The 41,958-nt window shown below is 52.6% G+C and carries 36 protein-coding genes, 1 tRNA gene and 4 pseudogenes; 22 read left to right on the top strand and 19 right to left on the bottom strand.

The window, feature by feature from the left end:
- Window positions 1-484: 484 nt before the first annotated feature.
- Window positions 485-2,635 (bottom strand): ornithine decarboxylase, encoded by a 2,151-nt coding sequence (locus tag F7Q90_RS14390; RefSeq protein WP_006118284.1) that lies wholly within the window; start codon window positions 2,633-2,635, stop codon window positions 485-487.
- A gap of 581 nt (window positions 2,636-3,216) precedes the next feature.
- On the opposite strand from F7Q90_RS14390, the gene acuI reads away from it, so the two are divergent.
- Window positions 3,217-4,200, top strand: a complete 984-nt coding sequence (acuI, locus tag F7Q90_RS14385) for an acrylyl-CoA reductase (NADPH) (protein WP_006118283.1) — start codon at window positions 3,217-3,219, stop codon at window positions 4,198-4,200.
- Between the two features lie 19 nt (window positions 4,201-4,219).
- On the opposite strand, the pseudogene F7Q90_RS14380 reads toward acuI, so the two are convergent.
- A pseudogene (locus F7Q90_RS14380) lies at window positions 4,220-4,711 on the bottom strand (CinA family protein); the annotation flags it as partial.
- A gap of 257 nt (window positions 4,712-4,968) precedes the next feature.
- Between F7Q90_RS14380 and F7Q90_RS14375 the strand changes: the two are divergent.
- Window positions 4,969-5,262 (top strand): SelT/SelW/SelH family protein, encoded by a 294-nt coding sequence (locus F7Q90_RS14375; protein ID WP_006118282.1) that lies wholly within the window; start codon window positions 4,969-4,971, stop codon window positions 5,260-5,262.
- Window positions 5,263-5,278: 16 nt separating this feature from the next.
- Here F7Q90_RS14375 and F7Q90_RS14370 read toward each other — a convergent pair whose 3' ends face one another.
- From F7Q90_RS14370 to F7Q90_RS14335, 8 genes and pseudogenes are all read right to left on the bottom strand, one after another.
- Window positions 5,279-5,812, bottom strand: coding sequence for a PadR family transcriptional regulator (locus F7Q90_RS14370; RefSeq protein ID WP_006118281.1), 534 nt, complete (start codon window positions 5,810-5,812; stop codon window positions 5,279-5,281).
- A 79-nt stretch (window positions 5,813-5,891) separates the two neighbouring features.
- The gene (locus F7Q90_RS14365; RefSeq protein ID WP_044241494.1) at window positions 5,892-6,674 is read right to left on the bottom strand and encodes a siderophore-interacting protein; all 783 of its coding nucleotides are present in this window, start codon (window positions 6,672-6,674) and stop codon (window positions 5,892-5,894) included.
- A gap of 212 nt (window positions 6,675-6,886) precedes the next feature.
- Window positions 6,887-7,081 (bottom strand): hypothetical protein, encoded by a 195-nt coding sequence (locus tag F7Q90_RS14360; protein ID WP_006118279.1) that lies wholly within the window; start codon window positions 7,079-7,081, stop codon window positions 6,887-6,889.
- Window positions 7,082-7,247: 166 nt separating this feature from the next.
- A complete protein-coding gene (locus F7Q90_RS14355; RefSeq protein ID WP_006118278.1) occupies window positions 7,248-8,114 on the bottom strand; it encodes a helix-turn-helix domain-containing protein in 867 nt (288 codons plus the stop codon).
- Window positions 8,115-8,337: 223 nt separating this feature from the next.
- Entirely contained in the window at window positions 8,338-8,505 is a 168-nt protein-coding gene (locus F7Q90_RS14350) for a DUF2474 domain-containing protein (RefSeq protein ID WP_006118277.1), read from the bottom strand.
- 1 nt (window position 8,506) lies between these two features.
- Window positions 8,507-9,511 carry a cytochrome d ubiquinol oxidase subunit II gene (cydB, locus tag F7Q90_RS14345; RefSeq protein ID WP_006118276.1) on the bottom strand — a complete coding sequence of 335 codons (1,005 nt, stop codon included), beginning with the start codon at window positions 9,509-9,511 and terminating at the stop codon, window positions 8,507-8,509.
- Between the two features lies 1 nt (window position 9,512).
- A pseudogene (locus F7Q90_RS14340) lies at window positions 9,513-10,925 on the bottom strand (cytochrome ubiquinol oxidase subunit I).
- 951 nt (window positions 10,926-11,876) lie between these two features.
- Window positions 11,877-12,260 carry a winged helix-turn-helix transcriptional regulator gene (locus tag F7Q90_RS14335; protein WP_006118274.1) on the bottom strand — a complete coding sequence of 128 codons (384 nt, stop codon included), beginning with the start codon at window positions 12,258-12,260 and terminating at the stop codon, window positions 11,877-11,879.
- 103 nt (window positions 12,261-12,363) lie between these two features.
- Here F7Q90_RS14335 and F7Q90_RS14330 point away from each other — a divergent pair, with 103 nt between their 5' ends.
- The 4 genes from F7Q90_RS14330 to F7Q90_RS14315 all read left to right on the top strand — a co-directional run bounded on the left by F7Q90_RS14330 (window position 12,364) and on the right by F7Q90_RS14315 (window position 14,808).
- On the top strand, window positions 12,364-13,221 hold the full coding sequence (locus F7Q90_RS14330; RefSeq protein ID WP_006118273.1) for an SDR family oxidoreductase: 858 nt from the start codon (window positions 12,364-12,366) through the stop codon (window positions 13,219-13,221).
- A gap of 171 nt (window positions 13,222-13,392) precedes the next feature.
- On the top strand, window positions 13,393-13,716 hold the full coding sequence (locus F7Q90_RS14325) for an antibiotic biosynthesis monooxygenase family protein (RefSeq protein WP_006118272.1): 324 nt from the start codon (window positions 13,393-13,395) through the stop codon (window positions 13,714-13,716).
- Entirely contained in the window at window positions 13,709-14,092 is a 384-nt protein-coding gene (locus F7Q90_RS14320) for an amino acid-binding protein (RefSeq protein ID WP_006118271.1), read from the top strand. Before F7Q90_RS14325 ends, F7Q90_RS14320 begins: the two co-directional genes overlap by 8 nt.
- A gap of 5 nt (window positions 14,093-14,097) precedes the next feature.
- Window positions 14,098-14,808, top strand: coding sequence for an ArsR/SmtB family transcription factor (locus tag F7Q90_RS14315; RefSeq protein WP_044241491.1), 711 nt, complete (start codon window positions 14,098-14,100; stop codon window positions 14,806-14,808).
- Window positions 14,809-14,857: 49 nt separating this feature from the next.
- On the opposite strand, the gene F7Q90_RS14310 is transcribed toward F7Q90_RS14315, so the two are convergent.
- Window positions 14,858-15,370, bottom strand: coding sequence for a GNAT family N-acetyltransferase (locus F7Q90_RS14310; protein ID WP_044241489.1), 513 nt, complete (start codon window positions 15,368-15,370; stop codon window positions 14,858-14,860).
- A gap of 311 nt (window positions 15,371-15,681) precedes the next feature.
- Between F7Q90_RS14310 and F7Q90_RS14305 the strand changes: the two genes are divergently transcribed.
- Window positions 15,682-17,340 (top strand): alpha,alpha-trehalase, encoded by a 1,659-nt coding sequence (locus F7Q90_RS14305; RefSeq protein ID WP_044241487.1) that lies wholly within the window; start codon window positions 15,682-15,684, stop codon window positions 17,338-17,340.
- A gap of 70 nt (window positions 17,341-17,410) precedes the next feature.
- Here the strand turns inward: F7Q90_RS14305 and F7Q90_RS14300 are convergent, their stop codons facing one another.
- From F7Q90_RS14300 to F7Q90_RS14280, 5 genes are all read right to left on the bottom strand, one after another.
- Complete coding sequence (locus tag F7Q90_RS14300) at window positions 17,411-17,917, bottom strand: ferritin-like domain-containing protein (RefSeq protein WP_006118266.1); 507 nt, start codon at window positions 17,915-17,917, stop codon at window positions 17,411-17,413.
- Window positions 17,914-18,411, bottom strand: coding sequence for a YciE/YciF ferroxidase family protein (locus F7Q90_RS14295; RefSeq protein WP_006118265.1), 498 nt, complete (start codon window positions 18,409-18,411; stop codon window positions 17,914-17,916). Before F7Q90_RS14295 ends, F7Q90_RS14300 begins: the two co-directional genes overlap by 4 nt.
- Window positions 18,412-19,097: 686 nt before the next feature.
- Entirely contained in the window at window positions 19,098-19,262 is a 165-nt protein-coding gene (locus F7Q90_RS14290; RefSeq protein ID WP_006118264.1) for a con-10 family general stress protein, read from the bottom strand.
- Window positions 19,263-19,858: 596 nt separating this feature from the next.
- A complete protein-coding gene (locus tag F7Q90_RS14285; protein ID WP_006118263.1) occupies window positions 19,859-20,689 on the bottom strand; it encodes an alpha/beta fold hydrolase in 831 nt (276 codons plus the stop codon).
- Window positions 20,690-20,829: 140 nt separating this feature from the next.
- Entirely contained in the window at window positions 20,830-21,768 is a 939-nt protein-coding gene (locus F7Q90_RS14280) for a sensor domain-containing diguanylate cyclase (RefSeq protein WP_006118262.1), read from the bottom strand.
- A 443-nt stretch (window positions 21,769-22,211) separates the two neighbouring features.
- Between F7Q90_RS14280 and F7Q90_RS14275 the strand changes: the two genes are divergently transcribed.
- The 7 genes from F7Q90_RS14275 to F7Q90_RS14245 all read left to right on the top strand — a co-directional run bounded on the left by F7Q90_RS14275 (window position 22,212) and on the right by F7Q90_RS14245 (window position 31,391).
- Window positions 22,212-22,454, top strand: a complete 243-nt coding sequence (locus tag F7Q90_RS14275; protein ID WP_006118260.1) for a hypothetical protein — start codon at window positions 22,212-22,214, stop codon at window positions 22,452-22,454.
- Window positions 22,455-22,889: 435 nt separating this feature from the next.
- Window positions 22,890-24,467 (top strand): methyl-accepting chemotaxis protein, encoded by a 1,578-nt coding sequence (locus F7Q90_RS14270; protein WP_006118259.1) that lies wholly within the window; start codon window positions 22,890-22,892, stop codon window positions 24,465-24,467.
- A gap of 187 nt (window positions 24,468-24,654) precedes the next feature.
- Window positions 24,655-25,050, top strand: a complete 396-nt coding sequence (locus F7Q90_RS14265; RefSeq protein WP_006118258.1) for an acyl-CoA thioesterase — start codon at window positions 24,655-24,657, stop codon at window positions 25,048-25,050.
- 287 nt (window positions 25,051-25,337) lie between these two features.
- Window positions 25,338-26,624, top strand: a complete 1,287-nt coding sequence (locus F7Q90_RS14260) for a methyl-accepting chemotaxis protein (RefSeq protein ID WP_006118257.1) — start codon at window positions 25,338-25,340, stop codon at window positions 26,622-26,624.
- Between the two features lie 757 nt (window positions 26,625-27,381).
- Complete coding sequence (locus F7Q90_RS14255; protein ID WP_006118256.1) at window positions 27,382-28,668, top strand: methyl-accepting chemotaxis protein; 1,287 nt, start codon at window positions 27,382-27,384, stop codon at window positions 28,666-28,668.
- A 467-nt stretch (window positions 28,669-29,135) separates the two neighbouring features.
- Window positions 29,136-29,888, top strand: coding sequence for a DUF1868 domain-containing protein (locus tag F7Q90_RS14250; RefSeq protein ID WP_241492772.1), 753 nt, complete (start codon window positions 29,136-29,138; stop codon window positions 29,886-29,888).
- 294 nt (window positions 29,889-30,182) lie between these two features.
- A complete protein-coding gene (locus tag F7Q90_RS14245) occupies window positions 30,183-31,391 on the top strand; it encodes an aldose 1-epimerase family protein (protein ID WP_006118253.1) in 1,209 nt (402 codons plus the stop codon).
- A gap of 131 nt (window positions 31,392-31,522) precedes the next feature.
- Here F7Q90_RS14245 and F7Q90_RS14240 read toward each other — a convergent pair whose 3' ends face one another.
- Together F7Q90_RS14240 and F7Q90_RS14235 are read right to left on the bottom strand one after the other, a co-directional pair.
- Complete coding sequence (locus F7Q90_RS14240) at window positions 31,523-31,885, bottom strand: hypothetical protein (protein WP_006118252.1); 363 nt, start codon at window positions 31,883-31,885, stop codon at window positions 31,523-31,525.
- A gap of 442 nt (window positions 31,886-32,327) precedes the next feature.
- Window positions 32,328-33,241 (bottom strand): annotated as a pseudogene (locus F7Q90_RS14235) (LysR family transcriptional regulator).
- A 145-nt stretch (window positions 33,242-33,386) separates the two neighbouring features.
- Here F7Q90_RS14235 and F7Q90_RS14230 point away from each other — a divergent pair.
- From F7Q90_RS14230 to F7Q90_RS14215, 4 genes are all read left to right on the top strand, one after another.
- Window positions 33,387-34,808: a M20 family metallopeptidase gene (locus F7Q90_RS14230; protein WP_006118251.1), complete on the top strand. Its 1,422-nt coding sequence runs from the start codon at window positions 33,387-33,389 to the stop codon at window positions 34,806-34,808.
- Window positions 34,805-36,079 (top strand): MFS transporter, encoded by a 1,275-nt coding sequence (locus tag F7Q90_RS14225; RefSeq protein WP_006118250.1) that lies wholly within the window; start codon window positions 34,805-34,807, stop codon window positions 36,077-36,079. The genes F7Q90_RS14230 and F7Q90_RS14225 overlap by 4 nt, the downstream gene beginning before the upstream one ends.
- Before the next feature lie 963 nt (window positions 36,080-37,042).
- On the top strand, window positions 37,043-37,687 hold the full coding sequence (locus tag F7Q90_RS14220; RefSeq protein WP_006118248.1) for a glycosyl hydrolase family 28-related protein: 645 nt from the start codon (window positions 37,043-37,045) through the stop codon (window positions 37,685-37,687).
- Between the two features lie 215 nt (window positions 37,688-37,902).
- Window positions 37,903-38,535 carry a hypothetical protein gene (locus tag F7Q90_RS14215; protein WP_141119359.1) on the top strand — a complete coding sequence of 211 codons (633 nt, stop codon included), beginning with the start codon at window positions 37,903-37,905 and terminating at the stop codon, window positions 38,533-38,535.
- A 426-nt stretch (window positions 38,536-38,961) separates the two neighbouring features.
- Here the strand turns inward: F7Q90_RS14215 and F7Q90_RS14210 are convergent.
- Window positions 38,962-39,037 (bottom strand) — tRNA-Phe (locus F7Q90_RS14210).
- Between the two features lie 295 nt (window positions 39,038-39,332).
- On the opposite strand from F7Q90_RS14210, the gene F7Q90_RS14205 reads away from it, so the two are divergent.
- The 4 genes and pseudogenes from F7Q90_RS14205 to F7Q90_RS14190 all read left to right on the top strand — a co-directional run.
- The gene (locus F7Q90_RS14205) at window positions 39,333-40,562 is read left to right on the top strand and encodes a SpoIIE family protein phosphatase (protein WP_006118246.1); all 1,230 of its coding nucleotides are present in this window, start codon (window positions 39,333-39,335) and stop codon (window positions 40,560-40,562) included.
- 16 nt (window positions 40,563-40,578) lie between these two features.
- Window positions 40,579-41,145 (top strand): SiaB family protein kinase, encoded by a 567-nt coding sequence (locus tag F7Q90_RS14200; protein ID WP_006118245.1) that lies wholly within the window; start codon window positions 40,579-40,581, stop codon window positions 41,143-41,145.
- Complete coding sequence (locus F7Q90_RS14195) at window positions 41,138-41,542, top strand: DUF1987 domain-containing protein (protein ID WP_044241483.1); 405 nt, start codon at window positions 41,138-41,140, stop codon at window positions 41,540-41,542. Before F7Q90_RS14200 ends, F7Q90_RS14195 begins: the two co-directional genes overlap by 8 nt.
- Window positions 41,539-41,836 (top strand): annotated as a pseudogene (locus F7Q90_RS14190) (GGDEF domain-containing protein); the annotation flags it as partial. The gene F7Q90_RS14195 and the pseudogene F7Q90_RS14190, both read left to right, overlap by 4 nt.
- Window positions 41,837-41,958 lie beyond the last annotated feature (122 nt).

Here is a 41,958-nt window from a genome sequence, read left to right as displayed (position 1 = left end):
GCAGAAATCCTGAAGGAGCGAAGGCACCGCGAAGCGGCGGGTGGGCAGGACGGGAGCCCGGGGTCAAGGGGCCGCGGCGGCTGGCGGCCCCTTGTCGGTCGCCCGCACCGGGCAGACTGAAACTCCAGGCCGCCTGGCGAGCGAAACCCTCTCAGTGTTTCATAAGCTGTCAGCGACTCAAACCTTCTCAACGCCTGCTCGCGCAAGCATCACTGCAACTCATTATCTGTATCCAAAGCAATAAAAACGCCTGAACAGGCGCAAATGTTAGAGCGGGGGAATTGGGCAGGACAGGAGCCGGGGTCAAGGGGCCGCGGCGGCTGGCGGCCCCTTGTCGGTCGTCCGCACAGGGCAGACTGAAACTCCAGGCCGCCTGGCGAGCAAAACCCTCTCAGCGTTTCATAAGCTGCCAGCGGCTCAAACCATCTCAGGGCCAGCCATGGCCCCTGATTCCAGCCAGGCTGTGCAAACAGCCACCCAGCACTTACCCCTGCATCATGTTCGCCACCAGGTACTTACGTCCCTCGGCATCTTCCTCGGTGTAAACGCCCTGTAGCTCGGGTGAAAAACCCGGGAGCTGGTTGATGCCTGCTTCCAGCGCAAGAAAATAACGCTGTACCGCCCCACCCCAGGCTTCACCGGGAACAACACAGAGTACGCCAGGCGGATAAGGCAGCGCGCCTTCCACGGCGATGCGCCCTTCTGCTGACGCAATCGGCACCAGCTCCACATCACCGCGAATATAAGCCTGATGTGCGTCCTGTGGATTCACTTTGACCTGAGGTAAGCCCTGCTCACGGAACATGAGACGTTGCAGATCTTTCACATTGAAGCTTACGTACAGGTCATGCATCTCCTGGCACAGGCGGCGCAACGTGTAACCGGCGTAGCGTTTGGCGTTCTTACGGTAAAGCGTGGGCAGGACTTCAGCCAGCAACGTGTCGTCTTTTACATGCTGCTCAAACTGCGCCAGCATGGCGACCAGGTTGGCCATTTTCTCCGGGCTTTCCGCTGGCGTAAGCAGAAACAGGATGGAGTTAAGGTCACATTTTTCCGGCACGATGCCGTTTTCACGCAGGTAGTTGGCCAGGATCGTCGCCGGAATCCCAAAGTCAGCATATTCGCCGCTTGCCGCGTCAATGCCCGGCGTGGTCAGCAGCAGTTTGCAGGGATCGACGCGGTACTGATCGCGATCGTATCCCGCAAAACCGTGCCATTTGGCGTTGGGTTCGAAGCTGAAATAGTGCAGATCCCGCGCGATCTCCTCTGTGGGCGCATCCTGCCAGCGTTTGCCGTTCACCGTTTCAGGAACAAAAGGCAGGATCATATCGCAGCGCTCAAAGATTGCCTTGCGCGCCTCAATGCCCAGCATGACGCACTCGTCCCACATGCGACGTCCCGCCTCGCCCTGGTGCATTTTGGCGTTAATATCCAGTGCGGCAAACAGCGGATAAAACGGGCTGGTAGAGGCGTGCAGCATAAAGGCGTTATTCAATCGCTTATGCGGGCAGAAACGCTTCTGACCGCGGATATGGTTGTCTTTTTTATGAATCTGCGAGGTCTGTGAAAAGCCCGCAAGCTGCTTGTGTACCGACTGCGTCACGAAAATGCCGGGATCCTTTTCGTTTAACGACAGCGTCAGCGGTGAGCAGCCTTCCATCAGCGGAATAAACTGTTCGTAGCCCAGCCAGGCGGAGTCAAACAGGATGTAGTCACACAGATGACCTATGCGATCCACCACCTGACGCGCGTTGTACACCGTGCCGTCATAGGTGCCTAACTGGATAATCGCCAGGCGGAAAGGACGTGCTTCCTGCGCTCGCTCAGGGGCCACGTTGGCGATCTGAGCACGCAGATAATCCTCATCAAAACAGTGCGCGTCAATGCCGCCAATGAAGCCAAACGGATTACGGGCCGCTTCGAGATAAACGGGCGTTGCGCCAGCCTGAATCAGCGCCCCATGGTGGTTGGACTTGTGGTTGTTGCGGTCAAACAGCACTAAATCGCCGCGCGTCAGCAAGGCATTCGTGACCACTTTGTTGGCGCTTGAGGTGCCGTTCAACACAAAGTAGGTTTTATCGGCATTAAAAACTTTGGCAGCAAACTTCTGTGCATGCTTGGCCGATCCCTCATGGATCAGCAGATCGCCCAGCTTGACGTCAGCGTTACACATGTCTGAGCGAAAAACGTTTTCGCCATAAAAATCATAAAATTGCTTACCTGCCGGATGCTTTTTAAAAAAGGCACCGCCCTGATGACCGGGGCAGGCAAATGTACTGTTTTGCATATCGACATAGCGGGTCAGCGTTTCAAAGAACGGGGGCAGCAACTCAGCTTCATACGCCTGCGCCGCCGTTTCCAGTGCCGCCCAGTCCTGCGGTTCACCGTTCAACTCACCCGTCACGCCGGGCAGATGCATGACCTCTTCTTCAAAGGCATTGGCAACAAACACCGGTAAGTTAAAACCGGTATGCCGCAATAAGGCCAGCACGCCACTGCGTGTATCCGCAAGCGAGACGACCACAGCCGCCACATCTGTAAAATCAGTATTATCCAGCGTGACCACGTCGCGCGCAGTATTCAGGGACAGACTTGGCGCAACGGCAGCGCTGGCAGCAATTTTAAGTGGTGTCATAACACAAATCCCTAACAGTCAGGGAGTGGGTGCCTGAGGCACGGCAATAGGGAAATTTCCCCGGCGAATGATATCTGACGGGCCAAACCGATAGACATCAGTAAAGAGTAGTCCTTACTCATGTCCAACAGCAACGACCAGGCTGGCGTCACCGCATAGTGACGGAAATTTGTGTAACCGGTATGACGGCGGAAAACAGGTCATGCGCCAGGTCTGGCGAGTGGGAACAAGTGCAAAAACGCATTGATCCGGACATGATAGCGTCCTCTGTCTGGGGTGGCGGCGGGGAAAAATGTGGCGGCAATAATGTCATTTATTACTGACAGGGACAACCCGACAACGTTAAATATCTGGTCAATAACTTTAAAATAAAAAACAATACATATCATTCAGTTGCAATATCTTTAAGCGACTAAGCTTCTGTAATCAATGCAAAATTATGCCATGTCAGGACATTGCCGCCCCGCCACCTGAATGTTTGATAATGCCTCAGAGCGGGGTACTTGTCGGGCCAGTACCTGGCCCTCTCAGGCTGTCGGGCGTAAACTTGCCTGATGATTCTTACGCCTGACGGAGGCTGTATGTTTAAGGCACTGGTCATTGAAAATGACGAACAAGGTTACCGTACCGAGTTAAAAGAACTCTCCGAAACACAGTTGCCCCACCAGGATGTCACGCTCGACGTGCACTATTCCACCCTGAACTACAAAGATGCGTTGGCCATCTGTAATAAAGGCCCGATTGTCCGTGAATTTCCCATGGTGCCGGGGATTGATTTCGTCGGTCGCGTAGTCGCCAGCCAGCATTCCGACTGGAAGCAGGACGACACCACTATTTTGACCGGCTGGGGCGTGGGAGAAAAACACTGGGGCGGCCTGGCGCAAAAAGCCTGTGTCGCAGGCGACTGGTTAGTGCCCGTGCCAGACGGCTTATCGCCACTGAATACGATGGCCATTGGCACCGCCGGTTTTACCGCCATGCTGTGCGTGCTGGCTTTAGAAAAACAGGGCGTTACGCCCGATCGCGGCCCCGTACTGGTCACCGGTGCCAGCGGCGGTGTGGGCAGCTTTAGCGTCAGCCTGCTGGCAAAACTCGGCTACGAGGTGATCGCCTCCAGCGGCCGCGCCAGCGATGAAAACTGGCTGATCAACACGCTGGGTGCGAAAAGGATTATGGATCGTGCTGAACTGTCTCAGCCGGGCAAACCTTTGGGCAAAGAGCGCTGGGCCGCGGCTATCGACAGCGTGGGCAGCCATACGCTGAGTAACGTTCTGGCGGGTACGCAGCGCGATGGCGTTGTCGCCGCCTGTGGCATGGCTCAGGGGCTGGATCTGCCCACCAGCGTCGCGCCTTTTATTTTACGCGGCGTGACGTTGGCGGGCGTGGACAGCGTGATGTGCCCTAAACCGCTTCGCCAGAAGGCCTGGCAACGGCTCGGACAGTTGATGAATGATGCGCAACTGTCTCAGATGATCACGGTCATCCCACTGAGCGAAGCCAGTCAGGGCGCGCGGGATCTGCTTGAAGGCAAGGTTCGCGGCCGCCTGGTGGTGGACTGCCGCTAACGGTCTTTATGGGCGGCGCATCCTGCTGCATCAGTAACGCGCTTAGCCCCTGCAGTGCCCAGCTCGCGCCCTGCTCCATGACGGCTTTGGGGTCGCCAGAAAAGTGCTGACAACGGGCAACGACTTTGCCATCAGGCAATGTCCATTCTACCCAGATAGTGCCTGCAGGCGTACCATCTTCGCCGCCGTCCGGTCCGGCATAGCCGCTTATCGCCAGACTCACCGGTTCGCCGGACCGTTCACGCGCCCCCAGCGCCATTTCACACACGGTTTCTCTGCTGACTGCAGTGTGATTTTCCAGCGTTTGCGGGTTAACGCCAAGCAGACGCACTTTGGCGCTTTCGCTGTAGGTGACGAAGCCGCTGGTAAAAAAATTACCGCTGTTTTCGACCGCCGCCAGCGTAATACTGATCAATCCCGCCGTGCAGGACTCTGCGGTTGCCAGACGCAAACCAGAGGATAAAAGCTGCTGACCCAGTTGTTCAGCAGCCTGACTGAGTTTCATGGTCATGAGTTTTCCTTTGTTTTCTGTCACAGGTAAAGTATGGCTGAAACTCAGTAATCTGATGCGGCTAATCTGATGTTTTATCAGCGTAAACGGGAAAATGGCCTGTGCCGTTTCGGCTAACACGTCGCCCATCGTTCTCTGCCGTTTCGGCTGGCAACGCGAACCGGTTTGTCCCGGTCAGCCTGTAGATGTTTCATGTAGCCTGTCTGCCATTGCGTAACATCGCTGACAGCCCTTATTCAGGAAAAGGAGAAAAGAATATGCAAAAACCTGTCGTTGTGATCCACTACTGTACCCAGTGTAACTGGCTGCTGCGCTCAGCCTGGATGGCACAGGAATTGCTGCACACTTTTGCTCAGGACCTGGCCAGCGTCACGCTTCGCCCCGGCAGCGGCGGCATATTTGAAGTAACGGTAGATGACCATCTGGTGTGGGAACGTAAACGTGACGGCGGCTTTCCCGATGCTCAGGTGCTCAAGCAGCGTGTCAGAGACATCTGCTTTCCGGAACGTTCACTGGGACACATCGACAAAAACAAAACTGACGGAAGCTGACGAGCGCAATCCGGCGTTAACTGCGGCTGATTTGCTCAGCGGCTGCGTTCAACGCAGCCACAATCTTATGCCGTGTTTCGTCCGTGATGTCCTGCTGTGCCAGACGGCCATTTAAGGCGTTTTTAAACTGAAAGATGGCCTGTTCTATGTCGGGAATACTGCGGTTGTTGACTAATACAGCCAGCGAGGAAAGGCGCGTAATCAAACGCGACAATGGCTGGGCTTCGGCCTCTAACATCGCCTGGCCCGTTGCGGTCACTACATAAGCCTTTCTCGCCGCCTGGGGATCGACAATCTCAATGGCCTCCATTTCCTCAAGCAAGGTCAGGTTGGGATAAATAATACCCGGGCTGGGGGAATATTCCCCTTTCGACAGTTCTTCAACGCATTTAATCAGCTCGTAACCGTGCGAGGCACGCTGAGCGATAAAATGCAGCATCAACAGGCGCATTTCACCCGCATCAAGCATCTTTTCCCGGCGCTTCCGCCTCGCTGCGCAAGGCCGCGCAGACTGGCTGCGGTTATCCTGTTCTGAATGGGCCGAATCCATCTGTCGCCTCTGCCTGTTTAAGGAGAAAGAGCCTGATGGTAGAGGGCCACTAGGTAAAATTCAATCAACGGCAGGTCACTCACTTGTGATGCCAGTAAGCAACCGCACGCACAAGATCAGCATCCACGCCGCGTTGCGTTGTGAAGTAGTCAGCGAGCTGTTTAACGACGCGCCCTTCTCCCGTTAGCCAGATAAAAGCGTCATGCGACGGTATCGCTATCTTATCCAGCGCCGCCGTCAGGGCTGGCAAAGCCGCCTGCGTCATCTGCTGGCTACCGAGCCAGGCCACATTTGCCTTGCCGGTGTCCGCTAAGTAGTCACGCCCCGTTTTTTCATCGGTGAAGGCAAACAGGTGCAGGGTTTCGGCTTCAATGCTGCGGCTGCGGCGCTGAAACGCAGGCAGACCAGTTTCATCACAGACATAAAGCTGGAAAGCATAATCCGTTGGGACCAGCAGAGAACCGCGAGGTCCACCGATAATCAGGCTGTCGCCGGTCTGTGCCTGCGCGGCCCAGTCGCTGGCGACACCGCTTTCATGCAGGTAAAAATCGATTGTCAGCGAAGATTCACCATCAAAGTCAAACGGCGTGTAGTCACGCGCAGCCGGCCGCAAGCCGTCTTTCCAGTGAATGCCGTCCTCGTCCATCGTCGGCAGTTGCAGCGTCGTGTCAGCGGTGGGCGGGAAAAAGACTTTGATGTGGTCATCAAAACCGGGCGAATTAAATCCTTTCAGGTCGTCGCCCGTAAACTCGATGCGCCAAAACCGGTCAGCCACTTTGGTTTTGGTGGCAACGTGAATACAGCGAAAGCGGAGCGCGTTACGGATACGTTCAGGTAAACGGCGGGAAGAAGATGCAGGCACAGTGGCTCTCCGAAAAACAGGGTTGTACGCAACCTTAGTAAACAAAAATCATTCTCATGTCAGTCGGAGAGAATAGCTATGATATATCTTAAGAACAATGACTAAAAATGCGGTCCGGCAGTACGTGCAGGCACATCTGTCGGCCTTTTATCGCTGAAAAGCAAAAAGGCGCTTACGCGCCTTTTAAAGGAGGACTGTCGGTCATCGGGCGGTTACTGCGCCTGATTTTGTCCGCTGTTTTGCGGCAGCGAGCTGTCACCGAGTATCTCGCTGTGGCCGGCCTGACTGCCGGGATGTAATCCTGTGCGAACATTGCCGGGATCGGTGAGTTGTGCAGTCGCCAGGCCGGGAGCGGCACACAGCGCGACAGTCAGAAAAAAGGCGGCTATTTGCGTTATTTTGGTCATGGTATTTTGCCTGTTCAGGCGTAAAAAGCAGGTGAATATCCAGCGCTGAGAAGGAAATACAGTATGCGTAGCTGCGCTCAGCGTTTCGGTAAGGATTTTACGCCTTGCCTGCCAGCCTGCTTATAAAATCGTGCGCTTTATCACACATTGACGCACATAATGTGCATTATCCCTGCGTGACAGGAATAGAGAACACGCCTTCAATGTTGTCGGCTGTGCATCGGGTTAAATCCAGACAGAGCAAATCCATTCCCGGCCGGCAGGCTACATTCAACTGCGGCAGATAAAGGTAGTAAATATCCGCGATGAAACGCGTCAGTTCTTCCGGTGAGCCACGCCATGCCAGGCGGGCGTAAAGCCCCGCAGGCACCGTGCGGCATTGAAGATCGCCTGGCCCGGCATCCGTGTTTGCCAGCGCGACGCCACGAAACAGGCTGATGTGCTGTTGATCGACGGACGCGTTGCCGGGGCCATACTGAAATCCCAGCCATCCTTGCGCGTCGCCCTGCTGCGTACGGACAAAATGGCGTACCAGGCCGGCCATACGCTGATGCCGGTCGCGAATATAGTCGCCATACGGGCATTCCCATTCCAGCGTATCGCCCTGCAGGAGCAACTCCTCTTCGCGCCGGTAAAGCGATACCGGCATGACTGGCTCGCGCTGGGCAATACGGCCGTGAAAATACCGGACAGGCAGCACGTTAAGACGGCGAAAACCGCCCGGCGTAACAGAGAAGTGATTTTTAAACACGCGGTTAAAGTTTTGCTGATTTTCAAACCCGAAACGGACGGCGATATCAATTAACGGCATGCGCGTCAGTCGTAACGCCATAGCGGCAAGGGTTAAGCGGCGCTTGCGCGTATAGGCCGCCAGCGTTTGTCCGGTCATCTCTTTGAACAAACGTTGCATATGCCATTTGGAATAGCCCGATTTGAGCGTAATCAGATCGATGGAAATGTCGTTGGTCAGGTTGGCTTCAATCCAGTCGACTAAATCATTTATATGCTGTTTTTTTATGGTTTGACTTAGCATTTTAAAAACGTGAAAAGAAAAAAGAGGGAAAGATTTGTAATAAAATAGTAACAAAAAGCGTTGCAGGATGTCATGGCTCATGGGCCAGCCAGGGCCGGATAGCGGCAAAAAGCGCATTAATTGCCTGGGTTACTACTTTAAAAAGCCAGCACACAGGCTGGCTTATGGAAGGACGAGGGGAACAACGGAGGCAGTCAGGAATGCACTGCTTCGTTCGGAGGACTCAGTGGCTACGCATGCCTGCGGCGGTCATCATCATTCTGAACAGCGTCGCGACCACACCGAGTGCCAGCACGCTGGCACTGTAGATGACCACCAGCCACAGCACGCGTTTCCACCACGGTGACCGGGTTTCATTCTGACGTTCTTTGCTGCTGACCTGGGTCTGCATATCAATGGTATCCTTCGTCTGCTTTGATTTTTCCACGGAACACGTAGTAGCTCCAGAAGGTATATCCCAGAATCATTGGAATAATCAGTAAGCTACCTACCAGCATAAAGGCCTGGCTCTGCGGCGGGGACGCGGCGTCCCAGATGGATACCGAGGGCGGAATAATATTCGGCCAGATACTGATACCCAGACCCGAGAAGCCCAGGAAAATCAGGGCCAGCGTCAGCAGGAAAGGCGAATAATGCGCCTCGCGCTTGATTGCGCGGCGCAGTCCCCATGCACACAGCAGCACCAGTACAGGCACCGGCAGGAATAAGAACAGATTTGGCGTGGTGAACCAGCGATGTGCAATGTTCTGATGCGTGAACGGTGTCCAGATACTGATGATGCCAATAATTAACAACAGCGCAATCAACAGCGGTGTCGCCAGGGCTGACATTTTACGGTGCAGTTCATGTTCGGTTTTCATGATAAGCCAGGTGCAGCCCAGCAGCGCATATGCCACAACCAGCCCGACGCCGCAGAACAGCGGGAACGGGGCCAGCCAGTCCATCGTCGAGCCAGCAAAGCTGCGGCCTTCGACAGGAATGCCATCCAGCATCGCGCCGACGGCAACGCCCTGGCTAAAGGTTGCGAGGAGTGAACCGGCAATAAACGACTTGTCCCAGAAGGCCCGATGGTGCTCGACAGCCTTGAAGCGGAACTCAAAGGCGACGCCACGGAAAATCAGCCCAATCAGCATGGCGGTTAACGGCACGGAAAGCGCATCGGCTATTACCGCATAGGCCAGCGGGAAAGCGCCATACAGTCCTGCGCCGCCCAGCACTAACCAGGTTTCGTTGCCGTCCCAGACAGGCGCAACGGTGTTGACCATCATGTCGCGCTCGCCTGCGTCTTTGTTAAAAGGAAACAGCAGGCCGATGCCCAGGTCGAAACCATTCATGACGATATACATCAGGACAGCAAAAACGATAATCGCGAACCAGATAACAGAAAAATCAATCATCTCAACGCTCCTCATGATGGTGAGTGGCCGCAGAGAGCGGGCGCGCTGGCGTTTTGATTTGTCCGGGGCCACCTGTTTCCACGGTATCGCCTTCGCCGGTGACCGGCCCTTTTTTAATCAAGCGCATCATATAGTGATAACCCACACCGAAGACGGAGGAGTAAACCAGAATAAAGGCGAGCAGGCTGATACTCATGTGCATTTCGCCATGGGGAGATACCGCATCAATCGTTCGCTGAACGCCATAAACTACCCAGGGCTGACGACCGATTTCGGTAGTAAACCAGCCTGCTAAAATCGCGATCAGGCCGGAGGGTCCCATGAGCAAAGCAAACCACAGGAACGGACGCGACTGGTACAGGCGTCCTTTGTAACGCAGCCACAGGCTGACTACGCCAAGGGTGATCATTAACAGTCCCATTGCCACCATGACGCGGAATGACCAGAAAATGATGGTGGAGTTAGGACGGTCCTCTTTCGGGAAAGATTTCAGCGCCGGGACCTGTTTATCCAGACTGTGCGTCAGGATAAGGCTGCCCAGATACGGGATTTCGAGCGCATATTTAGTACGTTCCTCTTCCATATCCGGTAAACCAAACAGTATTAATGGCGTGGCTTCACCGGGTGGGTTTTCCCAGTGGCCTTCAATGGCCGCAATTTTTGCAGGTTGATGCTCCAGCGTGTTCAGTCCATGCGCGTCACCAATCATGGCCTGCACAGGGGCGACAATCAGCGCCATCCACAACGCCATTGAGAACATTTTACGGATGGCAGGATTGTCATTTCCTTTAAGCAGATGCTAGGCCGCCGACGATCCGACAAAGAACGCACTGGCCAAAAATGCCGCCACGGACATATGTAACAGGCGATAAGGAAAGGACGGGTTAAAGACAATTTTAAACCAGTTTTCTGGCACCACGATGCCATTCTGAATGAGATAGCCCTGCGGTGTTTGCATCCAGCTGTTAGAAGACAGGATCCAGAAGGTGGAAATCAACGTTCCCAGTGCCACCATGCAGGTCGCAAAGTAGTGCAGCCCCGGGCCAACGCGGTTCCAGCCAAATAACATCACACCTAAAAAGCCCGCTTCAAGGAAGAAAGCCGTTAACACTTCATAGGTCAACAAGGGACCCGTGATACTGCCGGCAAACTGGGAGAAACCACTCCAGTTGGTCCCAAACTGATACGCCATGACCAGCCCGGAAACCACGCCCATGCCGAAATTCACCGCAAAAATTTTCGACCAGAAATGATAGAGATCGCGGTAGGTTTGATTACGTGTTTTGAGCCACATTCCCTCCAGCACAGCAAGAAAGCTGGCCAGACCGATGGTGATGGCGGGAAAGATAATATGGAAGGAAACAGTAAAACCGAACTGGATCCTGGCGAGATGAAAGGCATCTAATCCAAACATTGCTTACCTCTTTGCGGCTTTGTTGAATAAATGGATTTTATGCTGTGGTACTATGAAAACGGTTGTTTCAGATAACATAAAATCAATGCGTTACATGCTTGCGTATGACGGTGTTCTGTCTGGCATCAGCGTTTTCTACCAAAACAGTGCAGACAAAACAGAATGATTACCTATTATTCAACAAAGCCCCTCTTTGCCACATAGAGCACCACATATAGTTACTTATAATTAACGACTTATACACAAAGCATGTCACTCCATTGCATGGAAAAATGCCATGACGAATGTAAGATGCTTCGTCCTGGTAAAACAGAGACAATCAGATAAGTAAAAACTATAACAGTATTTTTTGATTAAGATCATTTTTTTGTTGAAAGTTTTCTTATTTAGGACGGATAAGCAAAACGTTAATTTCAAAGGGGCAATGTGACATTATTGTTATTAAAACAGACCCTGCACGGAGCCGTAACGGCCAAACGAGATTACCGCTAAAAAATAACGCAACTCGCTGTTTTTAAGCGTCATTCGCCATTTCCGCGCTTCGTTAAACAGAGAAAAGTACCGTTCTGACAGGGGAATCACGTGTTTTATTATATTGTTAGCAGGATATTTATCTTATCTGCGCTTTATGATGCTTTTTTTTAGAATACGTCCGGTTTTTCGCACTCTGGCTTCGCTATTTCCGGGCAGGAAAACGAAGCTCAACCGGTCAGGAATGTTAAAAATCATATGCAATATGTAAATAACTCATCACATCTTTATCACGCGCAATAATTAACGCAGCCAGAAACCTCAGGAAAAAGTCGCCTGGTAAAAAGGATGTTAAAGAAATGCTGTGAGTAATAAAAACCGCCCGACGCAGAATGAATCTGTTATGTCGGACAGGCATTTTTTTACGGTGGCCGAGGGGAGTGTTTCTCTGCGCGCTTCGGTCCCGTCTTATGAACGGTCTTACGCGTCGGCGGACTGTTTCTCCCGGTGGGCGAGGATGCGTTCTACATTCATCTCCAGCCAGTCGGCCAGTCCTACCACCTGCTCCCCTACTTCCAGACCCAGCGGTGTCAGTCGGTATTCAACATGCGGCGGCACAACATCGTAGGCGATGCGCTCAACAAAGCCGTCTTCCTCCATATAGCGCAGGCTCTGCGACAGCATACGTTCGCTGACGCCGCCGACTGCACGCCGGAGTTCGCTAAAACGCAGCGTGTCATTTTTCAGCGCCAGTAAAATTAATACGCTCCAGCGACTGGTAATGCGCTTTAACACATCGCGCGACGGGCAGTTAACATTCAGCAATTCGCCGCGCATAAATTTTTCGCCTAATTTATCAGTCATTTAAACAAAACCCTTCATCCTAACAATTCTGTAAGTACTTACTAAAAGTTAGCATATCGCATAGGCTGCTGTTGACCAACTGTCCTCTTAAAGGAGCTATGTGATGATCGCAGTGACTGGAGCAACAGGCCAACTGGGCCGTTTAGTTATCGACGCATTACTGAAAAAAGTAGCCGCAGATACGCTGGTTGCCGCCGTACGCACGCCGGCGAAAGCGAGTGACATCGCCGCCCGTGGTGTTCACGTTCGTGAGGCGGATTACAACCGCCCAGAAACCTTAACGGCCGCCCTGCAAGGGGTCGACAAACTCCTGCTGATTTCCGGCAGTGAAGTGGGCCAGCGTGAAGCGCAGCACCGTGCAGTTATTGATGCCGCTAAAGCCGCAGGCGTGAAATTTATCGCCTATACCAGCCTCCTCCATGCGGATAAGTCTCCGCTGTCGCTGGGCGCTGAGCATCGGGCTACCGAAGCCCTGCTGGCAGCGTCTGGCGTCCCTTATGCCCTGCTTCGCAACGGCTGGTACACCGAAAACTACACGGCGAGCATCGCCCCTGCCCTGGCGCATCATGCGTTTCTCGGTGCGGCAGAACAGGGCCGTATCGCTTCTGCGGCACGTCGGGATTATGCCGACGCGGCAGCGGAAGTTATGGTGCGTGACGGCCAGGCGGGCAAGGTGTACGAGCTGGCCGGCGATGACAGCTATACGCTGGCGGAGTTTGCGGCTGAAATCGCCGCGCAGAGCGGCGAAAAGGTGGATTACGTCAATCTGCCACAGGCAGATTTTGCCGCCGCACTGAAAAGCGCAGGCTTGCCGGCCCCGCTGGCAGAGCTTCTGGCAGATTCCGATGCGGGTGCCGCTCAGGGCGGTCTGTTCGATGCGTCCCGCACACTGAGCCAACTGCTTGGTCGCCCCACCACGCCTTATGCCGAGGTGATCCGCGCGGCGCTGACAAAGGGATAACGCACTCACGCTTACGCTGCGGTTAAGCCCTGCCGGTTAACCGCAGCGATTATCCTCTCTCACTCCCTTTCTCCCCTTTCTGTTGCTCCATCAGCCACGATTCGGTGCACACCGAAGTAACCGCTTTTGCATCGGGTACGCTGTCTGCAGGCTGACTTAAGGGAGAGAGAAATGATTGCCGTACTTTTTGAAGCAGAGGCCTTACCGGCAGCGCAACAGCGTTACATTGAACTGGCGGCCGAACTTCGGCCCGAACTGGACAGGATACCGGGATTTATCGCGATTGAGCGCTTTCAGAGTTTGAGCGAGCCTGGCAAGATATTGTCCCTGTCGTGGTGGGAAGATGAACGGGCGGTGCGTCACTGGCGGGAAAACAGCCTGCATCAGTCGGCACAGCGGGAAGGCCAGAACACAATTTTCAGCCATTACCGCCTGCGCGTTGCGAAGGTTATGCGTGATTATGCTGGTCCAGAGGAGAACACCCGGCATGTTTAATCTTTATGTGGTCTTCAGGAACGAACCGGGGTCGCTGGCCGCGTTTGGAACACTGCTTGGGCAGCATGGCATCGGCCTGGAAGGCGGCGGCGTCTTTTCAACGGGCAAGGAAAGTCACGCTCATTTTCTGGTGGAGGATGGCCCGCGCGCCCGGCAGGTGTTAGTGAATGCCGGTTTCGATGTCAGGGACGTCCGAAGGCCACTGCGCCGAAAACTCCCTCAGCAGCGGCCAGGTGAACTGGGTGAAATTGCGCAGTGCCTGGCGCAAAATGGCATTAATATTCGCGCGCAGTACAGCGATCACAGCAACTGGCTGGTGCTGATTACCGATGATGACAGGCGGGCCGAAGCACTGACCCGCCAGTGGAAAGGATGAGCAGAATGACACGCATGGCGGCCCGGTGTGATGACAGCACACACTCTTCTCTGACCTTCAGCATGGCGACGGTGGCCACTGCGCTGGCGGATACCTCGCGCATGCACATCCTCTGTGCCCTGATGGATGGCCGGGCCTGGACGGCGACCGAGCTGAGCGTGGTCGCTGACGTTGCGCCCTCCACTACCAGCGGCCATCTGAATAAGCTGACGGAGACAGGGTTGCTAACCTGCGTGGTACAGGGACGGCATCGTTATTACCGTCTGGCCAGCCATGAGGTGGCGGGCCTGCTGGAAAACCTGATGGGCATTTCGACCCGGCCCGGTTCAGTCCTGAAAACAACCACGCCAGACCGGCTCCGGCGAGCCCGCACCTGTTATGACCATCTGGCCGGTGAGATTGCCGTCGGTATCTATGATGCTATGCAGTCAGCGGGCTGGCTGATGCCGGATGGTACGGCGCTCACAATGGAGGGCAAGGCGCATTTTGCCGCAACAGGCATCGAGCTGACTTCGCCGTCGCGACGAAAGCCCTGTTGCCCCTGCCTGGACTGGAGTGAGAGGCGCTTTCATCTTGGTGGCGAGGCCGGTGCAGCCTTGCTGCGCTTCATGATACAAAAAGCCTGGCTACAGCAGACGCCCGGCTATCGGGAGCTTGGCGTCACCGCACGCGGCCAAACTGGGCTGTCGCGCATATTTAACCTCCGCCTCGTCTGACAGCCTCCTTTTCGCCTTATACCACGCGCGGGCATGCTGGCAGTGCGCCTCAGCCGATAGCCGTTAAGTCCAGCCGCATCAGCACGGTATCGTGGAACACACCGTCGACATACAGCGCCGCGACGTCTGTTCCGTAGGTCGTAAATCCAGCAGACCGGTACAGGGCCGTTGCTGCTGCATTGGTGGCGCTCACGGCAAACCGGATGCTGATGCATTCACGGGCTTGCGCGATTGCGGTCATGAGCAGCGTCTTCGCCAGGCCGCTTCCCCGCCACTCAGGCAGCACATACATTCCCCAAATCGTGGCGACGTGCCGCTGTTTCTGGCCGGGATGGAAGCGTAAACCCGTCACGCCCACGATCTCGCCCTGGGGATCGAATCCGGCCAGCACAGTATTGTTTTGCAGCAGAGCCGCAAAAAACGCGTCAGGTTCTGAGCGCTCACGCGCATAATCCGCGCCAAACGCCTCAGGATGGCGTTGTAATCCGTCCAGCCGAATGGCGCGATAGCCTACACTGTCGCTGCTGGTGAGTCGTCGCAGAGTAAAGGAACGCACGATCATTCTCCTTAACAGGGCACCCCAGAGGGTATTTTCTTACATCATGCCACTTTTGCTTCATTTTCCTGCCGCACAGGGAAAAAACAGCCCCTTTTGGCCCAGGCAAAATTTTATTAAGCCTGCCGTAAGAGATTCATCTGAAATGCATTTACGTCATAAGTCGAGATATTCGGTTGAATTGTCTGTGTTTTATTCAATCTATACGATTAATAGACAATTTTTATTACGTTCATAGACAATCTGCATTGTTGTTCCTGCCTGCGAGAGGTCTATAATTTCCTTTTTGTGCAACCCCGTTCGCTCAGGAGGCCGTTATTAATACTTATCGCCAGCAACTCAATGCATTCGAAGAGAATCGTGCCGGGGCGGAAGTTGAGTATCAATACGATCCCCATGAACTGAAGCTGGAGCGCATGCAGGATTCTGAACCCGAGCCAGAGCTGATCGAAGGTCTGCCTGCCCCGGATGCGTTGACGCCTGCCGATCGCTATCTTGAGCTTTTCGAGGCCGTTCAGATGTCGGGCATCTTCGAGGACAGCAAAACGTTCCCCGACTGCTCGCCCAAATACGATCCGCTTGATGTGCTGATGCGTTACCGCCGTCAGAAGCGCAGCAAGGACTTCGATCTGGCGCGTTTCGTTGCCGACCATTTCTACATGCCAGGTATCAACGAAAGCTTCTACGTTTCGAACCCTGACAAAACGCTTAACGAGCACATCGACGATCTGTGGCCGGTTCTTACCAAGATGCCGCAGCAGCATATGCCGCATTCGTCGTTGCTGCCGTTGCCTAAACCTTATGTCGTGCCCGGTGGTCGTTTTGGCGAAACTTATTACTGGGACTCGTACTTTACGATGCTCGGCCTGGCGGAATCAGGGCGTGACGATTTGTTACGTCATATGGCCGACAACTTTGCCTGGCTGATTGATAACTACGGGCACATTCCGAACGGGAACCGCACTTATTATCTGAGCCGCTCACAGACACCTGTGTTTGCGCTGATGGTGGAACTGTTCGAAGAGGACGGCGTGCAAGGCTCACAGCGCTATCTGGATCAGCTGATGAAAGAGTATCAGTTCTGGATGGATGGCGCCGGCTCACTGATGCCCAACCAGGCTTATCGCCATGTGGTCCGGATGCCGAACGGCTCGCTTCTGAATCGTTACTGGGACGACCGCGACACACCACGTGATGAATCCTGGATCGAGGACATCGAAACAGCGCGTCATTCTAAGCGTCCGGCAAGCGAAGTTTACCGCGATCTGCGCGCGGGTGCCGCGTCAGGCTGGGACTATTCATCACGCTGGCTGCGTAATCCAAAACGTCTGTCGAGCATCCGTACAACGCAGTTTATCCCGATCGATCTCAATGCGTTTTTGTACAAGCTTGAGCTGATGATTGCGACGTTGTCTCACGTTAAAGGCGAAGAGCTGACTGCGCTGGCCTGGCAGAATAAGGCGGACGCCCGCAAACGTGCCATTACCCGTTACCTGTGGGACAGTACCGCAGGCGTTTTCCGTGATTATGACTGGCGCCGCGCCCGCTTTGGCGCGTTCACCGCCGCTGCGGTAGTGCCGCTCTTCGTCGGACTGGCAACGCCTTATCAGGCGCATTTACAGGCTATCGCGCTGCGCCATCTGCTGCTCAGCAATGGCGGGCTGCTGACCTCTATGGTGGAAAGCGGCGAACAGTGGGATAAACCTAACGGCTGGGCGCCTATGCAGTGGATGGCGGTGGTGGGCCTGAATAACTACGGCGAAGAAACCCTGGCGAGCGAAATCGCCGTGAACTGGCTGACAACCGTGAATAACTTCTACCAGTTACACCATAAACTGGTCGAGAAGTACGATATCAGCGGTGACCGCGCGCGTCCCGGTGGTGGCGGTGAATATCCTCTGCAGGACGGCTTTGGCTGGACAAACGGCGTAACCCGTCGGCTGATGGCAATGTATGGCCATATGATGATGGATTAATCTGTGTCGCAGGCACAAAAAAGCCGGGAAACGTTCCCGGCTTTTTTCTGGCGATTTCTCTGTAGAGAACTTACTTTTTCGCTTCAACGCCTGGCGCCGCAGAGCGCTGCAGGAACTGCTGAGTGACTTCCGGCAGATGCGTGAACAGCCATTCGGCCATCGCAATTTCCTGATCGCGAATTTCGGTCAGGACTCTGACGGCATCACTGTCGCCGACCTGCTCGGCAGCCGCGATCAGGCTGGTGTAGCTGGCGATTTCCGCGTTTTCGAACACATAGCCGCTCATCGCGCCTTTGACGACTTCGTCAGAAGTAAACATGCCGCCAATCGCCTGTCCTGTGGCGGCCATTTTGCCCATCACGTCTTTCATAATGGAATGGTCAATGCCGTGGCGATCCAACAGTTGTTCAAGCAGAGTAAGCTGATGCTTAGTTTCATCCAGATGCTGGGCAAGGCGCTGCTCCAGAGCGGGATAATGCTCCAGACGACCCGCCATTTTGCTCAACATGCTCTCGGCCTGCTTCTCCATGGCATGCGCGTCACGCAACCAGTCATGATAGTTTTCAATGGCCGTCATTTCGCAACTCCTTCAGCCGAACTGATGGTCTGTGCAACGCTGGTCAGTTTTTCATCCGTCTGCTTTTCCTCCGCAAGGGTTTGGGCCAGCAGCTTCGCGGCTTTGGTATAACCCAGCTTTGAGGCCAGCGCGTGCAGCGTACCGTAGGTCGCAATTTCATAATGCTCGACCTTCTGCGCCGCCCCGATCAATCCCTGATCGCGTACTTCACCCTTTTCAACAGACTCAATAATTTCCTGGGCTTCTTCTACCAGGCCTTCCAGGGCATGGCATTTCATTCGCTTGATTTTCACTTCAGGCGTAACGTCGACTAATTCGTCCAGACGTTCGATTTGCCCGCGTGTCTCTTCGAGATGCTGATTAAACGCAGCGATAAGATTTTCATCACTTGCCGCACGCGCCATTTTGGGTAGTGCTCTCGCGATTTGTTTTTCCGCACTGTAAACATCGGACAAGTCATGGATAAAGAGATCGTTTAACGTTTTGACAGTCATAAAAGAGCCTCATTAATTGAACGGCTACGCCACTATTTTTTAATGCAGCGCCAGTGACAATGTACTCACTAACCTTAGACTATTTAACGAAGAATGCATTCGGCTCCGTTTAATTCAGATTTTAAAGTAGCATTGAAAATGCCTTTTTCACTTAATTACCAGTACTTTACTCAAAATGAGTTATTTTGATAAATGCTCCGCCTCACCTCAATTAAGACAAACCTGTACAGAATTAGCAAAAACCGTACAAGTTAACCGGCTTTGTTGAATAATAGGTAATCATTCTGTTTTGTCTGCACTGTTTTGGTAGAAAACGCTGATGCCAGACAGAACACCGTCATACGCAAGCATGTAACGCATTGATTTTATGTTATCTGAAACAACCGTTTTCATAGTACCACAGCATAAAATCCATTTATTCAACAAAGCCAAGTTAACCTTCAGTTAAAATAGAGGCGTTTCACCTGGTGAACCCGGATTTCATTTTTTCGTTCAGACAGCCGTGCGTTGACCGGAAAAGCAGCAATAAAAAAACCGGAAAGGAATATCCTTTCCGGCAAGATTGACCAAATCCTAAACCAGAGGTGGTTTATTTCATGGATTAAACAGCGAAGTTTATATATTGAGTAGAAGTCAGCTTCACTGAAGGTTTCAGTTTAAATAGCTAACCCATTGTTAATATTAAATTAACTCCTTCGACTAACCTTACCTCCCTTACGCCCCGCCTCAATAGCTCGCTGGGGATCGTTTTTGAAATTCCCACCGCTGTTTTGTCCGCCTTTACGGCCTGCTTCTGCTGCTCTCTCTTTGTCTGCAGCGAAATTACCGGCCCCACCACGATATTGAGTCATTCTGTGTTCTCTGCAAGTTTAATTATTGAAATAGCACAGTGGAAGTTGCATCAACTAAAGGATGCACAAACAAATGTAGCTGTAAAAATCACCTAATCAAGCATGACGGCCACGACACTCACAAAGGCAGATACATATACCTTATTTGTACATCCAGTTAATTCTTTAGTGATGAAACTATTTTTCGAGGAAACTCTAGTTTAACGCTCCTGGCGAAAACTTTAATGAAAACGCTCCTCTAAGGCTCTATTAATCGATCTATTTATTAAAAAGTCCACACTGATTTTATTTTCAATCGCAGCACAGGGACGGCCAGGTGACATTGCCTATCGTCAATATGATCAATAAATGATCTATTTAACTAAGCGCGATAAAATCGAATTCATTACGGCAGGGTTTGCAACATGCAAAAATAAGCGAAGCGGTAAACGTCTCGTTTATTAGAATGAAGAGAAAGAAAAGATCATAAAATGACCAGGCAGGCGACAATTAGTAAAATGGCACTTCTCACAAGCGGAAGAAATACCGCTCATCACATTTCAGGTAAGCGAAGCGGCAATAAAAATAAAAACGCCCTGACGGGCGTTTTTTTCGGACTATTCAGCCCTGCTGTTTTGCAGGAAGGCGAGTAAATCGTTGTTGAGCTGAGCCTGATGCGTGACAGCGAATCCATGAGGCCCCTGATCGTAGATCTTGAGCTCTGAACCCGTAATCAGTTCATGGGCCAGCTTTCCGGTCGCCTCGAACGGGACGATCTGATCATGGCTGCCATGAATGATTAAGGTGGGCACATCAACGCGAGCGAGATCCGCGCGGAAGTCGGTTTCAGAAAAAGCGGTAACACAGTCCAGCGTTCCCTTGAGCGATGCCAGCAGGGCCATGTTTAACGTCTGCGTCAATACGCCCTCGGATACTGACTGGCCAGCATTGGTGCCATAAAAGGGGGCGGCAAAATCCTTAATAAACTGCGCTCTGTCGTCAAGCAGTCCCTGTTTGATATCGTCGAAAACCGATTTCTCTACGCCTTCGGGATGATCGTCTTTCTTACCAAACACGGGCGTGACTGCGCCTAACAGAACCAGCCCTTTAACGTTGCCCGTGCCATATTTTCCAATATAACGCGATACGTCGCCGCCGCCCATTGAGAACCCGACCAGCGTGACATCCTTGAGCTGTAAATGTGTGATCAGGCTATGAATGTCGTCAGCAAACGTATCGTAGTCGTATCCTTCCCATGGCTGGTCGGAACGTCCAAAACCGCGCCGGTCAAAAGCAATAACCCGATAGCCGCGTTCGGCAAGGAAGTTGAGCTGGCTATCCCACATATCCGCGTCCAGCGGCCAGCCATGGCTAAACAGTACCGGCTGCCCTTTGCCCCAGTCTTTGTAGTAGAGGTTAAATCCATCTTTGCTTTTAAACAGACTCATAAACGCCTCGCTATGGATGAAGGTGATGACGCTTCCGGCCATCGTCTGAGAAGCTCAGCGACGTTCCGGCGCGCGGCACTACCTGTCAAGCATGGCAGAGGGAAACCGATGGTCAAACCAGAAGCAGAAAAAACGCGTTTTTACAACGCTACACCGCGTTTACCGTTTTTTTTGATGCGGTACATCGTCTCATCAGCACGGGCCAGCGCACTGTCAAAGTTTTCTGGCTCCTCAACCTGAACAACCCCAATGGATGCGCCAATGACGGCAGTACCGTTGGCCAGCTCAAAAGGTTGCAAGGCAGCATTAAGACAGGCGTGCGTGAGCCTCTTCGTGAGTGGATGGGTTAACGCGAGCGGAATCAGTAAAACAAACTCATCGCCGCCCAGTCGCCCAATAATGACACCTGGTGGGCAGGCTGCGATAAAGCGCAGACTAAGTTGAATCAGGACTTCGTCGCCACTGCGATGCCCTAACGTGTCGTTGACATGCTTAAAATTATCTAAATCAATAAAGGCAATACATAATGCCTTTTTCTTCATATCGCGAAAATGATTGATCAACGCATGCCGGTTGGTTAATTGCGTCAGAGGATCGTGCATTGCCAGTGAAGCCAGTTGCGCTTCGTACTGTTTCTCTTTGGTCATATCAATGTGTGTGCCCGTCACTTTGATCGGTCTGCCCTGCTCGTCCCATTCACTGACGCGGCCCCGGTCCAGCACCCACGTAATTTTTCCTGTTTTACCAATCATCCGATGTAAGGCTTCATAGAAGGGTGCTTTGCCCTCGATATGGTCATAGAACGCCTTCAGAACATCTGCGGCATCCTCAGGATGCAGGCAGGATTTCCAGACATCAAAATGGGCATCCGTTTCTTTAGGCTGAAAACCCAGCATGGATCCCCAGCGGCGGTTAAAAATAACCAACTTGCCCGTGGGAATATCCAGTTGCCACAAGCACAGGCCCGTGCCGTCCAGCGCAGCACCCAATTTATCGCGGGCATCATGCGCAATACGCCTTAATCGCGCATTGTGTTTTTTTAAATTCGCAATTTGCTGCCGCAGGGCATCTTCAGACATATCGATAGCGGGAAAGGGAAAAGGCTATTTTTCCATTGCCATGCGCACTGTAAAGCAACATGTTCAAAACACGATGAGACAGGGATAAAGTCAACCCGTTCAGAATTAACCACGCTTAGCCGCATCAGAACCAGCATACGGCAGACGCTCAGTGACAGCGCGCTGAATGATTATCTTGCACAGAGAGTGATCAACGACGGCGAGGCTGATGTGGCTCCTTTTATGACCCGACTGTCAGCCTGTACGCTTTCTTCTATAGAAAACTCAGGTTTTTTAAAGAAGCGGTAAGATGTAACAAACACTGATTCGCAAGCCATTGAATTAAAATGATAAAAAAACCATGCAATTGTAACAGTGACATTTTTCTGCAAACTCATAATTACAATTAAATATCCTCCGGGTGTTAAGTAAAGACGTCAAGACGACATCAAGGAGATAACATCATGGCTCTGCCCCTTCTGCTTTCTTACCACGGTAACCTGTGTAAAGGTGATTATTCACGCCAGGATTCACATCTGACAGACGCCCTGTTTGTTGGCGATATGTTTTTCTCAAAAAACAGCCCGGACATTTCGCAGGCGGATTATGTTTTCAACGCCGTTTCACCTCATTATTTTTGCGTAAAGAATGCCATTCTGGATAACTGTTTCCCAAACAGCAAAAACAGCGGCGTTGCATTTGTCTGACAACGCAGTGTTATTGCTTTTTCGAAAAAGACAGTCCTGGTAAATGAACACTACAGATGTAATCAGGCTTTGTTGAATAAATGGATTTTATGCTGTGGTACTATGAAAACGGTTGTTTCAGATAACATAAAATCAATGCGTTACATGCTTGCGTATGACGGTGTTCTGTCTGGCATCAGCGTTTTCTACCAAAACAGTGCAGACAAAACAGAATGATTACCTATTATTCAACAAAGCCCTTACGCTAATCTCGTCCTTTCTATCGAATACTATAGATAACTCAGGAAATTAACTTTTTACTAAACTTAAGGATAGTTTTTAAACTTTTTTTAAAAAACGGCTTCGCTTTCATAAACTGCCTTCCTTTGTTGCCGATACTCGAAAAGCAAGGGTTGTTATTACAAAAATAAAAAAATTACTAAACGGGGAATCAACATGAAAATCACAACAGGCCGCAAAATCGCGTTCGCGTTCGGCATCATCGTTCTTGTGTCATTAATAGGCAGTAGCTTGTCGATTATTAACTTTCTCAAGCTACGGCAGGCCAATAGCTGGAATATTCACAGTTATAAGGTGATGAGTCTGAGCGACAGCATGTTAACTGACATGGTTAATATGGAAACGGGCGTGCGGGGATTTGTCATCTCCGGTAATGAAGCCTTCCTGGCACCGTTCAACGCAGGCAAAACGGCGTTCGACCAGAAATATAATCAGCTCCGCACCATGACGGCAGATAATGCCAGTCAACAGCAAAGACTGACGTCATTACTTGACCTGCACAACAGCGTCCAGGCCATTGACGATCAGCTAATCGCATTGCGTCGTCAGGTTAATGGTGGACAACAACCGCTCGATGCCCTGACGCATTTTTTTCAGGAAGGGCGTGATAAAGCCTTTATGGATCGCTACCGCGCCGTCGCCACCGGGTTCAACAACGCAGAATCGTCGCTGCTGGCTACGCGTTCTGACGACGTAAACAGCCTGGCCTTTGCCACGAAAATGACGCTCAGTCTGGCCGGGTTAACCACCATCCTGCTCTCGTTGGTGCTGGGCACCATCATTACACGCAGTATCGTTCGCGCACTGGGCGGCGAACCCAAAGCGGCTGCCGATATTGCTGGCATGATTGCCCAGGGTAACCTGACGGTAGACATTGCTGTGCCGCTTAAAGGCCAGGGCAGCCTGATGGCCTCGCTGGAAGCCATGCGCCAACAGTTGGTCACCATTGTGAGTGGCATTCAGTCCTCTGCGGAACTGATCAATAACTCAGCGAGCGAAATCGCCCAGGGCAATATTGACCTGGCTCAGCGCACTGAAGAGCAGGCTGCCGCACTGGAACAAACGGCCGCCAGTATGGAGGAGCTGACCGCTACCGTCCGTCAAAATACCGATAACGCCCGTCAGGCAAATTCTCAGGCGGATACCACTTCGCACGTTGCCCTGCAGGGGGGAGATGTGGTGAAACAGGTTGTCGAAACCATGCGCTCTATTTCTGAAAGCTCAGGCAAAGTGGCAGAGATTATCTCTGTCATTGAAGGGATTGCATTCCAGACGAATATTCTGGCCCTGAACGCCGCCGTTGAAGCCGCACGGGCAGGTGAAGGCGGACGCGGATTTGCGGTGGTTGCCGGAGAAGTGCGTTCGCTCGCCTTACGCAGCTCTACCGCGGCTAAAGAAATCAAAGATTTGATCACCCAGTCGGTTGAACACGTGGCGAAAGGTTCGGGCCTGGCGAAACAGGCAGGTAACACGATGGAGGAGATCGTGAAATCCGTACAGGGCGTGACCACCATTATGGGCGAAATCACCATTGCGTCGGATGAGCAAAGCAACGGTATCGGGCAGGTCAGCATTGCCGTCAGCCAAATGGACCAGGTCACCCAGCAGAACGCCGCGCTGGTGCAGCAGGTCTCCTCTGCGGCCCAGGGCATGGTGGAACAAACGACCCTGTTACGTAATGCCGTGTCCATTTTCCGTATTGACCGACACCAGCCAGCCGCTGTGCTGCGCTAAACAGCCTCGGTGTTTAGCTGCGGCATGACGTAAAGCCCACCCGGCACGTGTCTGGATGATTTTGGCGCGTGCCGATTTTACTGTTAGCGTGAATCACTCACCTTCCTCTGTCGCCTGAAAAAAGCCGTTTAAAAAAACAGCCATGCCGACTAAAGTGGGCCTTCCCTCACTTACCAGTGGCCATACTATGTTTAGCAAAACGTATCAGGTTGACGAAAAGCATATCGATTTTCAGGGCGTTGTAGACGGACTTTACTATCCCTTCTATATGGAATGGACACGCCACGCGTTTATGAAAGAGCATCTTGGCGTGGATCTGGAAGCGGAGTTTGCCGAAGGCCGTATCCATATGCTGCTTGAGTACACGCTTCGCTTTAAAAAGAGCCTGAAAAAAGGCGATGAGATGCAGGTGACCTGCGCACTCGCGGCAAACGAAAAGCGTAACCGTGTTAATTTCGTTCAGCAAATTTTGGTTGATAACGTTGTTTATGCTGAGGCGGTTTTCACCGGCACCTGTCTGGAAAAAGGGCGTCCCGTTATTCCGGCTTTTTTACGTAGTGCGATACCTGACGCCGGAAACTAACGCGCCGGCTTTCCGCCTGATTACCGCGACGCTCGATCACGACATTCTCATCATGTTGAGATCGAGACATCCTCTCCTGTGTCGATGTACCTGCCTTGCCCACCACCTGTAACGTGACGCATCTCACTGTGCGCTCACCGTGGCTGAAATGTGACCTAAATATGACATGCGCAATGCCGATAACGAAGTAGACCCGAGCCGATCGACTTCCCCTTAACCGGGTCGCTGTCTCTCCACTACGCGGTCATCACCTTTCGAGCTTATTACAGCGATATCTGGAGAGATCTATGTTTTCCCTTATGCGTTTACTTCGCGGCAAAAACGCGCGGAGCGCCTCGGATGATCAGAATAATATCCAGGCCATCCAGGCCTGTAGCGGCTGGATTGAATTCACGCCCGAGGGCATTATTCTCACGGCTAACCCGGCCTTCCTTGCCGTAACGGGCTACCAGCTCAGTGAGATCACCGGTCAGCACCATCGGCTGTTCTGTAAGCCTGATTTTGTGCGCTCCCGTGAATATGCCCTGTTTTGGGAAACCCTGGCCTCAGGCCAGTCCTTCAGCGGCATTTTCGAACGCTACCGCAAAGACAACAGCCTGCTCTACTTAAGCGCTAACTATTTCCCCGTGAAAGATAAACACGGCACGGTCAAAAAAATTATCAAAATCGCTAACGACATTACCGATCGGCATGAAGAACTCACGCATAAAGAAGCGATTATTACGGCGCTGAACAACACCATGGCCATGATTGAATTTACGCCACAGGACGAGGTCATTAATGCCAATAAAAACTTCCTTACGCTGATGGAGTACGATCTGGCCGCTATTCAGGGCAAACATCACCGTCTGTTCTGTTTTGACGCGTTCTATAAAGAAAACCCGGACTTCTGGCACAGAATTCAACAGGGGCGCGCGTTCACCGGGCGCTTCGAACGGGTAACAGCATCAGGAAAACGCGTCTGGCTTGAGGCCAACTACAACCCGGTGAAAGATGCCTCGGGACACGTTTATAAAGTGATTAAGCTGGCGTCGGATATTACCGAACGTGTCGTCACGGCGCAGGACGTGGCGGATATCGCCATGACCACGTCTGAAAAAACGTCACACATCACCGTGAATGCCAATGATGTTCTCAGTCAGACGGTGCGTAACGTCGAATCGATGGCCTCGCAGGTCGCTGCGGCAGCGGGAATCAGCGACAAACTGAATTACTCAGCCAAAGACATCAAAGAGATTGTCTCAACCATCCATAACATTGCCGGACAAACCAATATCCTGGCGCTCAATGCCGCGATTGAAGCCGCACGGGCAGGCGAAGCAGGACGCGGTTTTGCCGTGGTGGCAGAAGAAGTCAGACGTCTTGCTGCTTCTACCTCACAGGCGACGCAGAAAATCAGCAAGGTGGTCGAAGAAAATGCCAGCCTGATTGGCGATATGCACCAGCAACTCGACGGCATTAACAGCTTTCTCACCACAGAAAACGACAAAATCACGCATCTGTCCGACAACATTCAGGAAATTTTCAGCGGCGTGAACGAATTCGTGACGGTGATTCATCGACTAAAGGTCTGAGGGCACAGGCAGCATTGATGCGATTCACGGCACTGCATACGGTTTTATTGTCAGGGTTACGCCCCACACACGGGCGCGTCATTGTTTGACGCGTCAGCCTTTTCTGCTGCCACCAGCCTGTCAACGCCGCCGTGTGGTGATGCAGCGCCTGGGTATCACAGCGGCGACATGCCTGCCCGACAGAAAATCCGGCTCATCGCCATCGCAGGCGCGTTCTCGGGTGTGCATGAAAACGCCTGGCGACGCCATTGCCATCGGCTTCGCTCTCGCTGATTCGCGCTTTCCTGTCATAAAAACGTCCCTACACTGCAACAAGCCCTAAACACTTTATGTTGACTGTATAACCCCTCCTGATGTCTTTTTTTACCTCGTTTGACAAACTCTGGTTAACAATCTTATCCGGGCTGTAGCGATTGCCGCTGACATCTGCCCGGAAAAGCCCCCGCTCATCCTGCTTTTTTATCTGCCGTCCTGTCTGGCTGCGGGAAACAATCCGCCACATGGCTGCTGTTGTTCTGCTTTCGGCATCTTTTCACTGTTACAGGCAGTCTGTCAGAAGACGTAGCTCGTTATCTGTGTGCACTGACAGTCACTGTGATAAGCATCAATTTTTTTAATACATTTCTAAATATGAACCGGCCTGTGCCGATAAGTTAAATGACCCGGGCCGGACGCTTTACTTTCCATCAGACAGCAAACTCTCCGCCACGAGGCCCGACGCTTTACGCCCCTTTCACTGGATCAGATGGAGAGAAGTATGTTAGCCCTGACACGTTTTATGCCTGGTAAAGCTTCACTGGGGTTAGCGGACGACCAGACCAATACACAGGCGATCAAAGCCAACATCGGCTGGATTGAATTTACGCCCGACGGTCGCATCATTACGGCAAACACGCCTTTCCTCGAACTGACAGGCTACACGCTAAATGAGATCGCCGGTCAGCACCATCGCCTGTTCTGCGATGATGAATTTGTGCACTCCAGCGACTATACGCACTTTTGGCAAACACTCGGCTCAGGTCACTCGTTCAGCGGTATCTTTGAGCGGTTTCGCAAAAATCACAGCCGGCTGTATTTGAGCGCCACCTATTTCCCTGTGAAAGATCGCCACGGTGCGGTGAAAAAAATCATAAAAATTGCCAACGACATTACGCATAAACATGAAGCGTTAAAGCATAAAGAAGCCATCATTACCGCGTTGAATAACTCCATGGCCATGATTGAGTTTACACCGCAGGGTGAGGTCATTGACGCCAATAACAATTTTCTGAAATTAATGGGCTATCAGCTTGAGGCCATTCAAGGTAAACATCATCGCATATTTTGCTTTGATGAATTTTATAAGGAGCAGCCTGATTTTTGGCAAAAGATTCAGCAGGGGCGTGCTTTCACAGGGCGTTTTGAACGTGTGACAGCGTCTGGAAAACGCGTCTGGCTGGAGGCCAGCTATAACCCTGTCAAAGATGCCTCCGGGCATGTTTATAAGGTTATTAAACTGGCGTCTGATATCACCGACCGCGTAGAGAATGCCAAACGGATCGCTGACATTGCCGTCACAACGTCGGAAGAGACGTCGCAAATCACCTTTAATGCCAATGATGTCCTGGGTGAGACCATCCGCAATGCGGAATCCATGTCGTTACAGGTGGGTGCGGCAGCAGACATTGGCGACAGACTCAATCATTCTTCCATGGACATAAAAGAAATTGTTTCGACGATCAACACCATCGCCGGACAAACCAATATTCTGGCGTTAAACGCGGCGATTGAGGCCGCGCGGGCAGGCGAAGCGGGACGTGGGTTTGCCGTGGTGGCCGAGGAGGTCCGGCGACTGGCGGCTTCGACGTCGCAGGCGACGCTTAAAATCACGAAAGTTGTGGAAGAAAATACCGCGCTCATTGAAAACATGTCCCGGCAGCTTGATGAAATCAGACGCTTTCTTACGACTGAAAACGATAAGATCAGCAATCTCTCGCGCAGTTTCCAGGAGATCAATCGCGGGGTAAATGAATTCGTGACGGTCATCCACCGGCTCAATGTATAAGCATGAAAACGTCATGCCAGCGGCGCATACGCTGGCTTTTTCTTTCTCAGACGAGCAGAAAAAAGCGCGCAGATGAACAAGCCACGACGACGCTGCATCGGGCGTTATGAAGCGTGCCGTAAGCTCTAATGCGGCCCGCTTAGTCATAACAGGTATTCCTATTTCGCTCGTTGTACGTCTTCAGTCATTTTTTAGTCACAGATCTTCACTAAGCTCCCCGGTTGAGAAGCGCCCTGAGCGGATCACCGTGCAGGATGACGTCGGGTTCTTTGTTTCTGCGCATGCGCGTTATTGTCCCCTTATCACAGCCCCCCTGCCTGTTAAGCCCGGTCAGGCATGAGAACAGCTTCTCAGGAATACAGCACGCGCAGATACGGGTGGCGTTGCGCGGGGAAACGGTCCCGTTACCGACCTTGTCGGAACCGGCTAAATGCAGAGGTTATTCGATGACAACACGGAGAAGGCTGTTGAAAGGTACGATTGCCACCCTGGGCGGTCTGGCCGCTTCCCTCGCCATCGGTGCGGAACACCGCCCCAACGACGTGGGTCGTAAGTTTGACGCAGATGGCCGGGTTCTTCCCTTTAAAGGAAACACGATTATCTGCCATCTGCCGCAGCAAGGTGACGGCTCAGAACCCTTTGATGCCCTGCTTGATGTCTATCGTGAATTACCCGGCGAAAGCTGGTCAATGAAGGTTACCGCACTGCCGCCCTCCAGTTATCACATGACTGTTTTCGGCGGAGCCAACGACAAGGCAAGACGCTATCCCTTATGGCCTGCCGGGCTGCCGCTGGACATGCCCATGGACGAGTGCGACCGGATTCTGGCTGAACGCCTGCGGACATATAAACTGGGTGAGGATGCCTCGCCTTACCACATGCGCGTCAATCCGGAGGCGCCGTCTGCGCGTGAAACCCCGTTAACGCTGCGCCTGCTAACGGCGGATGCGGAGACAGAGACGCGGTTGCGCCGTTTACGCGATCGGCTATCCGAGGTCACCGGCATTCGCGAACCAGACCACGATCGCTACCAGTTTCATATCACGCTGGGATATCAGGTTGCACCGTTGACCGACGACGAAGACGCCGCCTGGCGACGTTCACTGGCGAACTGGAAAACGATGATCGCGCAGCGCGCGCCAGTTATTACGCTCGGTAATCCCGAGTATTGCCTGCTGAATGATATGTTTGCCTTCAAGCGACAGTTTTATCTGACCTGATCCGCCTCACTGTGCAGCGCGACGCCCCTGCTTCGCGCCTTTGTTTTGATTCCTGACTTTACGCGCCAGCCACGGTTTACCGGTGGTGGCTGAAACGTTTACAGCTTTCGCGTTTATGCCGATAAAAAGATGACATAACAGCATTAATAAGCATTTTAAATGTGAGCAACATCCCACTAACACGCTTAATCCTGCCTGATTTTCCAGCAGGTGAGAGAAATCACGTTTCCGCGTAGCCCAAATCAGTAAATTCCTCTCACTAATGAAAAAACGATTCAGCCATAGAGGTAAACGATGAAGACGAAACTCGCACTGATGGTGCTGGCCGTAATGATTTCGGGTTCGGTATCTGCAAAAAACTGGGTGCTGACGAGTGCTGAACAAGGCACCGACAAAGGAAACTGGCAGATAAACAGCAGCGAGCTGAACATTCAGGGCAAACCGTTCAGCATTGAGCAGAAAGTGTTGCATGGTGGCAAGCAGGAAGGCAGTAAGCTTCTGGTCATCCGCAGTCAGGATGGCCTGACTATTACGCTTATTCCGACACGCGGTATGAACCTGCTCCGCGTAGAGGGATTCGGCACCCGCCTGGGCTGGGATTCGCCCGTTAAAGAGGTGGTAAACCCGGCGTTCATCAATCTTGAAAGCCGCAATGGCCTGGGCTGGCTGGAAGGATTCAACGAAATGATGGTGCGTTGTGGCTACGAATGGACCGGCCATCCGGTGAACGACAAAGGCCGTATCTACACGCTGCATGGCAAAGCCGGAAACACGTCGGTCTCGCAGCTTGAAGTCGAGGTGGCGGATGCGGCCCCGCATGAAATCCGTATTCGCGGTTTGATCAAAGAGAGCACGTTTAAGAAAGCCGATCTGCAGACTTGGACGGAATTGAGTTATGTGCCGGGCAGCAATCAGTTCAGCCTGCACGACATGCTGACCAACCATTCCGATTACCCGCACGATTACGAGATCATCTATCACAGCAACTTCAGTACGCCCATTCTGGAGGAAGGTGCCCGCTTTATGGCCCCGATGTCGGGCATCAGCCCGTTCAATGACTATGCCAAAGCGGGGCTGAAAAACTGGCAGACCTATCAAGGCCCAACCAAAGACTTCGATGAAATGGTGTTTAACATCAAACCGCTGTCCGACAAGGATCATCAGACGGTCGCCGCCGTGGTTAATAAAGCGGGCAACAAAGGCGCGTCCATTCAGTTTGATACTCAGCAGTTGCCGCTGCTGACCTTGTGGAAGAATACCGACACGCTTAAACAAGGCTATGTCACCGGGATTGAGCCCGGCACCAACTATGCCTATCCGGTCACGATTGAACGGGAGCAGAAGCGCGTGAAACAGCTGGCACCGGGCGCGAGTGCAACCTTTGATCTGACCTACACGCTGTTGCACAACAGCGATCAGGTAAATGCGGTAGAGAAGCGGATTCAGGCGATTCAGGGCGACACCAAAATCGAGGAAAATTCGACGCCGATCGCGAATGAATAAGCGCGGTTTACTGCCACAAAAGCGGTAAGGTTTCGCTGTTCATCACAGAGCCGGGGGCAACCCCGGCCAGTTGATATTAACGCGAACAGCGTGGACAGGTTTTTTATTACGCCGCTGAACGCAATATGGCGTTACGCTGAAAACTGGCCGGGATTATCCAGCTCGTCCAGCTTCTTCTCCACCAGCCACTGAAACGTTTTACCATCCGGTTGTGAATAGAGCGTCTTTCTCACCGTTGACAGTGCAACCCACTTTTGGGCGATGGTCATTTTTCTGACCTCCGCCAACGGCAGTCCCTGACTTTCGCTAATCACGCGGTTGACGGCCTGCTCCGCGCTGATATCAGTCCAGTTGTGGTTACGTTTCAGCGCCTCGCCGAACCACAGCAGACGAAAACTCTGGTGACGTTCGATAAGCCCTTTCATCGCACTGACGCGCTGCCAGAACGTTTTACTGAGGGTATCAATGACATCCTCAGGAAAGAAAGAATCCATGGTGGTTCTCCTTTGCAGATGAATGTTCAGGTCAGTATGTGCACTGTTTTCTGTTTTATCGGCAAACTTCCGACTGAGTGACAGTGACGTATGGCAGGAATGATAAGCGCGTCACAGGCTAAAAACGCGCGTTTTTACAGCCTTTTACGTCCTTTACACTACTCCACAACGCAGCCGTACTGGCGATCAGATAAAGCGGAAAAGCGATAAGGCGAAGTCCGAAAAACGCAGTCTGCCTTCACAGCGGGTGCGTAACCTGATGACGTAATCAAACGGCTGAAGAATGAAGCGGCCCAGGCAAGTGAACGCACGGCGCTTTCGTCATCCGTCAGGGGATCGTGGCCGTTGCAGAGCAAAGAGGCGGGCTTGCAGGGCGTTGAGCGGAAACGCTCTTATCGTCTGGGAAGCCCTACCTGAACCTACCGCTTTATAACCCGGCGTCTCAGGGCTGCGTGAGTGCCTCCAGCGCCGTTAACTGCTGCCGCGCAAACGCTAAAAACATCTCCAGCGCAGCGCTGCGGGGCCGACCAGAAGGCACCTGCAGTTGCAGATTGCGCTGGCTCAGTTGATCGATGTCGACAGATCGCATCACCAGTCCATGCGCTTCGGCTTCCTGTAGCACGCTGAAGGCACTACAGATGGTCATGGCCAACGGCGTACGCAGCAGAAACTGGAATAAGGTAGAGAAATTATCGCAGGTCACCACCGGCTCAATCAGGTTGCCACTCATATGGCTCGCCAGCTCAAACAGCTGACGCACGGTGGTATTCTGCTGGGGCAGTGCCAGCGGATAGGGACTGATATCACGCAATGTCACCTGCGGCGCGCTGGCGAGTGGGTGGCTCTGATGCATCACTAACAACACCGGCGCAGGCCAGGAGCCGATAATTTCTACGCCCGTTTCGGCATGAAGACTGAACTGCAGCGCCAGGTCGCACTCGCCGCTGCGTATTCGTTCGGACACGCCCTGCGGGCTGGCGACATTAATGTCAAAGAGGATGCCGGGATTCGTCTCGCGAAAGTCGGCAATCATGCGCGGCAGCAACGTAAAGGCCAGCCCGTCGGTACAGGCCAGCCGAATCAGCGTGCGCCGCACGGCTTTCAGCCCTTTGATCTCGGCCAGCGCATAGTCCATATCCAGCATGTTCTTGCGCACATGGTGGGCAAAAATCTCCCCGGCTTCATTCAGTACCATCCCGCGAGCGTGACGTTCAAACAGCGGAACGCCCACTGGGTCTCCAGCCGCTGAATCTGACGGCTGATAGCCGACACCGCAATAAACAACTGTTCGCTCGCCGCACTTAACGAGCCCGTATTCGCCACGGCGAGAAAATAGCGGATTTCATTACTGATCATGCGCGCCTCATGCTGGTGCATGCCTCGAAAACGGGCAGGTTAGCTTTGCTTTAAAAGCAAATCTTACTCGATAAATTGATAATTGTGGCAAAGCAGCGTTTCGGAAATGATGGGAAAACATAATACGCATAAAAGATACGCAAACATGACAGCGCAAAACGCCATACAACAGGCCACCGCCTGGTTCGACAGTGGGGAATTTCAACGCATTCTGGCGCGTCGCGTGGCGCAGCGCACCGAGAGCCAGCGCCAGGATCGCGACGGCGAGTTGCATCACTATTTACACGATGAGATTGGGCCGCAGCTGCGCGCGCTGGGCTTTACTCTGCACTTTATTGAGAACACCGAAGCAGCCCATCGTCCCTTTCTGGTGGCGGTACGCATTGAAGATCCCGCTCTACCCACCCTGCTGAGCTATGGTCATGGCGATGTGGTGTTTGGCGATGACGAAAACTGGCGCGCAGGGTTAACGCCCTGGGAGCTTGTTGAAGAAGACGACCGCTGGTATGCCCGCGGCAGTGCGGATAACAAAGGTCAGCACTGCGTTAACCTGGCCGCGCTGGAACAGGTGTTTCAGGCGCGCGGCGGCAGGCTGGGTTTCAACTGCAAGCTGCTGTTCGAGATGGGCGAAGAGATCAGCTCGCCAGGTTTGGCACAGCTGTGCCAGCAGCACGGCGATCTGCTCAAAGCCGACCTGTTTGTCGCCTCAGACGGTCCACGCCTGAACGCGGTGCAGCCGACCCTGTTCCTGGGCTCGCGCGGCGCCGTCAATTTTCGCCTTACCATCACGGCTCGCGACAACGCCTATCACTCCGGCAACTGGGGTGGCCTGTTGAGTAACCCCGGCACGCAACTGGCCAATGCCATTGCCTCGCTGGTGAATGCTCAGGGCGTGCTTCAGGTGGCGGCGCTGAAACCTAGTTCACTCACTCAACAGGTACGCGATATTCTCCGTCAGATTCACGTCGGCGGCATGCCTGGCGATCCCGAGATTGACAGGGACTGGGGCGAACCGACACTTACCCCCACAGAACGCCTGTATGGCTGGAACACGCTGGAGGTGCTGTCTTTTCTCACCGGCAATCCTGCCCGCCCCATGAACGCCATTCCGGGCGAGGCGACCGCGGTATGTCAGCTGCGGTTTGTGGTCGGCACCGACTGGGAAAATCTGGCGCAGCACGTCAGGAAACACCTTTCACAGCACGGCTTTGACAACGTGAACGTCGAGTTTATGCGCGGATCGCCTGCCACGCGGCTGGATCCCACCGATCCGTTAGTCGACTGGGTGCTGGCCAGCATGGCCGAAACCAGCGGCAAAACGCCGGCACTGCTGCCGAACCTGGGCGGTTCACTGCCTAATGAGGTGTTCTCCGACATTCTCGGCCTGCCCACGTTGTGGGTGCCGCACTCTTATCCCGCCTGCGGTCAGCACGGCGTGAACGAGCATATGCTGAAGTCAATTGCGCGCGAAGGCCTGCAGATCATGACCCGACTGCTGTGGGATTTGGGCGAACAAGGCCGCGAACTGGTCGCGAAGCATCGTCACCATGCCGGAGGTGCCGCATGAGCACACTTAATACCACCGCATCTCTGCACGCGAATAAACCCAGCCTGCACAAAACCCTGTTTGCCACCTGCATCGGTAATGCGCTGGAGTGGTTTGATATTGCGGTTTACGGCTTCTTTGCCAGCTATATCGCCCATGCGTTTTTCCCGACCCGCGATCCGTCCGTGTCGATATTGCTTACGTTCGGCAGTTTCGGTGTGTCTTTCCTGATCCGGCCGCTGGGCGCGATTGTGCTGGGCAACTATGCTGACCGCCATGGTCGCAAAAAGGCGCTACTGCTCTCCATCAATCTGATGATGCTGGGCGGTGCCGTGATTACGTTTATGCCGGGTTACGACAGTATTGGGTTGATGGCCCCTGTACTTATCCTGCTGGCGCGGCTGGTTCAGGGTTTTTCTGCCGGCGGCGAATTTGGCAGCTCGACGGCGTTCCTGGTGGAGCATTTTCCCGAGCGCAAAGCCTTTATCGCCAGCTGGCAGTTTGCCACTCAGGGGGCCAGTACGCTGATGGCATCCGCGTTTGGTCTGGGATTAACGAAAATCCTGACGGAAAGCGAGATTCAGGACTGGGGCTGGCGCATTCCCTTTGCCTTTGGTCTGCTGATTGGCCCGTTGGGAATTTATATCCGCCGCCATGTGCATGAACCTGCCAGCTTTGCCACACATCAACCTGATGTTGCCCCACTTAAACGCCTGTTTGGCCGCCAGAAAGAGCTGATGTTGCTGGCGATTGGCCTGATGGTCATCTCCACGGCGGTTAACTACATGCTCAACTATGTACCGACCTATGCCACGCGCAATCTGCACCTGCCCGGCTCTGTGGCCTTTACCGCGACGTTAATGGCGGGTGTGATCCTGACTGTGGTGACGCCGGTTATGGGTCTGTGGGCAGAACGCATCGGCCGGGTTCCGTTGATGTGGGGCTCGCTGATTTTACTGATCGTCACCATCTATCCCGCCTTTAAGCTGGTCGTCAGTCACACCACGCCCATCACGCTTGTCGCGCTGGTCTGCTGGATGGCGTTGCTGAAATCGATCTACTTCTCAACCGTGCCGTCGGTCATGGCCGATCTGTTTCCGATGGGCACCCGCGCCAGCGGCATGGCGATCAGCTATAACATCGCAGTGACCGTATTTGGCGGATTTGCACCGCTGATCTGTTCGCTGTTAATCACGGCCACCGGCACCAGCCTGGCACCCGGCTATTACCTGATGGCCATGTCGGTGCTGAGCGGCCTGGCACTGCTGCGCAGCCAGAAGCGCGTGAAGTAGGAGAACAGGTGCACAGGGTTGTGCACCTGACGGATTTTACAAGGTGGCAGAAGTTTGGCTGTTAACGCTTCATTTGCTTCAATAACCCCAGCATCAGTCGGGCTGAGAAAGCTGACTGATTTTTCCTTTCTTTATACCTTGCTAAGAACCCCACCGATTGCTTTCAACAATATTCATCCCCACCCACTTTAGAATGTAACAGTCTTCATAAAACCCGGTAATGGCTCAATGTGTGGTCTGCCACCCCGAAAACGGAACGGTAGAAAAGACGCATTAATACTGTAAACAAGATTAACTTACTCACATGAGGCATCATCTTTATGCCGTCTGGCAAGCTGACGATAATGAAAAATAATGACCCAGTCACGATAAAGAAGCTCTGTGAACCATCATATTCTGCTGCGTTCCAGCAGCAAGACTTACGGAGAACCCACTAACAATTAACACGCACCGTTTTTATTCCAGTGATGGAACGGCAGAACAATAAGGATGCGTTCACCAATACGAGCAAAGGTTATTACAGCGTTATTAAGAACAGCCCATATCGGAAGTATTTTTTAGCAGCATTAAAACTATCAGACCATGACTTTTCGCCTGGCCAGTGAGCCATCTTTCCTCCGCCTGAATATGCTGTTTGTCAGCGACCCGTTCGCCTTTTTCCTGTTGCGCGATTTGGCAGGGATCTGTGAATCATTTCAGATCGGCTTTAACTGTAAAATCTATCCCGTATTCTGTTTAACTCATCCCGGCTCTGTTAACCATTTTGATCTCGCTCAATGTTCTTACGCTTAATGTTGCCTACCCAGGCAGAAACCCGTTTTTTATTACGTGCAATCATGCAAACCTGCCATTATTCGGCCCTCCCTTGCTGAAGATGCAGTAGAAACACTGCGTAATTTACATTAAATACGGACAGACACACCATGCATATCAAGTAGGTTTTACGTTAAAAATGAGGTGAATATGGATACGTTATATGACTATATTTTTGCGCCCGACATGGGTATTTACCCTGATACATCCGAAGATCTCTCTGAAAAACTCATTGCGCTATTAAATATCAGCACGCAACAGAAAAAAGGCATTTATTTCCCCGCAGGCGTCTACCTTTTCTCGCAGGATATCCAGCTCAAATCGTTTAACTCACTGAAAGGTGATGTTACCGGCACGGTATTTCGCGGTATCAACAGCAAGCGCGCCGTCATGTTTGGTGACGGTCAATATGGCAATACCGTCGCTAACCTGACAATAGAGAATATTCTCTTTGAGAATGCGACGCTGTATTTTTACGGAAGAAAAACCGGCATTAATGTTAACTATAATGTTTTTATTAATACGGTGAGCGATACTAACGTGGCCCAGTTAACCTGCTCAACAAAGGCTTACCTGATTAAGGGCAATGTTTTTATGCGTGGCCGGGGTTATCCCGGCGTGGCGATAAATACCTATGGCAATGCGCCCGGCCTGATAATCGAGCAAAATTTTCTGGGTTCAATAACGGACATTTCTGTTGCTGAAGCATGGATTGATGCAACCACAAAAGCGATGCTGCTGACGCTTATCGCATTACGCACACGGGGGATAATGACATTTGATGGGCTTTGTTGAATAATAGGTAATCATTCTGTTTTGTCTGCACTGTTTTGGTAGAAAACGCTGATGCCAGACAGAACACCGTCATACGCAAGCATGTAATGCATTGATTTTATGTTATCTGAAACAACCGTTTTCATAGTACCACAGCATAAAATCCATTTATTCAACAAAGCCCATTTGATGATGAGCAGGGACACTTTGTTGCCGGTTGGTACTCGACCAGCAATTTGAAAAAAGGGGTTTTCCGTAAAAATTTCTTTTCAGGTAGCACGACTCCCCGCTTGTATAATCCAGCCAGCGGTGAAAATGATATTGTCCGGGATCATGCTGTTTATATTAAAGCCTACGACCAGGTTGAAGTTGTTGAGAACTATTTTTCAGGCTGGCCTGCTGATGCGTCCGGTCAGTTGAAATTCCGTAATGCCCGAGGCCTCGTATTTGCCGGTAACTATCTAAAAAGTATCTCATTTGATGCACGTCCCTACGACGATTTAGCCGTTCAATGGCGCATCATGCAGGATACCTTTATATTCAATAATTATTTGAACGATGGAATGATTAGCTACTGGAGTAACATTTATGATACGCCAGAGAAACACATCACCGTTTCAAAGTATCTGGTGTTCTCTAATCTGTTTATTAATCGCAGCGAAGATTCTCAACTCATTGGTTCGCCTGGCCCTGGCGTCACCCTGTTCCCTGACGCTTTTCATTGCGCGGAAAACCGCTTTGCCGACAGCGGAAAACGGGTGGTGGTAGCAGGCGTCATCGCAGAAATACCCCTGCCAGCGATCATCGATCTGTTACCTGACTATGCGTTGCCCTATCTGAATCTTCAGCCGATCATGCCAGCCGTGTAGCCTCTCGCTTCGCCCCGGTACCGTCCGGGGTTTATTATTAGCCTGGGCCAGGCCGGACAGCCTGATTTACGCAATTCGAATGGGGCAGCAGGCCGTAGCAGTAAACTGGATGTCAGTCCTTGCGTCTGGCAGGCGTCAGCGACGTGATCCCGTTAACCTGATGATAACAGGCTTCCGGTAAAAAGAGGTCTTTCTGCTCTGCTACCGGACTGCATACTTTTCGGAGAAGCGCATGACAAAGGGAAGATCGAGGTGCTATCGCCGCTCAGTCAGCCTTTTTATGGGCAGATGCCGTAACAGGCTGGCAATCGACATACGCCTTGTCCCTCGCCACGAAGAGGCTGTTTTGCACATTTAGCCGTCCCGATAACTACGACCTTGCCCCCAAACGCAAAAACCCCCGCCGAAGCGAGGGTTTCAAATTTGTGGTGCCCGAACCCGGAATCGAACCAGGGACACGGGGATTTTCAATCCCCTGCTCTACCGACTGAGCTATTCGGGCAACGAGGAGCATTAAACCCTATGCAGGCCCCAGCGTCAAACGCTTTTCACAAAAATGAAATCAACTGCCGCCTTTTCCATCAACCGCAGCAAAATTGACCGCCGGTCCCGGTGGCGCATAACTCGGGTGCCGGATTTTCACGCTGTCTAACGCCGCCTGGCTGGCGGTTTTTCGCTGCTATTTTGCTTTATCCACGATTTATCGGCGCTCTTTTTACTAACTGTTTTTTTGCCATAAATCCGTCATCTGCGCTCATTACTCTTAAGATTATTCCTGGATAATCAAGAGCCGCATCATGCAGTTACCCGCCTCTGTGAATACTGTGGTTTCCGCCTCAAGTCGTTACGACGCGCGGGTGTTATGCATTGAGGTCCCTTTTGTCAGTCCGGAGACGGATAACCGTGCGGTGATGGCGCTGTTTGCCGAGCATAAAGATCTCATCGGTTTGCCCGTGGTAGAAAACGGCAAACCGTTTGGCATGATTAACCGCCACATCTTTTTGTCGCAGATGGCGCGGCCCTTCTTTCCCGAACTGTATGACCGTAAGAGCTGCATTGCCTTTATGGATAAGTTCCCGCTGGTGATCGACGTAGAAAACACGCTGGAAAGCGTGGCGCAGCAGGTGGTGGCCAATGGCGATAAGTCCGTCGCTGATGGCTTTATCCTGACGGAGAACGGACACTATATTGGCATTGGTTTAGGGATCGATCTGATCCGCCGCGTCTCCGACTTACAGGCGCGCCAGCATCAGCAGATTTTACAAAGCATCGATTACGCGCGGGTGATTCAGGACGCGATGCTGGACCGATCCAACCAGCTAATCGCGACTCTGCTCGACGACTGGTGTCTGTACTGGCAGCCCAGGGACGGCGTGGGTGGCGATTATTACGCCTTTCACCGTCATAATAACGGCTGGCTGGCGGTCATTGCCGACTGTACGGGCCACGGCATTCCTGGTGCCTTTATGACGGTAATTTTGCAGTCTGCGCTGGAAAATGCGCTACGCGAGGCCGATCTGCAGGCGCCTGCCCGCATTCTGCATGCGCTTAACCACCATATTAAACAAACCCTGGGACAGTTAAATGCGTCTCAGCAAACGTCACTCTCTAACGATGGCTGCGATGCCATCGTGCTGTCTGTCGATACCGAACTGCATCAGCTGCGTTGGGCCAGCGCCCGAACCCAGGCATTTATGCTCAGCAACATCAGTAACGAAATCATCGCGCTCAGCCAGGATCGCGTCGGCGTGGGGTATACCGATACGCCGGAGGATTATGACTGGCCGGAACAGAGCCTGGCATTTAATCGCGGCGATATGCTGTTTGTGCTGACGGATGGCGTCACCGATCAACCGGGTGGCGAGCGCAATATTATGTTTGGCAATAAGCGCATTCAGTCACTGCTGATGCGCTATCAGCATTTGCCTATGGCGGAGTTATCGCTGGCGTTTCAGCAAGACTATTTAAGCTGGCAAGGTAACCAGGCGCGACGCGACGACGTCACCTGGTTTGGCTTTCGCTATTGATTGCACCGGGAAGAAAATGAAAAACGAATCACTCCGTGGTCTGCCGTTCAACACCGAATCGCAATCTGGTCTTATCGCGCTCCAGTACACCGGCTTTTTTTCGCCGCAAAACATCACGGCAATGGGTGAAGTGGTCAAACTGTTTCTGGAGAACCACGAGCAGTCACAGAAAGTGCGACGACGGCTGTTCTCCAGCTTTGTCGAGATCGCGCAAAACATCCTGCGCTACTCGCAGGACAGCCGGGCGCTGAGCCACAACGATCAGCTCTATCGTTTTGGATCGCTGAGCCTGCGCTATGATGGTGGGCGCTACTATCTGGAAAGTGCCAATCTGGTAGGCAGCGATGCCAGCGTTCAACTGCGTGGCGATCTGGACTCGTTACGGGTCATGAACGCAGACGAAATTAAACAAGCCTACCGCAGTCGGTTACGCGCAGAGAGTCCTGTCTGGAGCAAAGGCGCCAATATCGGCTTACTTACCCTTGCCCGCGACGTCAGTGAACCGCTGGAATACTGCTTCCAGCCACTGGAAGCCAGCGAGCTCTCTGCCTTTTGGCTAAAGGCGACAATCTGCCATGACTAAAGAATCCTCTATGCAAACCATTCATCTCACCCCCACCGAATGCACGCCCGCCGTGGAATTTGATTTTGCGGCCCAGCGATTTTCCCTGCGGGGCGAATCCTGGCCGGAAAATGCGGCCGCCTTTTATCGCCCGCTGCAAAGTGCACTGGAATCCTGGCAACCGCAGGCCAGCCAGCTGACTGAAGTCAATATCGACCTGAGCTATTTCAACAGCTCCAGCACCAAAATGCTGTTCGGGCTGTTCGATCAGTTCAACAGGCTGGCGCAGAACGGCTGTGAGATTGTGCTGAACTGGTTCTATGACGCTGAAGATGACGTGTCAGAAGAGTTTGGCGAGGAGCTGTCGCTGGATTTCACCGCCCTGACCGTCACATTACATGCGGAACAGCACCAATGACGCACCTTAATGAGCTGTTTCTGGAAGAAACCCAGGCGCTGAACCATGCCAGCCATGTGGCGGCGCAGAGCTGTCTGCACGCCGAAGAGTACCGCCAGGCGCTGTCCGATCTTAATAACCACTATCAGCGGCTGATGCGCGAAACTTACCGGCTGATCTCGCGCAGCGATCGAGCCGAGCGTGAGTTAAACCGGGTGAATGAGCAGCTTATTGAGCTGACGAGAGAGCTGGAGTACAAAGCCACTCACCGATCCGCTGACGAATGTCTGGAACCGCAGCGCCATTATTCGTAAGCGTCACATTTAAACCGTCTGTGCAGCGGGCTCCGGTTCCGGGAAAATAGTGTCCATCATTTTTTAATGGACACTATCGCGTGAAACACCGGACATGGCTCCTTGAGGCGCTTCGCCTCCATT

The sequence above is a fragment of the Pantoea stewartii subsp. stewartii genome, assembly GCF_008801695.1.
In the GTDB taxonomy this organism is placed as follows: Bacteria; Pseudomonadota; Gammaproteobacteria; order Enterobacterales; family Enterobacteriaceae; genus Pantoea; species Pantoea stewartii.
Note: the sequence above shows the minus strand (reverse complement) of the source record. Positions and strands in the feature narration are given on the sequence as shown.

Excerpts from the sequence above, each read along its gene's own strand:
- F7Q90_RS14390 (WP_006118284.1), bottom strand. The coding sequence starts at position 2,635 with ATGACACCACTTAAAATTGCTGCCAGCGCTGCCGTTGCGCCAAGTCTG.
- acuI (WP_006118283.1), top strand. The coding sequence starts at position 3,217 with ATGTTTAAGGCACTGGTCATTGAAAATGACGAACAAGGTTACCGTACC.
- F7Q90_RS14375 (WP_006118282.1), top strand. The coding sequence starts at position 4,969 with ATGCAAAAACCTGTCGTTGTGATCCACTACTGTACCCAGTGTAACTGG.
- F7Q90_RS14370 (WP_006118281.1), bottom strand. The coding sequence starts at position 5,812 with ATGGATTCGGCCCATTCAGAACAGGATAACCGCAGCCAGTCTGCGCGG.
- F7Q90_RS14360 (WP_006118279.1), bottom strand. The coding sequence starts at position 7,081 with ATGACCAAAATAACGCAAATAGCCGCCTTTTTTCTGACTGTCGCGCTG.
- F7Q90_RS14355 (WP_006118278.1), bottom strand. The coding sequence starts at position 8,114 with ATGCTAAGTCAAACCATAAAAAAACAGCATATAAATGATTTAGTCGAC.
- F7Q90_RS14350 (WP_006118277.1), bottom strand. The coding sequence starts at position 8,505 with ATGCAGACCCAGGTCAGCAGCAAAGAACGTCAGAATGAAACCCGGTCA.
- cydB (WP_006118276.1), bottom strand. The coding sequence starts at position 9,511 with ATGATTGATTTTTCTGTTATCTGGTTCGCGATTATCGTTTTTGCTGTC.
- F7Q90_RS14335 (WP_006118274.1), bottom strand. The coding sequence starts at position 12,260 with ATGACTGATAAATTAGGCGAAAAATTTATGCGCGGCGAATTGCTGAAT.
- F7Q90_RS14330 (WP_006118273.1), top strand. The coding sequence starts at position 12,364 with ATGATCGCAGTGACTGGAGCAACAGGCCAACTGGGCCGTTTAGTTATC.
- F7Q90_RS14325 (WP_006118272.1), top strand. The coding sequence starts at position 13,393 with ATGATTGCCGTACTTTTTGAAGCAGAGGCCTTACCGGCAGCGCAACAG.
- F7Q90_RS14320 (WP_006118271.1), top strand. The coding sequence starts at position 13,709 with ATGTTTAATCTTTATGTGGTCTTCAGGAACGAACCGGGGTCGCTGGCC.
- F7Q90_RS14315 (WP_044241491.1), top strand. The coding sequence starts at position 14,098 with ATGACACGCATGGCGGCCCGGTGTGATGACAGCACACACTCTTCTCTG.
- F7Q90_RS14310 (WP_044241489.1), bottom strand. The coding sequence starts at position 15,370 with ATGATCGTGCGTTCCTTTACTCTGCGACGACTCACCAGCAGCGACAGT.
- F7Q90_RS14300 (WP_006118266.1), bottom strand. The coding sequence starts at position 17,917 with ATGACGGCCATTGAAAACTATCATGACTGGTTGCGTGACGCGCATGCC.
- F7Q90_RS14295 (WP_006118265.1), bottom strand. The coding sequence starts at position 18,411 with ATGACTGTCAAAACGTTAAACGATCTCTTTATCCATGACTTGTCCGAT.
- F7Q90_RS14290 (WP_006118264.1), bottom strand. The coding sequence starts at position 19,262 with ATGACTCAATATCGTGGTGGGGCCGGTAATTTCGCTGCAGACAAAGAG.
- F7Q90_RS14285 (WP_006118263.1), bottom strand. The coding sequence starts at position 20,689 with ATGAGTCTGTTTAAAAGCAAAGATGGATTTAACCTCTACTACAAAGAC.
- F7Q90_RS14280 (WP_006118262.1), bottom strand. The coding sequence starts at position 21,768 with ATGTCTGAAGATGCCCTGCGGCAGCAAATTGCGAATTTAAAAAAACAC.
- F7Q90_RS14275 (WP_006118260.1), top strand. The coding sequence starts at position 22,212 with ATGGCTCTGCCCCTTCTGCTTTCTTACCACGGTAACCTGTGTAAAGGT.
- F7Q90_RS14270 (WP_006118259.1), top strand. The coding sequence starts at position 22,890 with ATGAAAATCACAACAGGCCGCAAAATCGCGTTCGCGTTCGGCATCATC.
- F7Q90_RS14265 (WP_006118258.1), top strand. The coding sequence starts at position 24,655 with ATGTTTAGCAAAACGTATCAGGTTGACGAAAAGCATATCGATTTTCAG.
- F7Q90_RS14260 (WP_006118257.1), top strand. The coding sequence starts at position 25,338 with ATGTTTTCCCTTATGCGTTTACTTCGCGGCAAAAACGCGCGGAGCGCC.
- F7Q90_RS14255 (WP_006118256.1), top strand. The coding sequence starts at position 27,382 with ATGTTAGCCCTGACACGTTTTATGCCTGGTAAAGCTTCACTGGGGTTA.
- F7Q90_RS14245 (WP_006118253.1), top strand. The coding sequence starts at position 30,183 with ATGAAGACGAAACTCGCACTGATGGTGCTGGCCGTAATGATTTCGGGT.
- F7Q90_RS14240 (WP_006118252.1), bottom strand. The coding sequence starts at position 31,885 with ATGGATTCTTTCTTTCCTGAGGATGTCATTGATACCCTCAGTAAAACG.
- F7Q90_RS14230 (WP_006118251.1), top strand. The coding sequence starts at position 33,387 with ATGACAGCGCAAAACGCCATACAACAGGCCACCGCCTGGTTCGACAGT.
- F7Q90_RS14225 (WP_006118250.1), top strand. The coding sequence starts at position 34,805 with ATGAGCACACTTAATACCACCGCATCTCTGCACGCGAATAAACCCAGC.
- F7Q90_RS14220 (WP_006118248.1), top strand. The coding sequence starts at position 37,043 with ATGGATACGTTATATGACTATATTTTTGCGCCCGACATGGGTATTTAC.
- F7Q90_RS14205 (WP_006118246.1), top strand. The coding sequence starts at position 39,333 with ATGCAGTTACCCGCCTCTGTGAATACTGTGGTTTCCGCCTCAAGTCGT.
- F7Q90_RS14200 (WP_006118245.1), top strand. The coding sequence starts at position 40,579 with ATGAAAAACGAATCACTCCGTGGTCTGCCGTTCAACACCGAATCGCAA.
- F7Q90_RS14195 (WP_044241483.1), top strand. The coding sequence starts at position 41,138 with ATGACTAAAGAATCCTCTATGCAAACCATTCATCTCACCCCCACCGAA.